Origin of the sequence: Desulfosporosinus paludis (genome assembly GCF_045689965.1) — a bacterium.
In the GTDB taxonomy this organism is placed as follows: domain Bacteria; phylum Bacillota; class Desulfitobacteriia; order Desulfitobacteriales; family Desulfitobacteriaceae; genus Desulfosporosinus; species Desulfosporosinus paludis.
This window is the reverse complement of the sequence record NZ_CP144211.1, coordinates 3005343-3063013: the sequence shown is the minus strand read 5'-3', so window position 1 is coordinate 3063013 and position 57671 is coordinate 3005343. Positions and strand designations below refer to the sequence as shown.

General features: G+C 43.2%; 50 protein-coding genes, 4 tRNA genes, 4 pseudogenes and 2 riboswitches (2 of these 60 cut by a window edge). Of the genes and pseudogenes, 7 read left to right on the top strand and 51 right to left on the bottom strand.

Translation table 11 applies throughout. The features are described from left to right. The 4 genes and pseudogenes from argS to sleB form a co-directional block, all read right to left on the bottom strand. Nucleotides 1-1640 (bottom strand): annotated as a pseudogene (gene argS / locus VZF35_RS15410) (arginine--tRNA ligase) (it extends 39 nt beyond the left edge of the window). Then, nucleotides 1637-2071, bottom strand: a complete 435-nt coding sequence (locus tag VZF35_RS15405; RefSeq protein ID WP_407306187.1) for a DUF1934 domain-containing protein — start codon at nucleotides 2069-2071, stop codon at nucleotides 1637-1639. Before VZF35_RS15405 ends, argS begins: the two are co-directional and overlap by 4 nt. Before the next feature lie 289 nt (nucleotides 2072-2360). After that, nucleotides 2361-3725 carry a PepSY1/2 domain-containing protein gene (locus tag VZF35_RS15400; RefSeq protein WP_407306185.1) on the bottom strand — a complete coding sequence of 455 codons (1365 nt, stop codon included), beginning with the start codon at nucleotides 3723-3725 and terminating at the stop codon, nucleotides 2361-2363. 11 nt (nucleotides 3726-3736) lie between these two features. Next, nucleotides 3737-4429, bottom strand: coding sequence for a spore cortex-lytic enzyme (gene sleB, locus VZF35_RS15395; RefSeq protein ID WP_407306183.1), 693 nt, complete (start codon nucleotides 4427-4429; stop codon nucleotides 3737-3739). Between the two features lie 192 nt (nucleotides 4430-4621). On the opposite strand from sleB, the gene VZF35_RS15390 reads away from it, so the two are divergent. Then, the gene (locus VZF35_RS15390; RefSeq protein ID WP_407306181.1) at nucleotides 4622-5497 is read left to right on the top strand and encodes a radical SAM protein; all 876 of its coding nucleotides are present in this window, start codon (nucleotides 4622-4624) and stop codon (nucleotides 5495-5497) included. Between the two features lie 28 nt (nucleotides 5498-5525). Here VZF35_RS15390 and VZF35_RS15385 read toward each other — a convergent pair whose 3' ends face one another. From VZF35_RS15385 to VZF35_RS15375, 3 genes are all read right to left on the bottom strand, one after another. Continuing rightward, nucleotides 5526-6677: an MGDG synthase family glycosyltransferase gene (locus VZF35_RS15385; RefSeq protein WP_407306179.1), complete on the bottom strand. Its 1152-nt coding sequence runs from the start codon at nucleotides 6675-6677 to the stop codon at nucleotides 5526-5528. 122 nt (nucleotides 6678-6799) lie between these two features. Continuing rightward, nucleotides 6800-7135 (bottom strand): MFS transporter, encoded by a 336-nt coding sequence (locus VZF35_RS15380; protein ID WP_407306177.1) that lies wholly within the window; start codon nucleotides 7133-7135, stop codon nucleotides 6800-6802. A gap of 8 nt (nucleotides 7136-7143) precedes the next feature. After that, nucleotides 7144-8049 (bottom strand): MFS transporter, encoded by a 906-nt coding sequence (locus VZF35_RS15375; protein ID WP_407306175.1) that lies wholly within the window; start codon nucleotides 8047-8049, stop codon nucleotides 7144-7146. Nucleotides 8050-8444: 395 nt separating this feature from the next. Here VZF35_RS15375 and ybaK point away from each other — a divergent pair, with 395 nt between their 5' ends. Beyond that, entirely contained in the window at nucleotides 8445-8918 is a 474-nt protein-coding gene (ybaK, locus tag VZF35_RS15370; RefSeq protein ID WP_407306173.1) for a Cys-tRNA(Pro) deacylase, read from the top strand. A 26-nt stretch (nucleotides 8919-8944) separates the two neighbouring features. On the opposite strand, the gene VZF35_RS15365 is transcribed toward ybaK, so the two are convergent. The 7 genes and pseudogenes from VZF35_RS15365 to scfA form a co-directional block, all read right to left on the bottom strand. Continuing rightward, entirely contained in the window at nucleotides 8945-10606 is a 1662-nt protein-coding gene (locus tag VZF35_RS15365; RefSeq protein WP_407306171.1) for a glutamine--tRNA ligase/YqeY domain fusion protein, read from the bottom strand. A gap of 301 nt (nucleotides 10607-10907) precedes the next feature. Then, nucleotides 10908-12059: a S1C family serine protease gene (locus VZF35_RS15360; protein ID WP_407306169.1), complete on the bottom strand. Its 1152-nt coding sequence runs from the start codon at nucleotides 12057-12059 to the stop codon at nucleotides 10908-10910. A 21-nt stretch (nucleotides 12060-12080) separates the two neighbouring features. Next, nucleotides 12081-12889: pseudogene (locus tag VZF35_RS15355) on the bottom strand (MBL fold metallo-hydrolase). A gap of 27 nt (nucleotides 12890-12916) precedes the next feature. Next, nucleotides 12917-13624, bottom strand: a complete 708-nt coding sequence (locus VZF35_RS15350) for a tetratricopeptide repeat protein (RefSeq protein ID WP_407306166.1) — start codon at nucleotides 13622-13624, stop codon at nucleotides 12917-12919. 68 nt (nucleotides 13625-13692) lie between these two features. Further along, on the bottom strand, nucleotides 13693-15663 hold the full coding sequence (locus VZF35_RS15345) for a molybdopterin-dependent oxidoreductase (protein ID WP_407306164.1): 1971 nt from the start codon (nucleotides 15661-15663) through the stop codon (nucleotides 13693-13695). Between the two features lie 142 nt (nucleotides 15664-15805). Further along, nucleotides 15806-17293 carry a thioether cross-link-forming SCIFF peptide maturase gene (gene scfB, locus VZF35_RS15340; RefSeq protein ID WP_407306162.1) on the bottom strand — a complete coding sequence of 496 codons (1488 nt, stop codon included), beginning with the start codon at nucleotides 17291-17293 and terminating at the stop codon, nucleotides 15806-15808. A 102-nt stretch (nucleotides 17294-17395) separates the two neighbouring features. Beyond that, nucleotides 17396-17536: a six-cysteine ranthipeptide SCIFF gene (gene scfA, locus VZF35_RS15335; protein WP_407306160.1), complete on the bottom strand. Its 141-nt coding sequence runs from the start codon at nucleotides 17534-17536 to the stop codon at nucleotides 17396-17398. Between the two features lie 238 nt (nucleotides 17537-17774). After that, nucleotides 17775-17940, top strand: a riboswitch (M-box (ykoK) riboswitch). A gap of 207 nt (nucleotides 17941-18147) precedes the next feature. Between scfA and VZF35_RS15330 the strand changes: the two genes are divergently transcribed. Both VZF35_RS15330 and VZF35_RS15325 read left to right on the top strand, forming a co-directional pair. Beyond that, nucleotides 18148-19446 carry a magnesium transporter gene (locus tag VZF35_RS15330; RefSeq protein WP_407306158.1) on the top strand — a complete coding sequence of 433 codons (1299 nt, stop codon included), beginning with the start codon at nucleotides 18148-18150 and terminating at the stop codon, nucleotides 19444-19446. After that, complete coding sequence (locus VZF35_RS15325; protein ID WP_407306156.1) at nucleotides 19443-20708, top strand: Nramp family divalent metal transporter; 1266 nt, start codon at nucleotides 19443-19445, stop codon at nucleotides 20706-20708. Before VZF35_RS15330 ends, VZF35_RS15325 begins: the two co-directional genes overlap by 4 nt. Nucleotides 20709-20871: 163 nt before the next feature. Here VZF35_RS15325 and VZF35_RS15320 read toward each other — a convergent pair whose 3' ends face one another. The 6 genes from VZF35_RS15320 to VZF35_RS15295 all read right to left on the bottom strand — a co-directional run bounded on the left by VZF35_RS15320 (nucleotide 20872) and on the right by VZF35_RS15295 (nucleotide 26861). After that, a complete protein-coding gene (locus VZF35_RS15320; RefSeq protein WP_407306154.1) occupies nucleotides 20872-21036 on the bottom strand; it encodes an aspartyl-phosphate phosphatase Spo0E family protein in 165 nt (54 codons plus the stop codon). A gap of 129 nt (nucleotides 21037-21165) precedes the next feature. Then, on the bottom strand, nucleotides 21166-21615 hold the full coding sequence (locus VZF35_RS15315) for a MarR family winged helix-turn-helix transcriptional regulator (RefSeq protein WP_407306152.1): 450 nt from the start codon (nucleotides 21613-21615) through the stop codon (nucleotides 21166-21168). 193 nt (nucleotides 21616-21808) lie between these two features. Continuing rightward, nucleotides 21809-22249, bottom strand: a complete 441-nt coding sequence (locus VZF35_RS15310; protein WP_407306150.1) for a metallophosphoesterase family protein — start codon at nucleotides 22247-22249, stop codon at nucleotides 21809-21811. 59 nt (nucleotides 22250-22308) lie between these two features. After that, nucleotides 22309-22812 carry a metallophosphoesterase family protein gene (locus VZF35_RS15305; protein WP_407306148.1) on the bottom strand — a complete coding sequence of 168 codons (504 nt, stop codon included), beginning with the start codon at nucleotides 22810-22812 and terminating at the stop codon, nucleotides 22309-22311. Between the two features lie 1538 nt (nucleotides 22813-24350). After that, a complete protein-coding gene (locus VZF35_RS15300) occupies nucleotides 24351-25091 on the bottom strand; it encodes a phosphatase (protein WP_407306146.1) in 741 nt (246 codons plus the stop codon). A 930-nt stretch (nucleotides 25092-26021) separates the two neighbouring features. After that, nucleotides 26022-26861 (bottom strand): DUF3800 domain-containing protein, encoded by an 840-nt coding sequence (locus VZF35_RS15295; RefSeq protein WP_407306144.1) that lies wholly within the window; start codon nucleotides 26859-26861, stop codon nucleotides 26022-26024. A 174-nt stretch (nucleotides 26862-27035) separates the two neighbouring features. On the opposite strand from VZF35_RS15295, the pseudogene VZF35_RS15290 reads away from it, so the two are divergent. From VZF35_RS15290 to VZF35_RS15280, 3 genes and pseudogenes are all read left to right on the top strand, one after another. After that, nucleotides 27036-27302 (top strand): annotated as a pseudogene (locus VZF35_RS15290) (tyrosine-type recombinase/integrase); the annotation flags it as partial. Nucleotides 27303-27741: 439 nt separating this feature from the next. Beyond that, nucleotides 27742-28611 (top strand): YqaJ viral recombinase family protein, encoded by an 870-nt coding sequence (locus VZF35_RS15285; RefSeq protein WP_407306142.1) that lies wholly within the window; start codon nucleotides 27742-27744, stop codon nucleotides 28609-28611. Nucleotides 28612-28625: 14 nt separating this feature from the next. After that, complete coding sequence (locus tag VZF35_RS15280; protein ID WP_407306140.1) at nucleotides 28626-28856, top strand: hypothetical protein; 231 nt, start codon at nucleotides 28626-28628, stop codon at nucleotides 28854-28856. An 11-nt stretch (nucleotides 28857-28867) separates the two neighbouring features. Here VZF35_RS15280 and VZF35_RS15275 read toward each other — a convergent pair whose 3' ends face one another. From VZF35_RS15275 to VZF35_RS15125, 31 genes and pseudogenes are all read right to left on the bottom strand, one after another. Next, entirely contained in the window at nucleotides 28868-29230 is a 363-nt protein-coding gene (locus VZF35_RS15275) for a HEPN domain-containing protein (RefSeq protein WP_407306138.1), read from the bottom strand. Nucleotides 29231-29328: 98 nt separating this feature from the next. Then, nucleotides 29329-29715: a DUF6979 family protein gene (locus VZF35_RS15270; protein WP_407306136.1), complete on the bottom strand. Its 387-nt coding sequence runs from the start codon at nucleotides 29713-29715 to the stop codon at nucleotides 29329-29331. Nucleotides 29716-29822: 107 nt separating this feature from the next. Beyond that, entirely contained in the window at nucleotides 29823-30371 is a 549-nt protein-coding gene (locus VZF35_RS15265) for a hypothetical protein (protein WP_407306134.1), read from the bottom strand. Then, the gene (locus VZF35_RS15260; RefSeq protein WP_407306132.1) at nucleotides 30364-31224 is read right to left on the bottom strand and encodes a hypothetical protein; all 861 of its coding nucleotides are present in this window, start codon (nucleotides 31222-31224) and stop codon (nucleotides 30364-30366) included. The genes VZF35_RS15265 and VZF35_RS15260 overlap by 8 nt, the downstream gene beginning before the upstream one ends. Nucleotides 31225-32172: 948 nt before the next feature. Continuing rightward, nucleotides 32173-35520, bottom strand: coding sequence for a DEAD/DEAH box helicase family protein (locus VZF35_RS15255; RefSeq protein ID WP_407306130.1), 3348 nt, complete (start codon nucleotides 35518-35520; stop codon nucleotides 32173-32175). Nucleotides 35521-35537: 17 nt separating this feature from the next. Further along, a complete protein-coding gene (locus VZF35_RS15250) occupies nucleotides 35538-36215 on the bottom strand; it encodes a restriction endonuclease subunit S (protein ID WP_407306128.1) in 678 nt (225 codons plus the stop codon). 23 nt (nucleotides 36216-36238) lie between these two features. Further along, the gene (locus VZF35_RS15245; protein ID WP_407306125.1) at nucleotides 36239-36721 is read right to left on the bottom strand and encodes a restriction endonuclease subunit S; all 483 of its coding nucleotides are present in this window, start codon (nucleotides 36719-36721) and stop codon (nucleotides 36239-36241) included. Continuing rightward, entirely contained in the window at nucleotides 36714-38183 is a 1470-nt protein-coding gene (locus VZF35_RS15240) for an N-6 DNA methylase (RefSeq protein ID WP_407306123.1), read from the bottom strand. Before VZF35_RS15240 ends, VZF35_RS15245 begins: the two co-directional genes overlap by 8 nt. 1065 nt (nucleotides 38184-39248) lie before the next feature. After that, nucleotides 39249-39452 carry a hypothetical protein gene (locus tag VZF35_RS15235; RefSeq protein WP_407306121.1) on the bottom strand — a complete coding sequence of 68 codons (204 nt, stop codon included), beginning with the start codon at nucleotides 39450-39452 and terminating at the stop codon, nucleotides 39249-39251. A 97-nt stretch (nucleotides 39453-39549) separates the two neighbouring features. Then, nucleotides 39550-39738, bottom strand: a complete 189-nt coding sequence (locus VZF35_RS15230) for a hypothetical protein (protein ID WP_407306119.1) — start codon at nucleotides 39736-39738, stop codon at nucleotides 39550-39552. A gap of 152 nt (nucleotides 39739-39890) precedes the next feature. Further along, nucleotides 39891-39965: transfer RNA gene (locus VZF35_RS15225), tRNA-Gly, on the bottom strand. Nucleotides 39966-40062: 97 nt separating this feature from the next. Beyond that, a tRNA-Phe gene (locus VZF35_RS15220) sits at nucleotides 40063-40138 on the bottom strand. A 6-nt stretch (nucleotides 40139-40144) separates the two neighbouring features. Next, a tRNA-Glu gene (locus VZF35_RS15215) sits at nucleotides 40145-40220 on the bottom strand. A 219-nt stretch (nucleotides 40221-40439) separates the two neighbouring features. Continuing rightward, on the bottom strand, nucleotides 40440-42209 hold the full coding sequence (locus tag VZF35_RS15210) for a methyl-accepting chemotaxis protein (protein ID WP_407306117.1): 1770 nt from the start codon (nucleotides 42207-42209) through the stop codon (nucleotides 40440-40442). Between the two features lie 86 nt (nucleotides 42210-42295). Next, nucleotides 42296-42380: riboswitch (cyclic di-GMP riboswitch) on the bottom strand. Between the two features lie 169 nt (nucleotides 42381-42549). After that, nucleotides 42550-42625 (bottom strand) — tRNA-Lys (locus tag VZF35_RS15205). Between the two features lie 93 nt (nucleotides 42626-42718). Further along, nucleotides 42719-44002: an adenylosuccinate synthase gene (locus tag VZF35_RS15200; RefSeq protein ID WP_407306115.1), complete on the bottom strand. Its 1284-nt coding sequence runs from the start codon at nucleotides 44000-44002 to the stop codon at nucleotides 42719-42721. Nucleotides 44003-44066: 64 nt separating this feature from the next. After that, nucleotides 44067-45365 carry an adenylosuccinate lyase gene (gene purB, locus VZF35_RS15195; protein WP_407306113.1) on the bottom strand — a complete coding sequence of 433 codons (1299 nt, stop codon included), beginning with the start codon at nucleotides 45363-45365 and terminating at the stop codon, nucleotides 44067-44069. A gap of 61 nt (nucleotides 45366-45426) precedes the next feature. Next, nucleotides 45427-46839, bottom strand: coding sequence for an NAD(P)/FAD-dependent oxidoreductase (locus VZF35_RS15190; RefSeq protein WP_407306111.1), 1413 nt, complete (start codon nucleotides 46837-46839; stop codon nucleotides 45427-45429). Nucleotides 46840-47181: 342 nt separating this feature from the next. Continuing rightward, on the bottom strand, nucleotides 47182-48516 hold the full coding sequence (gene dnaB / locus VZF35_RS15185; RefSeq protein WP_407306109.1) for a replicative DNA helicase: 1335 nt from the start codon (nucleotides 48514-48516) through the stop codon (nucleotides 47182-47184). A gap of 39 nt (nucleotides 48517-48555) precedes the next feature. Continuing rightward, nucleotides 48556-50454 (bottom strand): Lon family ATP-dependent protease, encoded by a 1899-nt coding sequence (lonC, locus tag VZF35_RS15180; protein ID WP_407306107.1) that lies wholly within the window; start codon nucleotides 50452-50454, stop codon nucleotides 48556-48558. 104 nt (nucleotides 50455-50558) lie between these two features. Further along, a pseudogene (gene rplI, locus VZF35_RS15175) lies at nucleotides 50559-51004 on the bottom strand (50S ribosomal protein L9). 12 nt (nucleotides 51005-51016) lie between these two features. Next, nucleotides 51017-51949: a DUF2232 domain-containing protein gene (locus tag VZF35_RS15170; protein ID WP_407306105.1), complete on the bottom strand. Its 933-nt coding sequence runs from the start codon at nucleotides 51947-51949 to the stop codon at nucleotides 51017-51019. Nucleotides 51950-51971: 22 nt separating this feature from the next. Further along, nucleotides 51972-52274 carry a MazG-like family protein gene (locus tag VZF35_RS15165; protein ID WP_407314634.1) on the bottom strand — a complete coding sequence of 101 codons (303 nt, stop codon included), beginning with the start codon at nucleotides 52272-52274 and terminating at the stop codon, nucleotides 51972-51974. A gap of 143 nt (nucleotides 52275-52417) precedes the next feature. Next, nucleotides 52418-52648, bottom strand: coding sequence for a 30S ribosomal protein S18 (gene rpsR, locus VZF35_RS15160; protein ID WP_407306103.1), 231 nt, complete (start codon nucleotides 52646-52648; stop codon nucleotides 52418-52420). A gap of 19 nt (nucleotides 52649-52667) precedes the next feature. Beyond that, nucleotides 52668-53072 carry a single-stranded DNA-binding protein gene (locus VZF35_RS15155; RefSeq protein ID WP_407306101.1) on the bottom strand — a complete coding sequence of 135 codons (405 nt, stop codon included), beginning with the start codon at nucleotides 53070-53072 and terminating at the stop codon, nucleotides 52668-52670. An 18-nt stretch (nucleotides 53073-53090) separates the two neighbouring features. Then, on the bottom strand, nucleotides 53091-53378 hold the full coding sequence (gene rpsF / locus VZF35_RS15150; RefSeq protein WP_407306099.1) for a 30S ribosomal protein S6: 288 nt from the start codon (nucleotides 53376-53378) through the stop codon (nucleotides 53091-53093). A gap of 171 nt (nucleotides 53379-53549) precedes the next feature. Next, entirely contained in the window at nucleotides 53550-54650 is a 1101-nt protein-coding gene (gene ychF, locus VZF35_RS15145) for a redox-regulated ATPase YchF (protein WP_407314632.1), read from the bottom strand. A 24-nt stretch (nucleotides 54651-54674) separates the two neighbouring features. Beyond that, nucleotides 54675-54872, bottom strand: a complete 198-nt coding sequence (locus VZF35_RS15140) for a DUF951 domain-containing protein (protein ID WP_407306097.1) — start codon at nucleotides 54870-54872, stop codon at nucleotides 54675-54677. 45 nt (nucleotides 54873-54917) lie between these two features. Continuing rightward, a complete protein-coding gene (locus tag VZF35_RS15135) occupies nucleotides 54918-55826 on the bottom strand; it encodes a mechanosensitive ion channel family protein (RefSeq protein ID WP_407306095.1) in 909 nt (302 codons plus the stop codon). Nucleotides 55827-55845: 19 nt separating this feature from the next. Next, the gene (locus VZF35_RS15130) at nucleotides 55846-57222 is read right to left on the bottom strand and encodes an aminopeptidase (RefSeq protein ID WP_407306093.1); all 1377 of its coding nucleotides are present in this window, start codon (nucleotides 57220-57222) and stop codon (nucleotides 55846-55848) included. Between the two features lie 84 nt (nucleotides 57223-57306). Continuing rightward, nucleotides 57307-57671: the end of a CvpA family protein gene (locus VZF35_RS15125; protein ID WP_407306091.1), read on the bottom strand. It continues 373 nt past the right edge of the window; the window shows 365 of its 738 coding nt (coding positions 374-738); its start codon lies off the right edge, out of view; its stop codon occupies nucleotides 57307-57309.

The following is a 57671-nucleotide window of genomic DNA, read 5'->3' as shown; positions in this document are numbered from 1 at the left end:
AACATTGCCGATAATTTGTCTCACAGCACGCACTAAGCTCAGACGGGCTCGACGCAATGGCACATCATCGACTAGCACACGTTGGCTGTTATAAAACGTATGGAATAGCCCTGCCAGATCCAATACATATCGAGCTAAGCGATGAGGTTCCAAAAGGCGTGCCGCAACTGTGATCTCGCTTGGGAAATCGGCCATCTTTTTAAGCAAATCTCGCTCTTCTGTAGAATCCAATAGTTTTAGATCGTCTTCTGACGGAGATCCGAGATCTCCAAGTTCTTGAGCTTGCCTCAAAATACTGCACAAACGAGCATGGGCGTATTGTACATAATAGACAGGATTATCCGAGGACTGAGCCTTCGCCAAGTCCATATCGAAATCCACTGTGGAATCTGGGTCCCGAAGATTAAAGAAGAAGCGTGCTGCATCTTTTCCAACTTCGTCCATTAACTCCCGCAACGTAATATATTGACCGGAACGTTTGGACATTTTAACAACTTCGCCGCCTTGAATAAGCCGCACAAGCTGCATCAAAATAATTTGAAGATTGTCCGCATCATACCCTAAAGCGGACATTGCCCCTTTCATCCGGGCGACATGTCCATGGTGATCAGCACCCCAAATATTAATAACACGGTCAAATCCTCGATCGAACTTATTGCGATGATAAGCAATGTCCGCAGCAAAATAGGTTGGTGTTCCATTGCTTCTAACGACCACTTCGTCCTTTTCATCGCCAAAAAGTGTGGACTTAAGCCAAAGTGCGCCTTCCTTTTCATAGATATACTCTTTCTTTTGAAGGTCTTCTAAAGTTGAACGCACGGCTCCAGAATCATGCAGGGACTGCTCGCTAAACCAAAGGTCATAATTAACGCCAAAATCCTGAAGAGCCTCTCTGATATTCCGCATTTTCTCATCCAGAGCATACCTCACCAAAAACTCTCGTCTTAAGCCCGGTTCTACGGAGAGGTACTTGTCCCCCTCTTTGGCAATTAAACCTTTCACAGTCGTGACTAAATCTTCCCCCTGATACCCACCTTCAGGGAAAGGAGCATCCTGGCCTAACTGTTGCAAATACCGAGCTTCCAACGACAAGGCGAAGTTGTGAATTTGGTTTCCTGCATCATTAATATAAAACTCCCGGGAGACTTCGTATCCAGCCATGGTGAGTAAGGAAGCGAGACTATCTCCAAGTGCAGCTCCGCGGGCATTGCCCATATGTAATAACCCAGTAGGATTAGCACTCACAAACTCAACTTGAACTTTCTGTCCCTTACCCATGTCAACCTGTCCGTAGTGCTCCCCGCTTGGAGGACTTCTTTAATAACACCCGTAAGCCATAATGGATTTAAATGAAAGTTAATAAAACCAGCCCCTGCAATTTCCGAAGTTTCGATCCAAGTACCCGTTTTATCCATGTGTTTGATGAGTGCAGCGGCTATCTCCCGCGGAGGGCGTTTCGCCTGTTTAGCCATTACCATCGCTAAATTTGTGGCCAGATCTCCGTGCTGCCGTTCTCTCGGTTCTTCTAAAACAAAGCCGGGTAGCTCCTCGAAATTCAGTTCTCCTTGTGCTTTAGCGCTGTTTGCAGCATGTTCCAACTGCCTAATAATTTTTGCTTTAACATCCTCATAGAGACTCATTGAGGGTTGTCCTCCTTTATTGTTACCAACAGCAAATTATGACTTACAAAATTATCATCGACAAAAAGGTCATATTCTAGACTAATACGTCCCCCTTGCGCTGTCAAGTCACACTCGACACGTTGCGGCAAAACGCTTAACCATATCTTTCCGTAACAAGTAGTATAACTGCAGCGATTCCGAACCCCTACTCTAAATTCTTGTGCTAAATCGACGGCACCTTTACGGTTAAGCGTAACTGAACCTTTTTTAATGGTCAGGAAGGTTGTCACCCCTTCAAAGCCACTTGTACTTTCTGGTTCTTTATAGACAACGTAGAATGCAGCATTGCGCTCATAATATGTTCCAGGCGCGGACAATTCCTGCTGATCTTCCTGTCCCTCCTGGTACTTTTGTCTTCCCAGAATTTGAACGGTTACTCTCTTCTGCAAATCCGTTGACTCCTTTCCTCCGAACCTCGGACGGAAATGCCCTTCTTACCCTTTGGCAATCACAAATAAGGAATATCTAATGTGCCTATTCTCGTTAGCCCGGGAAAACTCCTTCATTGATTTTAATAAATTCCTCAAATAAAAAATACGGCTTGAATTATTGCTTTAAAATCGTTACTGGGGTCCTAAGTTAACAACGAGAGGGAAACAATCCCTCTCGTTGATCTGTCCCCTGTCATTGATCCTTAATTTACTAAATGACGGTCTTTAAGACAGTCCCTTTATGAATTTACTGGAGATACTCTCCGCGCGGTGTCTTGATGATCCGCTGGATTTTTTCTTCATTGCCATTTTGAGCGTTAAGATATAAGAGATATTCCTCATCCATGTATCGGCCACGGAATTCATAAGCATAGATTTCCTGATTCCCAGTTTTGGCAATAACGGCTAAACGACTTTCCAGAACTTTGAAATTCGGGCGCAACTTGCGAACTGCCTGTTCCATTGTTATCTTAGCTGGGAATGTTCTGGAATGGTGAAAGGCATAATAGGGTGTAGAATCAAGGCTAACCAACTGTCCGTTGTCCATGGCAATTGACAACCTAACTTTATCTGGATAAAGTCTAACTCCATCCTGTTCCGCCACAGCATTAAATTCTACATAGGAGCCGAAATCTTCATTTGAAGTGATGACAAGTTTCCAACCCAGCGCTTGCAAAGCCACCTGGGCTTTTCTCGTCGCATCTTCCAGGCTTAAGGTGCGAGGATCAATCGAGCGTTGATTTTGATAAAGCGTAACTACTCCACCCTGGCGACTAACCTCCAGATAGGCGTCTTTATATTGCCAAGAATATCCTCCGAGATCGCCTTTCGACTCTCCTGCAAAATCCGGCGTCACATTAACATAACCTACTTTGCTCAAAAAGCTTCGTGCCACGCTTTGGGCCTGCGTACGGGTGACTTGTCCAGCAGGGAGACCCAGCGGCTTCTGAACAACGCGTGCTGAAAACTCCCCTGTATAGGAGAAAGGAGGGAGCTTCTGGAGACTGGCATCCAGCTGATCCAACCCTGACCTTACAGACTTAGAAGCAGCTTCTGAGCCGTCTGCAGCTGCTTCAGCTATTTGAGGACCTCCAAATCCCAATCTCTGCCTTATGGATGGAGCCGGATCTGTCCAGGCTAGATTTTCCGTATCCATTCGTGTCATGATTGTTTGAACTTTTTGGTTGACGGGTACCAGGCGGTCGTGAATCTCTTGCAGGTTTTTCTTGTCTTCTTCCGAAATGGTACCCCCGCTTGCAACTTTCTGAGCCAATGTTCTAGCAAAATCACCCGATTGAGTTAAAAACTGACCAATATAGCTAAGCCCCGTCTGTTCAGCAGGAATTTGGGCAAAATCCTTCAGTGCACCGTCACTTTTACTCGATATTTGACTTAAGTAGAAAACCTGCTGGTTAGGGCTATTCGCCACATTACCCTTAGCCATATCTGTCTCTAATTGATCAAGATGACTCGCAAAATCGTTTAAAGCTCTGTGACTATTGTTCTCTGCAGTAAGGCGATATTCCCCCGCCAGACGATATTCATTGAGTCCCCAACCTAAAGAGATTAACAGCGCCGCCGCTAAGGTGCCTACCCAGAATCTTCTATGCATGTTTCTCCCCCTTACTTCGTAAAAATATGATTGCCAATTTTGATGATTTGAGGCCGTGACCAAATGTATTTATTGGTTGTTTTCGCCGGATTAAAAAAGAAAAGCGCACCTTTCGAAGGATCAGAACCACTTGCGGCCTCTTGAGCAGCTTTGATGGCGGAAGCCGACGGCGGTAAATTAATCTGCCCATCATTGACACTGGAAAATGCCCCCGGCTGATAAATAATATCCGCTATTGTCTTGGGGAACGCCGGGTCTGCTATACGGTTGATGATAACTGCCGCTACGGCAACTTGCCCTCGATAAGGTTCCCCTCGGGCCTCTCCGTTTACCGCATGAGCCAAAAGGTTAACATCAATATTTTTATTCCCAACGGACTTTCCAGAAGCATTGGTACTTTGACCGGTTAAAAGCTTTAACTCCTTGATTGTTTGCGTTCCTGCCAATCCATCGACCTTTAGCCCATGATCCTTCTGAAAGTTGCGGATGGCCGCTTCTGTTTTTGGACCGAACTTCCCGTCAATGGGTCCGACCACATAACCTAATTGGACCAGCTTGCTTTGCAGATCATTAACCTCTTGGCCTTTGCTCCCCCTGCCCAACTGCCGATCCCCTAAAGCCCCATATGCCATCCCAGATAGGGCAATACTGAGAATCACTACGACAAGGAGAATAATCCACCGAGGTCTGACACGTAATTTCATACCCTCACCTCACTTTTTTTTAGTAGTCATTAGTGTGGCAAAAGAGCAGAGAATTTATCCAACATTATCCTCGAAACTTAACGCGCCAGACTATGCCTTTAACGATTAGGTGAGATTAGAATGAAGCAACCAGCAGGTACTTACCCAATCTTTGTAGAAAGAGTAGCTAACTAACTGAAAGGAGAGGATACTGTGTATTATGAAGGGATTCTATACCGACCACCCAGCGAGGCTAGAAGTGTCATCTTGCAGATCACGGTTGGCTGCCGCCACAATGCCTGTACTTTCTGTACCATGTACAAAGATAAAACCTTTCGGATAAAATCGCGCACAGAAATAAAGGATATTATTACTGCAGCCCTCGTCCATAACGCCAAGGCAGAACGGATATTTTTGGCAGATGGAGACGCTATTGCCGTAGATACATCCTTACTTCTTGAAATTCTTGATAACCTTTATGCGAGCTTCCCTCATCTCCAACGCGTGGGGATTTATGGAGGGCCTAAGGATATTCTTGCCAAAACCCCTGAAGAACTGGCTGCCTTAAAAGCCCATGGCCTAACCATGGTTTATTTAGGGGTGGAAAGCGGGAATGAAGAGGTTTTAGCATCCGTTTGCAAAGGAGTAAATCCTAAGCAAATGATCGAGGCGGGAGAGAAAGTTAAAGCAAGCGGGTTAGTTCTCTCGTGCACGGTGATTATAGGTTTAGGCGGACTTTCCCTAACTCAAGCCCACGCCCTCGATACAGCTCACGTCATCAGTACCATTGATCCGGAATATTTAGGCGCCTTAACCCTCATGGTAGACCCTGAAGCTCCTTTGTCCAAGGCTATTGAGCACGGTGATTTTCAGCTCCTAACCCCTTGGGAGGCTTTAACGGAACTGCGTACTATGCTTGAAAACCTAGAGGTTTCCCACTGCGTTTTTCGAAGCAATCACGCCTCCAATTATTTGCCTCTTAGGGCTACACTTCCCGCTGATCGAGCTGAACTATTAAAAACCCTCGACAGAGTCCTGGAAGCTTCCTCCTCCGAAGAACTTCGTCCGGAATATTGGCGAGGATTTTAATTAACATCTAAAAAAGCAAAGAATCGGATCAACCGATTCTTTGCCTCCTGCTTGATGCCAATGCTAATTGCAGCATTTCCTCCACGGCTCGCTCCGTAGAATGCCCTGCTAAGGCGATTGCCGCTTTGGAGCGCATTTTTTCAATATCCTCCGGATGGTGTAACAAATGACCCAACATTTTCGCTAATTCTTCCTCATTCTCCGCGATCCATCCTGCCCCGATGCCTTGCACATATTGAGCGTTCTCTTCCTCTTGTCCCGGAATCGGTCTGAAAATTATTAGCGGCAAATGCTTAGTAAGCGCTTCGGATACTGTTAATCCTCCCGCCTTAGTAATAATCAAATCGGACACTGACATTAATTCCTCAACGTTATGGACGAATTTAAAGCGGATCAGAGGGTTCCTCGCCTGAGCAATGACATCATCAAGAGAATCATACAGTTTTTCGTTGTCTCCGCAGACGACAATACATTGCACCGGAACTTGTGAACCCGTCAGCGTTTTGCAAATTCGTTTGGTACTTTCTAAGATTACATACGTTCCACCCATGAACAAAAAGGTTGGAAGGCCCGGCGTTAACCCTAATTTCTCCAACGTAGTCATTCGGTCCTCTCGCTCTTCAAATCTTGGGCTGACTGGAATACCCGTTACATGAATATTTGGCGCTTGAATCCCCCAAGACATTAGCGACTCCTTAACTTTTGCACAAGCTACTATGTAGCAGTCCACTCCTGGATGAACCCAATGGCTATGCACGGTGTAATCCGTGATAACAGTAATTAATGGAACCTGAAGAATTTGTTCAATCCTTAATTGAGCCAGAATTGACGATACTGTCGGATAAGTACACACGATCAAATCCGGTTTAAACTGTTGAATGTAATTTAGAAAATTGCTTCGTCCGATTTGGTTCAGCAAACGTTGACTCATTGATTGAGGTTGTTTCTTGCCCGTTTTATAATAAAAACGGCCCCATAGCTTTGGTGCTCGTTTCAAGAGCCCACTATAAAAATCTCTAATGATCGTGTTAACTCGCATATTTAGAAAAGCGCCGAAATCCAAGTGAATAATTTTAGCAGAAGGTTCCTTGATCCGTATCCCTTCAATAACAGCTTCAGCCGCTCTCAAATGTCCGTTTCCAAACGACGCGGAAAATACGAGAACCTTTAGTTGCTTCAAAATTGGCCCTCCCTCTCAATGACTACCCTAAAAGGACACTATAATATTGGTTTCTTTGTATCTATTATAGGGATTACCCAAGGAAAAAGAAAGCCGATATTCAGGCAATGCTCAAAATCGCCTTACGACCCCACTTGTTCTTGACCTTGGACGTTCTGCCGAGCTTCCCACTTCTCTAAACCAAACATTAGCAACGTGCAAAAGAACGTTGAAACTCCGATCAGTCTCCAGCCGCAGTCAATACTGATATACGTTAAAATATATCCCATACCTACAGGCCCTAAAGTATCTCCTAAACGAAAAACCATCGGAACTAAAGAATTCATCCTCCCGCGATGAGAAATAGGAGTATGACTGACTACAAAGGGAGTCACACTAATGGCTAAAATAATTTCACCAAGCGTATAGATAAAGGCACATAGAAAGACTAATACTAAAGCATGGGTGACACCCAACATCCCAAAACCTACGGCATAAAAGATCCCCCGCAGACCATCCGGCGCATATTACTGATTTGTTCTGTGATTTTCAGAATGATTGGCGTAAACAGCATCACAACAAGGCCGTTAAAGGCTGCAATATAGCCAAAGTATTCCGCCCCGGCACCCGGAAAGTTCTGTATGGTCTGCATTGGAAGCATGAATGACCACTGGGCATACGCAAAATTATAACCCATCATAATAATGCTGGAATAGAGGAGAATCGGTCGTTTCAGCAGAACCGCCAATATTGATCCCTCTTCACGCTTCTCCAGCCTTGAAGGTTCCGTAACAGCCAGTTTCGTTTTCCAAAGAGTCTCAGGAATAAAGTATCCTATTAGCGTTAAGGCAATAAGCGCAGTCAGTGCGTCCCCGATAAAGAGCAGGGGCAAATGGTTTCTGTATAAAATCCCTCCCATAATCGGGCCAATTGAAAAGCCAATGTTCCAGCCCATATAGGAAAGGGCGTAAGCCCCATTTCTGGTTTGCGGTGTCGATAGATCTGCGATAAGTGCGTCATGAGCAGGCCCTGCTGTGACCATACATGCTCCTGCAATCATTAGAACATACGCCATTGATAACGAGGGCTTCATCAAACCAGCAGTAATATAAAAAACTATGGCCAAGCCGTCAAACAACATGATTACTTTTTTTCTTCCGATGGTGTCCGCTAATTTCCCACCAATTAAGGCTGCAGGCACATTTAAGAGGCCGGAAATGCTGATGTAAAGCCCCGTCATTTGTTTTGACAAACCTATATTCTGTGTCAAAATAATCGTCAGCAGAGGCATCACAAAACATCCGAGGGCGTTAATGATTCGCGCCACAAAAATCACATAAATCTCTTTAGGCATCCCCCGATAAGGGCTTAACCAAATCTTCCAACTGAACACTCTAAAACTCCTCTCCCAAGCAACAAAAAAAGCCACTCCCCTCCCTTGCCGCTCCAAAGGGCAGGAGGTTCCATGGCTTTAAACTCCCTTACAAAATAAAAAGTCACGGAATCTTACGACCCGTGACTTGATTCATCAAAACTAATTAGTCAAGTTCTCCCACAAAGGCCGCACTATAAAGCAGACAACTACAATAACCTCTTAACTCTTTCATAATTAAACGACCTCCTTTCAGACTGAAACTGTTATTAAGTATAGACGTGTTCAGTACACTCTGTCAATACTTACCTTAATTATAAATTTGAAGGAAAAAATTCTTATTTATCGAATAATGGATCTTGCTGGAAGGCAAAGAAATACACTTAACAAAATGATATCAAAGGGGTCAAAAAACCATGCGCAAAACAAATGCGGCACGCATTCTCGATCAAATGAAATTATCTTATGAACTTAAAGAATATCCAGTGGACGAGTCGGATTTATCCGCCGTTTCTGTCGCCCAAAAAGTTGGACTACCCATCGAACAAGTGTATAAAACATTAGTCGCCCGCGGCGACAAAACGGGGGTCCTGGTAGCATGCATACAAGGTGATCACGAACTTCATCTTAAAGGTCTGGCGACTTTAAGCGGAAATAAGAAAGTAGAGGTTGTACCTCTTAAAGAAGTCCAACCTCTTACGGGCTATATTCGGGGAGGGGTATCCCCACTTGGAATAAAAAAATCCTACCCGACCTATATTGACTCAGCGATAAATCATCAAGAAAAGATCTCCATTAGTGCTGGCTTACGGGGACTTCAGATTTTCTTACATCCTTCCGATTTGATTTCTGCCACCAATGCTCAGGTAGGCGATATTTCAAGCCCCTGAAGATAATTTATCGCTTTGCTTTTTTCCTATTGCTTAGGAAGTTCAAAGGAACTCTTCAAGGATACAATCCGATTAAAAACAGGCTGATCGGAAGTAGTATAGAGCGGATCAACATTGAAATAGCCATGTCTGAAGAATTGGTATTTATCTTGCGGCTTGGCTGTTTTCAAAGTTGGTTCTACAAAACCGTGAGAAATCTCCAGAGTATTGGGATTGATATGATCCATGAAAGAGGTACCATCGTCTGTTTCATCATCGTCTAAAATTAAAGGTTCATATAATCGAAATTCTGCGGGAAGAGCTTGACGAGCATCTACCCAGTGAATGGTCCCTTTAACTTTTCTGCCCGTAAATCCTGTACCACTCTTGGTTTCCGGGTCGTAGGTACAGTGCAGCTCAATCACTTTGCCCGACTCATCTTTAACAATTTCGTTGCATTTAATAAAATAAGCATTTTTCAACCGCACTTCATTCCCTAGGTAGAGACGATGATACTTCGGTGGCGGATTCTCTGCAAAATCGTCTTGCTCAATATATACTTCACGGGAAAAGGGAATCTTCCGTGTACCCATTTCCGGATTTTCCGAATTGTTTTCAGCCTCCAGCATCTCGACCTGATCATCCGGGTAATTAGTGATAACTACTTTCAACGGTTTTAAGACAGCCATGGTACGTGGCGCTTTAAGTTTCAAATCTTCTCGAATAAAATGTTCCAACATCTTAGTATCAACCACACTGTCCGCCTTGGCCACCCCAATTTCTCGGGCGAAACTGCGCATCGCCTCAGGGGTATACCCTCTTCTCCGAAGTCCGGATATCGTAGGCATTCGTGGGTCATCCCAGCCATCCACTACTTTATCTTCGACAAGTTGCTTGAGCTTACGCTTGCTCATAACGGTATTTGTCATATTCAAACGGGCAAATTCATATTGCTGCGGTACATTTTTCATTTCACATTCCCGCACAACCCAATCATACAAAGGACGATGATCCGCAAATTCCAAAGTACAAATTGAATGAGTAACGCCCTCGATGGCATCTTCCAAAGGATGCGCAAAATCATACATAGGATAAATACACCATTTATCTCCTGTATTATGATGGGAGGCATGAGCAATCCTGTAGAGAACAGGGTCCCGCAAATTGATGTTCGGAGAAGCCATATCAATTCTGGCTCGTAAAACTTTCTCCCCATCCTTAAATTCTCCACGCCGCATACATTCAAACAGCTCTAGATTTTCTTCAATCGAGCGATCGCGGCAAGGACTTGGCCGCCCCGGTTCCGTCAAAGACCCGCGTGTTCTTCTAATTTCCTCAGCCGTCAAATCACAGACATAAGCTTTTCCCTTTTGAATTAATAACACTGCACGGCTATACATTTCTTCAAAATAGTCCGAAGCAAAGAACAACTCGTCCCATTCATACCCCAACCATTGTACATCCTCTTTAATCGATTCAACGTATTCGGTATCTTCTTTTATGGGATTCGTATCATCAAAACGCAGATGGGTTTTGCCTTTGAACTCATCGGCTAATTCAAAATTAAGGATGATAGATTTAGCATGCCCTATATGTAAATAGCCGTTGGGCTCAGGTGGAAAGCGGGTAACAATATGATCGACCTTACCAGATTTCAGATCTTCGAGGAGTATATTCCTCAGAAAATTGGAGGAGGGTTTATGTTCCATCAATGATCAACCTTTCTCGTTAATATGATCCTGCTTTTGCCGATTTATCCTTGTCCTACATAATACCGTATACATGGCCAGAGTTCAACTTCCTGCGCAATACTCTAACGACAATATCCAGAAAACTTGGCTGGCTCCCATAGACACTATCTTCGCACTTGTAAGCCTTGGCTAAAACGGCTGCCTTAGTTACTGGTTGTACTGATACTACAAAAAGCATGTGGCGTATATTATACTTTCGATCCGTATAAAGAAAGCTCGGCTTGCGCCGAGCCTCAGCAAGAGCGGAAGCTGTTGTTTTTTATTGCGACTTAATCTCTGTCAGAGTGACCGACATATCTGTTGTCTTATTGTTCCGAAATACTGTCACCGACACCTTATCACCCGGATTAAATTTAAACAGCTCGTGGGTCAATTCCAAAGAGCTTTTAACCTCTTTGCCATTGATTTTTGTGATTACATCCCCGGCTATAATACCGGCACGTTCGGCAGGTCCGCCCAAAGTAACTTTGGAGACATAGGCCCCAGTCGGCCATCCTCTTTGGCTCGCATACTCCGCAGTATAGCGCGGATCAATTTGAACGTTCAGACCTGCATGGCTTGCGTATCCTTTCTCGATTAATTGCTTAATCGTCGGCAAAGCATCTGAAATAGGTATGGCAAAGCCCATCCCTTCAAACCCTGGCTCTTGATTTTTAGCCGAATTAATGCCAATGACTTGGCCTTGATAGTTCACAAGCGGCCCCCCGCTGTTGCCTGGATTAATGGCTGCATCGGTTTGAATGAGGTTAAAACTCGATTCCCCCGGAAGATCTAAGACTCGATTCGTGGCTGAAACCACGCCAGCCGTCACAGAGCGGGCAAATTCCTGACCCCCAGGATTTCCAATGGCTACCACAGATTCACCAACTTGAAGTTTCGTCGAATCCCCTTCTTGGGTTGCCGTTAAATTCGAGGTATCAGCTATCTGAACCACCGCTAAGTCTGTACGGTCATCGGCACCTACCAACTTGGCAGTGATATTGCGTCCATCTGCCAAACTAACAACGATTTTTTCCGCACCCGTAACGACATGATTGTTAGTGACAATATAGCCGTGTTGGGCATCGACAATGAAGCCCGAACCACTACCTGCTTCTGTAAGGCCACCTCCGCCAAACAAGGAACCCTGGGATTGGAAGTTAGCAATCCCAACGACTGCTGAGCCAACTGTTTTGGCGATCTGAACTACAGGAAAATTTGTAGTCCCCTCTGTTTTAATCGTAGGGGTTGTCCCCTGCCCATTTAAAATAACCTGATTCGTCGGTCCAACTTGTTTATTGCCATATATGGAAGGAATTAAGGCTACTGCTATGACCCCGCCCAACACAGCGCTGATCAAGGCAATAACTGTCATTGAGAGAAGGCCCGGTCCTTTTCTCGAGTGATTATTTTGGTCGTCATAATAACTCATGCGCACCCTCCTTAGGTTTTATTATTCCCTTAAAATAATCAGTTCATGCGGTGTATGCCGAGGGGCAACATGAACCTTCACCTCGGGCACCTTTCAGGGACACTCGATTCGCTCAAGATATGCAGCACCGTCGACAAGGCTATTTCCGGGGTATTGTTTTCCTCACTTAAATGGGCCAACACAACCCGCTGGGTATTTTCCTGAATCCACTCTGTTAGCCCTTGGGCCAGCTGCGAGTTTTCCAAATGTCCGTAATGTCCGCTGATCCGCCGCTTTAAATATGCCGGATATGGGCCATTATGTAACCGTTCCTCGTCGTAATTCGCTTCGACTACGAGGCCATCACACCCTTTCAAATGCTGGTGCATCTCTTCTGTGATTCTTCCGCTGTCGGTGGCTATGCCAACAACGAGATGACCCCTGTCCTTTTTTTGAGGCCTCACAATCTTCAAACCGTAACTTTCTCGGCTGTCATGGGAAGTCGGATAGAGCAAAATATCGAGCCCGGCGCATGAAAAGGAGGTGTTTACTTCGATACGCTGCTGCTCAGCGAGCTTCCCTAAAGAATGACTCATAGCTTTCCATAAACCGGTTGTAGCATAGATCGGAATCTTTAACTTTCGAGCAAGAACACCCACTCCCCGAATATGATCAATGTGCTCATGAGTAACGACAATTCCTTCAATCTCCGAGCCTTCTATGTTTAACTGAGAAAGATTCGATAACAAACTCTTGCCGCTGATCCCACAATCCACCAGCAAATGTCTGTGGCCTTCACCGACAAGAATGGCATTTCCGGAACTTCCGCTCGCCAACGTTGTAAAATGCAATGAAATCGTCTCCTCCGTTCCGGTGATTTACTTCCCTGTAGGTGCAGGGGTTGATGCTCCGTTTTTCAGCGCTGGATTCGGGTTTGAAGCCCCACCTCCGGACGAATTAGTACCTCCCTTAAGTTGACTTTGAGCCTGGCTGATAAAAGCTTTGATCTGATCTTGTTCAGTACCTGGCTGAGCTAAATTCTGAGCTTTCTGCCACTGGGCAATAGCCCCTGGCAGATCTTGTTTCACATTAGCAAGGAATATCCCATAATTGACTAACCCGTTAAGAAAATCCGGCTTAATCGTTAATGCTTCAACGTATGTTTTTTCGGCAAGATCATTTTGCCCGCTCTTAAACGCAGCAGTTGCCATGTCTACCATTACATTTGGATCCTTATTCACTTTCAAGACGTTCTGATAAGCCTCAACAGCATGTTTATAGTTCTCCGCAGACTCTGAAGGCGCTACTGTTTCTGCTTCAAGGCCAGCGTCATAATATTCATTCCCAAGGTCCGTTTGTAAAGCGACATTGCCCGTATCCGTCTTCGCCTGCTCAGCAAGGGTCGCCAGGCGAGTTTTCTTGGCCTGATAATCAGCAAGAGTGTTTGTATTTGTCGCTGAATTTTGATTAGGAGCAGGTATACCGCTGCCGCCGAAAAACACAGCAAACCCTGAGCCTACCATAGCAATCGCTATAAGAACCACAAGAATCATTGCAAAAACACGGTGTTGACGTTTCCTCAACACATCGCCCCCTTGGCCATATTATTCCAGCTTTATTGTACCATGCCTGCTCAATCCGTCCAACCCATACCCTAATCTAAATACCATTTTCTGAGTTGGCAATACGTCTCGTAATACGACGTACTTTCCCCAACATCAGAACCTTTACCGACAATCAACTGATTAACCCCAAAGCCATCCGTGGTTGCGCCTTCCGGCAAGACCACTGTTTCAGGATGGATATCTTCTGACAGAACAACCGAAGCTGCAAGCTGCCCATTCTTCGTCTCTACAATGACCCGATCTCCGGAGTTAAGGCGAAATTTCCCGGCTAAATCCGGGTGGAGAAACACGACAAACCCATCGACTTGATGAAATTGAGAATGCAACGTATTCCCCGGATGAGGGGTAATAAGGTGCCAAGGAAACTCTGTCTTGTCTTCTGAAGACCCCGTCGAGACATAGGTTGCGACAGAATCTCCAAGCTCTCTTTGGGCAAGTTTCGAAGAAAGCTCAATTTTGCCGCTGGGTGTTTTAAACTCCTTGTTTTCCCAAGCCACTTTAGGGATGTAGGGTGCAGAAATCGGTCCTTGGGCCAGCTGATCAAGGGTAATACCATAGGCTGCAGTCAACGGCTCAATGACAAATTCGATCCACTCTTTTGAGGTGTATGGAAAATCCTTCTCCAGACCAAGACGCTTAGCCAGCTCAGTAAAGATCACCGGTTCCGATTGGGCTTCTCCCTGGGATTCAATAACTTTCTGAGCATAATGAATCAGAGGATTCCAAGAGGTTCTCATTAATTCCTCTTCTTCAAATATCGTCGCTACCGGCAAGACTAAATCCGACTGCCTTGCTGTTTCTGTCATCACCGTATCCAGAACCACTTTAAAAGGTATTTGTCGCCAAACCTCTCTCCAAAGCTGAGAATTCGGCTGTTGTACCAGTGGATTCGACCGAGTCACAACCGCGAGTTTAATGGCAGGGTCCGCCTTCAGCAGTTCTTCCGCAAGAACAGGATGGGGATAGGTCCTCGCCTGATATCGGTCCGGCGAGAGCTGCACCGAATTCATTTTTCCGTGATGATACTGATGGGCATAATGCACACCCGCACCTGTCCAGCCAACATTCCCACTTATCCCTGCCAAGGCGTCAATCGCCCGGACCGTGTTTCCTCCGTTCACATAGCGTTGAAGCCCATAGCCTAAGATGAACGCCGCCGGACGAGCGTGACTTATACGTCTCGCTAGTTCGTGCATTTGAGTGACGCTGACTCCTGTTATTGCTTCCACGTTCTCTGGGGAAAATTCCTTGGCTCTCCTGGCAAACTCTTCAAACCCATGAACATAATTTTGAATAAAGAGAGTGTCCTGCCAACGCTCGCTTAGGATAATATGACTCAACCCTAAGGCCAGAGCTGCATCCGTTCCAGGACGCACCTGATAAAAATCATCAGCGAAGTCCACACTTTTGACACGAACTGGATTTATGACAATCAAACGGGCTCCTCGCTTCTTAGCCGTTAATAAATAAGGCATTAAGTGGACATTGGTAACTGCCGGATCCCTCCCCCATAATACGAGAGTCCGCGCATCCTCCAGGTCCTCATACGAGCTCGAATAAACCCCGCCAAAATCCAACTCCTGTGCCCGGTAACCAGCTCCCCAGCACATACTCCCCCGAGGTTCCGTGACCCCTCCCAAAGCCTGAAAAAATCGCCGGTCTAATTCCCGCAGGACTCCATTGTTTCCATAATCATAATGATGGAAGATCCCCCAAGATCCCACATTGGACACGGTTTCTTCGATTTTCTCACTGAAGAGCGCGTAGGCCTGATCCCAACTTATTCTTTTCCACCCTTTTTCTTGTTTTAAGAGGGGAAATCTCAATCGGTCGGCAGAAAAGACGCGTTTCGCCAAAGCCTGTCCTTTAGAACAGATGAACCCCTTTGTAATGCTATTCAAGGGGTCCCCCTTTACGCGGAGACCACCTTCTGTTACCTCTACCATGAAAGCGCATCCATCTGGGCAGTTTAAGGGACATGCAGAACGTACAATCGTCATATTCTTCCTCCTAACACCTGCTAAAGACTCAACGAAAACCTATATCCAACGAGCTTATCCGCTCTAAATAGTTATAACATTTTAACCATGGATATTCCTGGCCGAAACACTGTTATGCTGAGAAAATACCCTTTCTCTAACCTTAACAACGAACGTCTGGAAGAGTCATCCCCTCAGCATTTTGCTGAATTTCTTTAATCTTAACGTAAAGAGCCACTTCAAGGCGTTTTCTTTGCAGCTCGCATCCCAGAGTGTAAACCTCAGTAAGCTTCTGGGTAAAGGCTGCGTTAGCGGCATGACAGCCTCCGCTGCAGGCAAAACGCGCCCAGCACTCCTGACATGCTGATTTAGAATAAATATTTGCGGCACGGAACTCCTGAACCACATCTGGCTTTAGATATAACGGGTCTTGATCATACAGCGAACCAAGTTTGTAGTTCTCCTGTCCTACAAATTGATGACAGGGGTAGAGATCTCCCTCCGGAGAAATGGCAACATACTCGTGGCCCGCTCCGCATCCCGAAAGTCTTTTAAGAAGGCAAGGTCCCTTATCCAGGGCAACGTTGAAATGAAAGAAATTAAAACCCCGTCCCTGCGAACGGCGCTTGATGAGCTCCTCCCCTAAACGATCATAGGCCTCGCGAATATTCTCTAAATCCCCATCTTGGAAAGCATAGGGATCTTCCGGTTCTGCCACCACAGGTTCAACAGAAATCTGATTAATCCCTAAATCCGCCATGTGTAAAACATCGCGATCAAAGTCTAAATTAAAATGGGTATAAGTACCCCGTACATAATAATAGGTCCCCAAAGCATAGGCCGAACTTTCTGGTCTTAAAGCGGTAAACTGCTGGATTCTCGGAAGAATTTCTGCATAACTTCCTCGGCCATCCGCATGCGGACGCATTCGATCATGGACCTCCGGACGCCCATCTAAACTCAGAACCACACTAATCTCCTCTTGTTCGAGGAAATTTTGAATTTCTTCATTCAATAAAACACCATTCGTTGTCAATGTGAACTTAATGGTTTTACCCACGGCAGCCGCGGCATTTCGGCCGTATTCGACCAAAGCCTTAACCACATCAAAATTTATCAGCGGTTCGCCTCCGAAGAAATCCACTTCACAATGGTTTCTATGTCCGGAAGCCTTTAAGACAAAGTCTATACCCCTTTTTCCTGTCTCTAAATCCATCAGAGTCCTGCTGCCCCCAAAAGCCCCTGTCCCGGCAAAGCAATATTCACAACGTAAATTACAGTCATGAGCCACGTGCAGGCAAATTGCTTTTACAATCGGTTTCTCGGGGTAAGCTAAGTTGACCCGGCCTGTCTCCTTGGAAAAAATCGTTCCCTCTTGACGGAGTTCTTCTAGCTCTTCTAAGATCTCTGGTACCAGTCCGTTAAGGTCTTGTTTACCGATAAGACAGAGAGCTTCCTCTAATTTTTCCAGCGAAGGCTGACCTTCCTTTATATCAAGACTCTGAATAGCTCTTAAGACCTCAAATGTTCCTTCATCCAGCACGTGTACCGAGCCCGAATTAACATCATAGGCAATAAATAAATCGCCTTGATGAAAAAAGTGAACATTTTTTTTTAAACTATACCCCTCTAGCTCCCCAAAATTAAACATTGACGTCCTCGCTCTCATTTTTTAGTATTCTAAATAAATAGAACAGAACCCAGCCCGTAAAAGGATTGGGTTCTGAGATCATGTACAAACTTAGACCTAATGTTATTTAACACACACTTGGTTACCAACAGTGCATGATGTTTTACATGCAGATTGGCAAGAGGTCTGACAATTTCCACAGCCTCCCGTTTTAACAGTTGAACTTAGGTTTGCTTTCACAATCGTCTGAATGTGTTTTGCCATTCAAACACCCTCCTCTCGAGACTTACGTCATTAATTCCTTCACGATTATATCATAAGGACAAGAGAAAAGGCAAAAGTTAAGAAAACACTGATTAGACAAACGCAGGTCGCTAAATCATCAAGTATCTTCGAGGAATTACAAGCAATCGTGATTAATCGATGGAGATCAAGCGAATAATTAATTTCTAGGCAAAAATGTTGACGAATTTGATAGATTATACATATAATGAAGTAGACAATAAATCTCCGTTAGGTGAGGCTCCTGCATAAACATAAGCCACTGCCCAGAAATGTCGAGAGACGCCAATTGGGTAGAACAGGTATTACCGGCATAAGGTTTTACTTAATGTGGCTGAGATAACTCTACGCTATGCAGTGCTAAAACTCAACGAGAAGGGAGGGCCAAGCGTTTTCACTATGACCTTCTATTTTGTAGAGGTCTTTTTATTATATTCCAATACGGCTCATGGAATCTTTATCTTTGGGAAATTTAAGGAGGTGGTTTTATGGGTTCTGGCCCCTATCATTTATGCAATTATAGTTTTCATAATACCGGCAGGAGTCCTTTTGCCATAGGCGCCAGACTCCGCCACTAAAAGGAGGGCAGTCAAATGAACGATCTGAAAGTATTGGGTGAGTTTTACTTCAGCCAACTATCCAATAAGCCAATCTGGGATGCCCAAGGACACCGCATCGGTCGACTATATGACCTCGCGATGCGCTGGGACAACGCCTCGCCACTGGTTACAGGCATTCGTTATGCCAAAGAAATCCCTGCCCTTATCCCAATCGAATGGGTCGTATCCTGGGATAAAGAAGGTCTGCGTTTAAATATTACCTTTGATCCGCAAAAGACCTGTCCCTTGCATGATGACGAGACCTTTATTGGAAAATGGCTATTAGATAAACAAATCATCGATCTTGAAGGCTCAAGGTTAGTACGAGTCAACGACATTTCACTCTCTTGGGTATCTCGTGAAGACCATCAATACATTGTTTTAGTCGCCGTTGACATCGGAGTTCGAGGACTCTTCCGTCGCTTAGGGGTTGAATTTTTACTCAGTCGTATTGAAAATAACTTTGTCGGCTGTCAATATATTAAACCTCTGGAAAACAGGACATCCTCTCTCCAACTGACCCGAGAAAAAGAACAACTCCGCCAACTTCACCCTGCAGACATCGCTGACCTTATAGAGGATATGGACTACAGACAAAGAGCGCATTTCCTCGAATCTCTTGATTCTCAGCAAACCATCGATGCTCTGGTCGAAATGGAATTAGATGCCCAAGTCGAAATGATTACTCAAATGGATGAAGTACGGGCTTCAGACATTCTCGAGGAAATGCCTGCTGACGAGGCCGCCGATATTTTAAGCGTGTTGTCTACAGAGAAATCCGAAGAACTTCTTCGTCTTATGGAATCCGATGATGCTGAAGATGTTCGTGAACTGATGCAATATGAAGACGATACTGCAGGCTCGCTTATGACCACAGAATACATCGGTTTACCCATCTGGCTCACAGCGGAGCAAGCCATCGACGAATTGAGACGCTTGGCACCTGAAGCAGAAACGATTTACTATCTTTATGTCGTCGATGAACAAGAAACCCTCGAAGGTGTGCTTTCTCTCCGAGAACTTATTATTGCCTCACCAGATACTCCTCTCAGGAACCTTATGCATAAGAAGATTGTCAAAATCTCCCCTTATGATGATCACGAAAAAGTTGCTGAGATCATCCACAAATACGGGCTTCTTGCGGTCCCAGTCGTCAATGATCTGGATCAAGTCTTAGGTATTATTACGGTGGATGATGTTCTCGAGTTATTAATGCCCGACCGTCCGCGTGCTGAGATCCATTCCACCCTAATCGCCCGCCGACGCTTGGCCAAAGGGGGGCATAATGAATGAATCGCAGAGAACGAATTGGACTGTTTCTAGCTGTAATGGGTCCAGGGATTGTTACAGCCTTTGCCGACAATGATGCCGGCGGAATTGCCACTTATGCCGCTGCCGGGGCCAAATACGGCTACTCCCTTATCTTCACTATGCTGATTAGTACGATTCTTTTAGCGATTGCCCAAGAAATTTCTGCTCGCACAGGTGCTGTTACGGGACGAGGACTATCGGACTTAATCCGTGAACACTACGGAGTGAAATGGGCATTTTTTGCCATGAGTGTTCTACTCATTGCCAATTTAGGAACAACTGCTTCGGAATTCTCGGGAATTGCCACAAGTTTTGAAATCTTTGGCGTGAGCAAATACATCTCTGTCCCCGTAATGGGTGCCATCATCTGGTGGTTGGTCATTAAAACGGATTATGGAAAGATCGAGAAGATATTCCTTCTCCTTTGTCTGACATTTTTTAGTTATGTTATCTCCGGAGTCATGGTCAACCCTCCCTGGCACCGGGTTTTAATAGAATCCATTACCCCTTCCTTCTCCGGAACCCCAGCCTTTTTGATGATGGCTATCGGGGTAATTGGTACTACGATAACTCCTTGGGGGCAATTTTATGTTCAGGCATCCGTAGTTGATAAGGGAATCATGGCTAAAGACTATCGTTATACCCGCTGGGATGTATTAATAGGATCGTTCTTCACAGGTTTTATCGCATTCTTCATTATTGTAGCCACAGCAGCAACCCTCTACGTCAATAAGATCCCTATTGAAACAGCTAAAGACGTAGCACTGGCTTTGAAACCGTTAGCCGGAGAATATGCAACCTTCTTGTTTGGCTTTGGCCTTCTTGGGGCATCGATGCTGGCTGCCTTTGTTCTTCCCTTAAGTACGGCTTACGCCGTCTGCGAGGCCTTTGGTTTTGAACACGGCATCAGCAAATCTTATAAAGAGGCCCCTATGTTTTTCGGCCTCTATACCGTTCTTATCGTCTTAGGGGCTGCGATTGTCTTATGGCCTAACTTATCTCTCTATCATGTCATGTTGACCACTCAAGTTGTGAACGGCGTACTATTGCCTCCGATCCTCATCTTTATGGTCCTCATTGCCAGTAAGAAAAGCATTATGGGAGACTTTGTCAATACTAAGTTCTTCAATGTTGTCTCTTGGGCATTCACGTTCATTTTAATCATACTAACCCTGCTGTTACTTCTCTCGACCGTATTTCCCGATCTGGTTAGTATGATCTTTAGAACGATTGGCCTAGTTTAATGTAACTATCTAAACTCTCAACTTTATTAAAGGAACTTAATATTTAGCAATAAAACAAGGAGCCTTTCAAAAAGATGAAAGACTCCTTGTTTCAACTATGTAAAAACTAAAGGTGAATTATGTCAAATTTCTATGGGGGAATCAACACTACTTCGTTCAAATCTTACGAAGCTAAAGTTCCTGATTCCGTCATTGAATAAAACTCATTGAGTAATCTGTCTAAATTTTGACTCATATCCACAATTTCGGGATCGGTCAAACTCTTGCATTTTGCAGAATCATTTAGTTTTCGGCGAGCATCTTCAATTAAAAACATTAGGGAATCCATTTTGACAATTGCACCTCTTTTTCTTATTAAAAAGCGTGGAAAAGACTATCCATTTCCCACACCAACCCTCCGATGGTATATTTTAGTATATATTGTTTAAAAATGCAAGACTGAAATCTCGTATTTATATTAGCGCTTCTCCTTAAGATAGCCTAAAGCAGATGATAAGATCCTGATTAATTCCTTGCTGTCGTGCTCCCCAAGAAAGTTCGTTAGCCCTTTTAAGAATTCAAAATGTTCCATCCTCATATGTTCGATAATCTCTTTGCCTTTTTCTGTTGCCCTAACAAGTACAACACGCCCATCAGTGGGATCGGCAAGACGCTCTATGTATCCCCCTTCTTCTAAGGAATTAATGGTATGAGTGACTCCTGCAGGCGTAATTTGAAGCTGGGCACTCAAGTCAGAAACCTTTATTCCTTTAGAATCAGAATGGGCATATTGAATGATAGTGTTAAGCAAAGTAAATTCGCTGGGCCTTATGGCTTGAGAACACCTTACTTGTCCACCAAATCTCTTAAATTGGACCATGGCACGGTCTAATTCGCGTACAACAGCTTCTATTTCATCGGATTTCATGGTTACCACCTAATTCTTAAACGATCTAATATTTAGTTAATAAATTATCTTATAAGGAATTGCATTTGTCAAGGATGTCAAGACATCCTTGACGCCCAATTAAAAAAGCCTTCAGTTTTTACAATCGTGAAAAACGAGAAGGCCAATTCAGAAAGCAATCGCTTTGTTTTAACGTTGTTCTTCAGTTGAGAATTTACGCTTGTTCAAGGACAGCGATTTCCGCTGCATTAATCCAGTCCTGAGTCAAAAATTCCCGACCTTTGATGACAACCTTTTCCTCATATACCTCTACGACTAAACCCGGAGCTGAATTCTTAATAAGATTTCTGTTTTTATCAATAGGATAGGCCAGTGATGAACTATTAAAAATTGCAAAGTTAGCTTGGCTCACCATATTTTTATAATCTATTTCATAATGAGTGTGCCCGTTGAATAGAATGACCTCAGGGTGTTGTGACAATATATCATTTAACCTTTGCCATTGAAGTACATAACCCCGCTGTAATCCGCCTAATGTCATATAAGGCATTGGTTGATGGAGAAAGACGAAAATAGGCTTATAAGGTTTTTTATTTTTATTAAGAACCTCCTCCAGCCAGTTAAATTGAGTCTCCGATAAAAAAGCGAAATCCATATAATTCCTGTCGCTCATCCGTGATTTTTCAGTGCCCAAAAAAATAAAGTGATAATCGTTTACCCACGTATCTCCATAGACTTTTCTCTCTCAGCCAGTGTTAGAAAACGTTTAATGGCTAAAGCATCGGTCTGCCCATTAGGAAAAGTATCTGGTGACCAAGACCCATTCTTATAAAAGCCTCCATAAAATTCATGGTTCCCAATTGTCCAATAGATTGGATAATTAATGTCTAACGTATGACTAGCCAACTCATTATTAAGAATATGATAATCCCTCGACTGGCCATCTCCCAAATCCCCTACAACTACCATTGCATCGGGTTTGGAATTGAAATTATCCTTTAGTAATGCGGTGAAATTTCTTATAGCATTTAATCGGGCTATGTGGATATCGCTGACAACAACGAACGATAACTTTGCTTTTTGGTTTTTTGTCCATGGCTGCTCTAAGGTTCTAATTGATCTCGAAATTGCTGCTTTCGGCAACATTACGTTCCATGATAGTAACGACCCAAACCCCAACCCCGCTAAACATTTTAAAAAGGTCCTTCTTGTTGGCATACCCCCAACTCCTCACTACCTTACTTAACGTAATTTCGATTGAACCAAGCAAGCAGTGGAACTTGTCTATTTATTAATTGTCTAACTAGAATAGTTTATCATAATTTTCTATACAGCGTTACAACCTTTATTTGGATAGATTTGTGTCATGTATCCCAATTAATCAATTGATTAACTCATTCTTATTTCCTAAAAACTCCTCTTCAAAATTTAGTAAAAAAGCTTCTTACTTATTAAATGCTTATTATGTGCTTACTATGTTAATTCATAAACGTTAATTAATAATGCTTGCCCTTTCCAAACTGTGATATGAATATGTTTTTGTAGCACCGCTCGCCTGTCGTTCATAAACTACACTAAGGTGGTGAAACGACAGTGTGGTTGAGTTGTCCTAATTGTCAGAGCATGGATCATTTAAGCAAGTGGATCCAATATACGGCTGAAATTCTAAAAATAAATATTATTCCGGCCGCAAATAGTCCTGTTTATGTCTGCCCAAATTGCTTAAACACATCGATAAGCGCAAACCTACGGCGTATTGAGCATTAATTGGTCTTAGTGATTAACTTTCAGGACTATATAGTTCCTCCCTTGGACTCGACGAGATACTTATCTAAACATCAAAATTATTCCCCGTCTCCCTTTAAAAAGGGTTGGAATTATCCACGAAAAAGAAAGCAAGTCTTAAACAAGTTTCAGCAGCTATAAGAATTTAAAATACTCATTATCCTAATAAATAAGAATTTTTATAGCAAAGAGGTTTAATAAGCAGTTTTACAATTACAAGGATATCTAGTTCTTCCAAGAAACGCAAACCCCACTGATGTAAATTGTCAGTGGGTACTTTTTCTCGTTATGTTCAAAATAACTAACAAGTTCTTCTCTAAGCTTATCATTAAAATTAGCAAGCTGATATGAAATCGCGAAAAGCTCTGAAAGGGTATTTATCGCTATTTCGGTCGGAAACTAGATTTGCTTCATTAAGTATAATAGATCTACTGAAAGTCCGGCATAATTGACGTTTAGAAATCTTGTAATTGCAAAGACTAAATATAAATTGACTTTCAAAGGAGAGAACATCATGTTTTTACTAGACAAGGTTAACCCATCAAGTTCTCCAAGAAAAAGTAGTCCAGCTCCGTCTCCAGTGAACCCGCCCAAACCTAAGTAATATTTTGTGTTAAGCAGGACGGCTCTCTGTCCTGCTTTCGCTTTAAATAGGGGGGTGGATTGAAAACACCGAAACCTCGCCTTATACGAAAAAGGACCTCCGTTTTTTTAAGTAAAAAACGTGGGGTCCATGATATTTCATATGGATCGGACGACAAAAATCTACACACGATCCTCAGCTTAGGAATCAATACCTATAGTTTACAGGCTTTTTGTTAACCTTCTATCCTTTTCTTCACGAGCTTCTTTCATTTAGTAACTGGATATATTCACCTATATTTTCATGTCATTTCTCTCATGGTTTCAGTATTTCTTGCAGTCAAAATGATATATCTTCATGCCCCATATTAAACGAGATCAGTACCAGTTCAGCAGGCCCTGCTTAGGCGCTGTTTTCGTCGAATCGCCAAATAGTCTAGTACCCGCTCAGGTGAGGTATTTAGAATCTGTTGTTCTGAAATACCCGCCTCATGGATCAGATCAAGGGCATCACTGAACTCCCCGACTCGATCCCAAAAATGAGCATCACTACCCAAAATAACCGGGCTTTTGTACTTCGCCATGTAATTAGCAAAGTAATGACAATTCGCCCTCGCACCATCTTTCCCTTCTATCGTCGACAGTGAACTGTTATTTACCTCAACAGGGATATTTAACTGTGCCGATTTGTAGGCAATCCGCTCAAGATCCAGCCGGAAATCCGGTCGTCCTGGATGAACCATCATATCGGTATATGGATTTTCCATGGCCTTGATATAAGCTTGAGTATTTTGCTCCGATGTCCCTCCAGGATAGCAATATACATGAAGTCCAACGAGTACAACTTTCATCTGAGCCAGATAACTAAAAGGAACATCCAATTCTCCCTCATAGTTGATAATATTAGCTTCAACTCCCGGTAAAATTTTTACCCCAAATATTTCTTCAGGAATAATCGATAAGTTTCCCAAGTGGTAAAGATGAGGAGCGCCCGGCATACTTGGACCATGATCAGTCATTCCCAGTAATTTAAGACCTTTACGTGAAGCGGCCAGCGCATTTTCCGTAATCGTGCTATAAGCATGACCGCTTGATATTGTATGGGTATGCAAATCAACCAGTAACTCCATTTGAATCGCCCCTTTGTTGATTCAGATTTTTATTAAAGAAAGATATAAATTTTTGAACCTCAATAATAGTATAGTTGTTATCTGTAAATTACCCATTATAACAAGGTAAAATTTTGATTAAATTTATTTTGTTTATTTGTAACAGCTGGCAACTCCTAAGTGCATTTAAAGGCTTAGAGCGGTTGCTCGGTTAGGTAATATCATTCTTAAATCGGTCAATTAATTCCCTTTTCTTATAAAAACTCTGGTTGTCGTCAAACGGAGCTGATTAAGTTATAGCAGCAAAATCAAAAGGCACCGCAAACCCTTGCGGTGCCTACTATTTCATATGGAGCGGACGACGAGATTCGAACTCGCGATCCTCGGCTTGGGAAGCCAATGCGAGGTCGTGAAACCACGAACCCTTGGTAAATCAGGGTTTTTGACTATTCAATGGCCGTCAAGACACTCGGCCTATCCTTCTCTTAAAAACATTATAACATTTCACGTTCTAAACTCAATATTCGAAGTGAAAACTTATAAAATTTCCTCTAACAAAGCCAGACATTACATTAGGGAACGTCCTACTAAATTGACACCCTGACCCTTCATCGTAGGTCCAGAAGGCAGGATGCTAGCGGCACTTAGGCAGCTGGAGCGAAATTATCTTCGTTAACTATTTTGGTCCACCATACTTGTTTATAACTTGAATGCAAAAGAGTTCCAACCAATAGTTAATTGAAACTCTTTTACGCTTAGACGAATCGGAAACCAATTCCTCTAATATGTAACTAAATGGCGGTCTGGAAACCAATCCCCCAAAATTATCTTAATTGATTTGTCTGTATAATAGACCATTTTGATACAAATGTCAATACTTTCTTATAAGGAGTAAGCTGGGCGGCCTGGAAACCAAGCCCCCCGCTACCCCTTGGAGCTCCTAATAGTAATCTACTCAATAACCTGAGGAATTATTCCTTGCGGTTTAGGATTATCTACCCAGAGACGCACTTTCTTTGTTATCGGGACCTTTTTAAATCCCCAATTCCTGAAATCATGATTCTGATCCTTAACATAAATTTTATCTTTGATTGCCTTAAAAATTTTATTATCTTGTCCGTAATTAATATGCTTAGGTTTTGCTTCTATTAGTCCAAGTCTTACACGATTTAGAGGATTACACAGTATGTCTGCAATTTCAAGCCCATACTTGTATTGAGGGTTAACTTTATCAGAAAAAATAAAGCCCTTTAGCTTATCCTTATAATTCTCAAAATTTAAATGTACTGTTCCATGATTGAAAATATCAAAGAAAGCCTTTTGAATTAAGAAGTTATTATAATCATCCCTTGCCTCTAAAACAATTTTAGCTGTTACTACGTCCGGCGAACTTAGGAAAGAATAAAAGGATTTCATAATGTGAGCAAACGCGACTTCATAAGCATCTTTATGTGTTGCGAAATAATTCTCTAGCTTAGGTTTATCAACTGTTACTGAGATAATCTGAAAATCTAAGCTTGCCAGGAATTGTGGCAAATCATCCCAAAACTTCTTTAAGTGTTCGGGTGTAACCCCATCTGCGACCCTATATGGTTCTTTAACATTAGCGATTTTCGTTAGATGAAGAGGAATGTCTTTTCTACCAAAGCATGAACTCTTAAATGCCTCAATAGAAGGACCTAATTGATTGATTAAAAATCGATTGTCAAAAATAATTCCCGTTACCGAAAATGGCTTATCACGTTCAGTCGAAGTACCTGTTTCATCTATAAACATAGTATATTTTGGCAACTCTCGTCCCCACCCTCAAACTTCACATCATAAGTATAATACTCTTAAGCAAATTTTGACAAGTGTCTTGCAAATATTCTTTCTTTTGAGATACAGCCGTAATTATACCTTACCCTCGTTGAATGTAACACAACCCTATTCTTAGACCACATCGATAAAGCCCCTGGCCATGCCTTATTTGCCAGTCGGAAAGACTCCAAGCCAATTACCCGCCAACAAGCATACCGAATCTTAAATGATGCAGCCAGGTCCATCGGCATTAAGGAGAAAATCGGTACTCACTCTCTCCGTAAAACCTTTGGTTACCATGCGTTCCAGGCAGGCGTGGATATTACTCGGATTCAGAAATTGCTCAATCATTCCTCTCCCAGCGTTACCCTAGCTTACATTGGTATTACCCAGGATGAATTGGATGATGTTTATTTGAATTTGAACCTTTAGCTCTGTAGGTTCTAGCGTTAGGACAATCACCAAAATCTGGGGTATAAGCTTATTAAGGGAGAGATCGTACCCCTTCGCCACTAAAACCAGTGGTTAAACTTTTATCCGAATCATATGTTACTGAACTACTGAAGCACCTTCCCATATTCGTCGTACATTAATTTTAAATATGAGAGTTAATATGGAATGCTGATGCAGTGGCTCAGTGACCATTATCCAAAACCAGAAAGGAGAAATTACATGAGAATCGAAAAGTATGGTTCAAAATATTGGGCAGTGTATGATGACGAAGACGAACTAGTATGCCTAACCGTTTATAAGAAAGGCGCTTGTGAGGTGGTCAAAAGGCTTAACACTATAATGATCCGCTAATCCTCCGGTTCAACCAGACCGGAGGATTTCTATTTACCAATGGAATTAAGAGAGAGGAATGATAACCATGGCAAACGTCTTAGTTTCAACTAAAAACATGGCTAAAGAAGAATGGCTGGCCTGGCGAAGAAAAGGAATCGGCGGAAGCGGTGCTGCCGTAGCCTGTGGACTAAGCCGGTACAAATCCCCGGTAGAACTTTGGATGGATAAAACAGGACAGTTAGAGCCACAAGAAGTAACCTCCGAAGCCGCCTACTGGGGAACGCTCCTTGAGCCCTTAATCCGAGTGGAATTCACACAGCGTACCAATCTCCAAATTAAACACCAGCACCAAATCTTACAGCATCCCAAGTATCCCTTCATGTTAGCCAATCTCGATGGTATCGTCACCGATCCTTTTCGAGGAAAATGCGTCTTCGAAGCCAAAACCACGAATGCCTTTAACTCAGCAGATTGGTTAGATCACATTCCCGAGGAATACCAACTTCAAGTCCAGCACTATTTAGCCGTAACAAACTTTGCAGGAGCCTATATTGCCGTACTCATCGAGTTGGAAAAGCGTTTCTGGCACCATATTGAAACCAAGACTACGCCACCTTTCGATGGATCCGATGCTTCCTCTGAATTACTGAGTAGACTATATCCTCACGGAAATAAAGTCAATATAGACCTTCATGGAGACGCTCTGCCATTAATCACTCAATATGAGCAAGCTTCCCAAGAAGAGGAAGCTGCCGAGGAACGTAAGAACGAAGCCGCGAACAAACTCAAGGCTTTACTCGGAGAAAATGAATCCGGGTTCGTTGGGGATAGAACTGTTACCTGGAAGACCATTAGCTCAGAACGGTTGAACACTAAGCTACTCAGAGATGAACAGCCTGAAATTCATGCTAAGTATCTCTCCACCAGTTCAAGTAGACGGTTCAGCATTAAGTGAAAGGAGGTGCATCTATGTCAACATTAAAGTCCAAGTTGGCCTCTCAATTAAGTAAATCTGATTCATTAGACGAATCAGATGAGGAGTCTAATGATTTGGTCTTAGTTCCTGAAACCGTGGAACAGCCCAATTCAACTCCTCTAAGTTATCTAGTGCAAGTGGTCCCAGAATTCGCTCTTACCTTTAATGAAGCTAAACAGCACTTGGTCATGTTGCTATTAGAAATGCATAGTCCTATTGGTTAAAGGGTGCTCACTTAACGAGCACCCTTTACTATTCTCATTAAAAACAAGGAGGCCTGCTTCCATCCATCACCCGCTAATTCCCATATTTTCCGTTCATCTAGAGAACTTCGTAGTGTCTTGCCTGCAATTCTTCGTACCCCATCTGGAAACTGTGAATATTGTTGACAATGTCCGAGCATATGATCAAATGCCTCTATTGCAAGGTCCTCGACAAAAGCCTCCCAACAAGCCGTAATTAACACCACTGCGCTTTTGTTTAGTACTTCTAACCCGAATCTTCTCCCCTGTTTAATACCACCAACATCTGAATGAATTTGCAATAAACGAAAAATATCTGCCCTATTGCTCCAGAAGGCCTTCATTGCGAGAGACATATTTTCCCTTCTTTCTATGTAACTCGATATCGACCAACGCCCGTGACATGAGCCTGACATGATCTGTAGGCTCATGGATCAAGATTGATTAAAGTGCCCTAATTCACAATGAAACCTTCGTTCCATAACGCCAAAACTACATCCATTTGCGAATTATGCTTTTTCTCATTCCCATTCAGAACTTTTTTCCAGAGGACCCTAGAATCATTTAAAAGCGACAGTTCATCTTCAAGCAATTCCAAAGCTCTAAAAGCGTATCCTTTGTTTTTCTTTGAGTTTGTATAAACGCCTGGTGCAATGCCTTTTACACTACCCGTCTCACATAATGCTAAGAAAGTACTTCTTGGGCACCCTTTGCCTTGACCTGATGTACCAGCACCGAAAATTTCTATTGTCGCTTTTTCCCACGCAGCTTCCGGCGTGTCTACGAGCTTTGATTGAATTAACTCAACTGCCAATATTGCTGCTTGTCCGTACTTATTCATAATGACCCCCTGATCAGTTTAACTAACTGATTTCCAAATCTTCTAAGAAATTCAAAGAAGATTCCCAAAGTTCAATTACACTTTATAAATAGCATATTAGGAATAAATTAATTCGGCAAAGAATCAACCTTTCCTAAGACTTCATCAAATTCAGTCTTCTTTTGGCCCAAACGAATAATTGTGCCTACTAGTGACAAGGAGTTAAGTAATGCATACAAAAAGCATGATACGTAGATAAAGAGCACAAGACAGAATAATTCAGGAAATAGACTAACGAGTGAGCTATAGGTAAAAAAAATGAGGATGATAGAAAATAGAATATGTATACCCCATAGCATGCTTGATAAGTAAAACGGGAAAAAAAACTTTACATAAAGATTACTAGAATTTATGAAACTTAAAAAGCTACTATTCAAGACTGATAATAATATAGCTAAACCTGTGATAACTAAAACTATAATCGCAGCATCGATCGCTACAATAACCTTAGAAAGTTCTAGAATCAGCGAGTTTAGCTGGGATTGCCCAATATAAAAAATGAGGTAGAATAATCCCAATGGTATCATTAGCGAAAGAACAAACTCTGGGCACATAATGAGTTTATTCAATCCGAAGGTCTTAAGCATCTTCATAAACCTTAAATCTTCATTAGTCATCCTTAGAGGCTCCTTTATGTTGTTTGATCGCTTTTAGCAGGAACTCATAATAATATCCTACTGCCTTAACTAGCTCTTCATCAGGAGCGTCAATCGTTTGACAAAGTAATTCATTTTCTGAATTAAGTTGTTTACCAATACCTTCTTTGTCAATGCCTTTAAGGTCCAACTTTCCATACCCAGCCACTACCATATTTACAGGTTTTCTGAAGAGTTCTGATTCTGTGTTTAACCCACCTTGAGACTCATAAGCTTGAATAGCTTTATTTGTTTTAAGTAACTTAAGTTTACTATCAAAGTCACTGAAATCATCATCATCATTCCAATTAGCTGGTCTAAGTTCGAACCTAGCATAATGTATAGATTTGAATTTCCTAATCTCTTCTTTAATAATATTAGCTAATGGTATTAATTCACTGTCAATTTCCCCCAAATCGGGCGAATGTGCTAATATAAGTTTTACAAACATTTCGGCAAACTGTAACTTTGAAACTTTACCAACCTTTTCCTCAAAAACTACAATTTCTGTTTCGTAATCAAACACAAAATTACAAGTAGTTGCAACATTTTTAACACTGTCTTCTTTAAGATGCGCAATGGTACTTGCCACATCTAAGATTGTTGCGTTTTGATCTCTACCTCTGCAAAGTACGCCAATGATAAGCTCTCTTTCCTTTATGTAGAGCCTTTGAACATCCATAAGTGCCCAGATCGATTCGTATTCTGTTAAATAATTTTTACTTGTGACAATTCCATCTTTAAAAAGTGGTTTTAACTGTGCCAATGGCTTCGTAAACAGATGCTCAGTAATACTTAACTTAGCTGCATAAAGATGGTGAACCCGGAACTTCATGTAACCCCCCCCCAAACTCCATACCATGCCATAGCCACACCTAAACCGTCAAATATTAAATGATAGCTTTTGCATGCTTAAATGTTTATAATTGCCCTTCAATTCCTACCACCTAGAATTCAACAGTTTCCCTAAATATCCCTGCTTTAATTACAAATATTAGAAATAGAATACCAGATAAGAACACTCCGGTATTCTATTTCTAATATTTGATAAAATCCAGATTATTTATCCGAATAGCTCTTTTGTACATACTTTCCTATTGATAACGTAACTCCTTTGCCATGTTATCATTTCTTGATGTCATACTTTGGCTAAAGTTCATTCCCTTACATCTTTAGCGTGAAACGTCTCACAAATGGCATAACCTCCATCCCACTACCAGGCTGTTGCCTCTTTTAGTTTATTCACAATTTACAAGTACATCGAATTCCGATGCTTCAAGGGATACATTAAGCGTCTAGTCGAGTTTTGACTTTTTCGTCTGCTGGGAAAGTTATGTACCTTATGTTTACCTCATGTTTGCTAAGGTTTCTCCATAAATATCACCCTTAAGTGTCTCAACCTTATACAAGTAAATGCCCGATTAATTTGTATATATTGATTTAGCTATATTCTCCAATACTTGCGTTTCACTCCAAAAGCGCCTGATTTATTTGAAGCAAACCCAAGCTCCATACAATAACGAGAATACTCAATCTCCAAATCTTCTGAGCTATGTAGTTTTAAATTTACAACTTTAGTAATAGCAGGATTAGTTTCCCTTCCGTCCTTTTCATAATTATTAATATGCTTTTGATAGTCGTTGTTTTTATAACCGACAAATCGACTGGGGTAAAATTTTAATTTAGATTGTCGTTCTAATACAACGAAGCAAACTCCTTTTTTTACAAGGCTTTTCGCAAATTCTTTTTGGACAGAATCATTCTAACTAACACGATGAGTCCCTTAGCCCACTATCTTAACTGCATTCTCTTTAATCTGAGTAACTACATCAACAATCTGCTTCTGCTGATTACCCTCAAAGAGCTTAATTAGACTCTGAGGTTTATCAAAAGGAGGTCTCATTAGTTCTGACACATTCTCAATATAACCGTTCTGTACGATATAATCGATCACCTTTTTGACAAAGGCAATTTGCGCCTGGCTTAGTGACTGGTCATTAATGAATTCAGAGAACGCCATACACGCCGCTTCGTATTCTAACTTGGCAATTTTACGCACGAGCAAGCCGAATGGGGTATCCTTAAATTCTCTCTTGTAATCATCGGCCGTACCAAGTTCCCCTGTAAAAATTTGCTCCAAGCTCTCGTAGTCCTTTGCATTAAGTGGCATATTATTTCGCAGCTTATGGATTGCCAGATGGTCTCGGTTTTTCTCAATATAGCGGTTGACCTTGAGTTTATAATCTTTAAAGTCATAAGCAGGAGCTAGTCCTACCCCTTCCTTCAATTCGAGAACCAGATCAGCAAGGTTTGTGTAAATCGGATTCTTAACTCCCTTTTCCACAATAAACTTAATTAGGCTACGTAGCTCCATGCGCACAAATTCGAAGTCTAATATTCCGGAGTTTTCCCAAAATTCGTCAGTATTGATGGTACTGATTAGCACCAGCTTTTCTTTAATCTGAGGAATCGTAGCACGCTCGGATAGAGCCTGGCACAGCCTAATTAGTTGTTTTTTACCTTTTTTAAACTGTGGCATTCCCTCAATCTGGGCAATCATCATACCATACATTAGGTTATCAAAGCGTTTGGCTTCCTCGTCTGTATCATCCATATATACAATCGGGGAAAGGTACTTAATCAGGTTATGTTTTTCTCCATCTGAAAGGCATACAAAAGCATGCGCGTTCTTATACTGTTCAACGTATTGTAGCTGCAATCTCACCGAAACTAGCTCGGTATTCAAAGCATTAATCTGCTGTAATATCGTATCAATCAGCCCAGTTCTTAGGGCTTGATAAGGCTCGTCAATAAAGGCGGAGTGTTGGAGGTGATGAACCATCCTAACTCGCTTCGCAAATATCGCTTCTGAAAGGCTCTGTGCTTCATCGCCTACAATACCATTTTTGTTTACGCGGAAGAAGTCAAAGTTCCCAAGATAGTCAAAGACGATAAAACGGGATTTATCCTGCCCTTCCCCGAACAGATTCTCGCAAAGCCTTGTGCCACGGCCAAGCATCTGCCAAAATTTGATTTTTGATCGAATACGTTTAAATAGTACTAAGTTCACAATCTCGGGTACATCAATACCCGTGTCCAGCATATCCACCGATACAGCAATAATTGGATCTTTATCGGAAATCTTAAAATCATCAATTATACTCTGGGCATAACTATCGTCACAAACCACACGCTTGGCAAAACCGCCATTATAGTGTGGATACAGCTTATCAAACCGTTCAATGATATATTGAGCGTGTTTTTTGTTTTGGGCGAAGATTATGGTCTTACCTAGTCTGTCTCCGCCAGCTACCTTAATGCCTTTGGTCATAAGATCTTCTAATACCATATCGACAGTGGCTTGGTTAAAGATAATTTTATTAATCACAGGAGCGGGAATAGAATCTGGTATTTCGCCGTCTTCATCGGTGAAATCTTCTTCATAGCGGGCCTTATCTTCCTCAGAAAGCTTATCGTAGGTAATACCTTTGTCCAGAAATAAAGTTTTCACTTCAATGTTATAGTAAGGCACTAAAACATGGTCTTCTTCCACTGCAGTTTCATAGGCATAGGCAAAGGTTGGTACACCCTTTTCCATCTCGAAAAAATCGTAGGTGTTATGGTCAACCTCAATCTTTGGGGTAGCAGTTAAACCGACCAATAAGCCATCAAAATACTCAAAGATTGCACGGTATTTCTTAAATATGCTGCGATGGGCCTCATCAATCACAATCAGATCAAAATGGGCTGGGGTAAACAGCCGCATGCCATCCTCACTCTTTACGGAATCGATAGCATTTAGCATAGTTGGGTAAGTTGAGAAAACTATGCGAGCAGATTTTTCATCCTTGTTACTTAACAGATTGCAAAGGGACATATCCGGAAGATAGTTCTTGAAGTCATCCTTAGCTTGTTTGACCAAGGCTGTTCTATCAGCTAAAAATAGGGTATTGGTGATATATCCACCTCTGGATAAGACATCGGTTAAGCTTGAAGCCGTTCTCGTCTTACCAGTGCCTGTCGCCATAACCAGCAAAGACCTTCTATGCCCAGCTTCGATGTTTTCACATACTGCCCTGATTGCTTCCTTTTGGTAGTAACGATCGGTAATTTTATCATCAATGGGGATTTCATTTAATACTTTACGTTCGCGGCGGCGGTTCATCAACTTCTCAAGATCGGATTTAGAGAATATCCCGCTAACCTTACGTTGTGGAGAAGTAACATCATCCCAGAGATAGGTTTCAAAGCCGTTGGTGGTAAACATCATCGGCCGCCTGCCAGTCATTTTCTCTAAACAATCAGCGTACAGTTTAGCCTGCTGAGTGCCGATCTTTGGATCTTTAGCAGTGCGCTTCGCTTCTATAATAGCCAATGGCAACCCATCTCTACCATAGAGCACATAGTCGGCTCTACCTTCTCCCGCAGGGTTAGGCATCCCGTAAAGAGGCACCTCTTCTATGACGTCATCGTCAAATACCCAACCAAGAAGCTTTAGGTCCACATCAATATATTTCTTGCGGGTAAAAAACTCCGAGATATCTTGTGGATTAAAATGGCGCTCATCCTTATGCTGCTCTTTATCAGCGGTAAGTCGGTCGCTCATAGCCTCAATCTTGGCACGCAAAACCTCAATCTCAGCATCCTTTTGCTCAATTAGGCTATCCTTTTCCTTGATCTTGGCTTCGTCGAGGATCACCTTTTCAGAGGGGATATTTCCTTCCTCAAAATGTCGCTCTATGTAGTTCGCACCATAGCAATAATCAATCCACTGCACAAATTCGAACAATGCAGAAAGGGACAGAATCGTATCACTTCTGCTGATCGTCTTGTCTGTATGTACGGCTAGATTACCCAGCTTAATGATATAGGGCAGCTTGCTCCATGTTTGGATATCCATCGCAAATTTGAATGAAGGTTCATGAATTAATGCCTGTAAATTGTCCTTATAGGGCATAGTTATTGTATTATCAGCTGAATACACCCATTTTACTGCGAGTTCAAAGGCCTTGCGGCTACCTACTGAGGCCATTGCGGGAGAGGTGGAAATTACACGCTCTGCTTCGATGCAGGCCTTCGCAAATAATGTGTATTCTGTTTGTCCCTGTAAGAATTCAAAGTTTGCAGGCATTTTAATTCACCTCACTATCATTCGAAATAATCGCTCATTAAGCTGTCAAACAAGTACTGGGTTTCGTCGATTGCCTTTTTCACGAGGGCTTTTTGCTCTTCGATTTTGGTGACGATATCGGCGAATTGGGTTTGTAGAGGAAGAGGCGGTAGTGGAATGATCAATTCTTGAAGCTGTTGTTTAGTAATGGCTTCTCGGGTTGCTCCTCCAGCCCCACCGATAGATAAAAGTTGAATTTGAAAACTGCTACTCGTAAACATATTGTTTATATATTCCGAAGTTGCCTTCTCCTCCTTTAGCCTTACAATCGAAACGTGCTGATTAACCCTTGCTGGAAGCACATCACTAGGAACAATACATGAACGAGCAACGGAAGCTCCTGTTATATTTATCAATACATCTCTCTCATTAACTATAACATTATTTAACTGTTTAGCTTGCTCACCATCCAGATGGGCTAATTGCTCATACTTAAACTCTCCATTATGAACATTCATGCTTCTGATCAAGCATATACCTTCGTCTTTATAACTTTCTTTCCCACCTCTTGGTGTAGCACCAGAACCAATCTTTGTCGTAATATCAATCAACCTCTCAACCATCCACCCCTTCTCATTGGTCACAGGGTCGCCGAACATATCGTAAAAGGTGGATTTGATAAGGTTGTCCAGCTCTGCAAGCTGCTGCTTGCGCATTGCGAGTAGCTCTGCGGCGGTGTCTAAGGTTTTGGCAATTTGCTTTTGGATTTCGAGGGGGGGAGGGGGATGGACGTTTCTCTGATATTTTTCAAATGAAGATTAGGAACACCTATCCCTTTAAGTTCTCTATTGAATTTACGTTTTGTTATTGGGTTATTTATAGCGTATAGCAAATACTCAGATAAAATCACTTCTCTTGGTCGTAACAAAGCCAAACTAACATAAATATCGAATACACAGTCTTTATCAACGACTGCTGCGACTCCTGTCGTACCGTTTTTAGCCAATAAAACATCACCGAATTGTGGTGCCATTCTACTGTAAAGCTGTTTATGAAGTTCCTCTGGTATATACTTTATATCATCCCAATCAATTTTCCCTGTTGTTACATTTTTAGATGATAAAAACATATACCCTGTCTCAGAATATTGTGGGGTTTGATGTGTCCCATCAGTAATAAGTGAACAAACATCATTCAAAGAAATCATTTCCCACTTACCCACCTATAAGCCCCCTCAACTCTTCCATTTTAGAGGCAATATCATTGCTCAGCTTATCAAGGCGCTCCATAATCTCCACAGGAGAATCGTACTCGACCTTTTCATAAACAACCTCTTTATACCGGTTAATCGATAAATCATAGTCATTGGCTTCAATAGCAGACTTATCAACGAAGAAGCTCAGTTCGGTGGGCTTACGATCAGCTTCCCCCTCAAGGTTATGAAAACGAGCAAGTATATCTGGAATATCATTGGCCTCAATTGCAGAACGTTTATCGTCCAGAGAAAAACCATCGGCTTTCATATCGTAAAACCAAACTTTATCGGTGCCGCCTGCGCCAGTTTTCGTAAACACAAGGACGGCAGTGCTAACTCCTGCATACGGTTTAAATACACCGCTGGGCATGGAAATAACCGCCTGTAGTTGATGGTTTTCTACCAACTCTTTACGGAGGGCTTTGTGTGCGTTGGTTGATCCAAATAAAACGCCATCGGGGACAATACAAGAGCAACGCCCGCCCTTGCGAAGCATCCTCAAAAAGAGGGCTACAAATAAAAGCTCTGTCTTCTTGGTATTACAGACTGCCTTTAAGTTATCGTTAATACTCTCGGCATCCACAGTACCAGTAAAGGGTGGATTAGCGAGGATAATATCATAAGCGGAGACAATACTGTTCTGCTTGGATACGCTGTCCACATAGTTGATATGAGGCTGGGTAATAGAGTGAAGCATCAGGTTCATGGCAGATAGTCTCAGCATAGTTCGATCAGTGTCCAGACCTGTGAACATCTCGCCCGAAAAGTGATCCCATTGCTCAGTTGTCATTTCGGCTTCATAATTTTCTCGGATATATTCTGCAGTTGAAACAAGGAAGCCAGCAGTGCCACAGGCAGGGTCACAAATTTTATTGTCTGGGGTTGGGGCAAGCAACCGCACCATCATATCGCGAATATGCTTGGGTGTTCTAAACTGACCATTTTGCCCTGCCGTGGCCAGCTTACCAAGCATATACTCGTAAAGGTCACCTTGCATATCTAGATCTTTAATATCGTGTTCATAAAGTTCATCTAAACCCGTGATAATCTTTTGCAAAACCTGAGGGGTAGGAACTAAAAACATAGCGTCCTGCATATAGCGTGAAAAAGCGGTAGTGTTTTCCCCGTTCATCGCTTTGATAAAGGGGAATACTTTTGTACCGACTATATCATAAATCTCGCGGGAGTCTTTGTTCTTAAACTTGCTCCACCGCATGGCTTGCCCATTTTGATCCGGCGGAAAGATCTTGGGCATTACTTCGTTGGTTAATGCCTCTAAGCTCTTATTCTCCTGTTCCTTTACATCCAAGGAACGGATAAACATTAAATAGGTAAGCTGTTCTATAACGGTTATGGGGTTGGAAATACCCCCAGCCCAGATATCCGTCCATATTTTATCAACCTTGTTGCGAATTTCTCCTGTTAGCATCTAACCTTTGCCCCTACCTCTTATATTTTGTTACACATTGGCTGTCCCTCAATTAGGAGCAGTATTTATTAGTTTTATACTTTAATCCACTACTCAGACTTGATTATACCATCTCATCAAGACAATTGTGGTACCAAATATATTTTCCACGACGGATCCCAATGTCCACTGCTTATCTTCGACACAAAGCAACTATTCCCTCTTCTATTGCCAAAGATGTCGAGATTTTCAAATCCTTGGTATAATTATAGATAAGAAATACCTTATCGAGGGTGGTTACAATGAATAAAAAAGAACTATTCTTTTAATCATGGCACGGAGAGCCTGGTAAACGCAAACACTTCTTGACCACCTACTGTAGAGAAGGCTTCACATATAGTTCTAAAACAGGTTTAAGGTTAGACATCCCTAGGTGCCCAGACTGGTTTGGCGATTGGAATGGCGGTTGTATTGATCTGAAGCCACGTAAAACGCGTAACTGGGCTCCAAGGAGAAAGAAGTTGATATAGTGAGCCAATTGAAACTTTCTGTTACTTCCGTAAGCCAGTATCTAACCCTGATTTTCATGGGCACCAGCGCATATTTAGCTATCTGCGTACTCATTGGGGCTGCAATTTAAAACATCATCTTCATTTAATTGCTAAGAAAAGTGCTGCTATTGTTACTTTGATTCCTTCAATAATATAGACATTACAAATTCAAAAACCGCCGTCATGGCGGTTTTTCATTAGGATGACATGACTATGATAACTAAGGGCTAAGTTTGGTCCTTCGGCTATCTTTAGATCGGTTTTTCTCTATAATGGGCTCCATTCTATGACAATGATCGTTGTGGAAAATGAGAATTACCCGATGATGATGATTTGCTTAGGGATCAGATTAAATTTCTAAATCTAAGTTTTGATCGAAACGGTTGTACTAAGAGGATCCTAATTACTGATAACACAAAAAAATGCACTATTGTCCAATTCCCGCTATAATTAGATTAAGCGATTAAAAAAAAGTGGCAAGAGAAAACTTTACGGCTCAAATCTTGCCACAAAAACACATTATTTAGACCGGTTATTATAAGTCGTCAATAGAGACATCCTCCTCCGAGTTTCCAGGTCCGGGCGACAGTATCATTGACCCGTAATTTCTAGCTGCAGCATCGGCATTAGCTTGGTTTACCTCAGAGGCCTCGTCAGGTATATCAAGCAACCTAATGCCGTGCACTTCCGAAGTTCCACCTGAACCACTTCGACGTGGCTTTAAACCTAACTCAGTCAACTTTTGCGAGAAGAGATTACTCGCTATCACGTATTCCCCGAACTGATTGCACCAATTTTTAAATACTCCATACAGATCGGAATATCGGACTCTTGAGTTAGTTCTTCAACTTCACATTGTCTCCCCACCCAGAGTACTTTTTGAAGAAATGCCCGAGATGCCATTCGTAGTCTTTAATTGTTCGTGATGATACTCCTTGAGTCATTTTAAAAGTTAGAAAATCTTTAATACATTCTTTCCAATTAGTATACTGCGGTTCCATTTTAATCTTTAATAACCTAGCCATTTAAATCCCTCCAATAAAAATTTGGAAGGAAAGACTTGATCCTCGGCCTAGTCAAAATTTACCTGTCCAATGCTCACGTAGGGGCCTCGGCTTAACCAAAAAAGGGGTTCAGAATTCCTTTTAGGAAACCCTGAACCCCTTGATATCTCATATGGAGCGGACGACGAGATTCGAACTCGCGATCCTCGGCTTGGGAAGCCAATGCTCTACCGCTGAGCCACGTCCGCATTTAGAACATTCTACTCGAAATAAACAAAGAATTTTTATCTTCTAAATTGACTATAAACGAGCTTCGGTCATTCGTCAAGACCTAACAAAATAAAGTGGTGCCTCAGGACGGAATCGAACCGCCGACACGAGGATTTTCAGTCCTCTGCTCTACCGACTGAGCTACCGAGGCAAATAGTGGTGACCCGTACGGGATTCGAACCCGTGTAACCGCCGTGAAAGGGCGATGTCTTAGACCGCTTGACCAACGGGCCTTCTTTCCTTGCGTGGAGCCAAAGTCTTGTATTGACCAAACCTCGCTCACAGATATGAATTTTACAGGAAAGCTTGATTGGTGTCAAGTACTCTTACGAGAAGTTATTTTTTATGACTTACCCTATTATTTAAATCGAGCTCACTCGCTTGTGAGGTCCATCTATTGGTTGTAGGCTCATAAGTTCATGCTTAAAACCAATGTATATCCGTTAGGAAATTTAAATATTGAACTTGCTCAAGGCTGCTTGCAATTCATCGGCCATTGTAGCTAAGACTTTGCTCGATGAAGCGATCTCTTGAACGGAGGCTGATTGTTCTTCTGTCGCCGCAGACACTGTCTGGGTTTGATCTGTGATATCCCGACTTGTCTCAAAGACCTCGTTCACTGAGGCAACTATTCGTTCATTGCCCTTCGCCATTTGTTCGATCTCTTGAGAAATTTCTTCAACCTGTGAGGAAACATCGTAAATTAAAGCTGAAATCTCGCTAAAGGCCCTTCCGGCTGTTTCGGCGACTTCAGTGCCTAGTTTAACCTGATGGGTTCCTTCGTTGATCGATAAGACAGCGTCCTGCGTATCCTTTTGGATCTCATGAATTAAGGCTGCTATCTGTTGGGAAGCTTCTTGGGATTGTTCGGCCAGCTTACGAACTTCATCAGCAACCACTGCAAATCCTCTTCCTTGATCCCCCGCACGAGCAGCCTCAATTGCGGCATTTAGGGCAAGAAGGTTTGTTTGGGCAGCAATTCCGGATATAGTATCGACAATCTGTCCGATCTCTTTGGAACGCTCTCCTAAATTCTTGACTACTTCTGCGGATCCAGTCACGGTTTGGTCAATCGTCATCATCTGTTGAATTGTTTTTTCGATAGCCGAACTCCCTTCAGCAGCTGAATTGGCCGTTTTTTCAGACGAATGAACAACAATCTTGGCATTTTCCACCATTTGCTGAATTCCAGCCGACATTTGTTCTACAATGGCAGAGGTTTCGTTCATGGCATTTAGCTGTTTATCCGCTCCTTTGGAAACCTCCATGATAGCCACAGCCACTTGGTTGGACGCTTGGGCGGATTGTTCCGCTCCAGCACTGAGCTCTTGAGAGGATGAGGCAACATGAGATGCGGACGCAGACACATGCTGCACCAGTTGGATCAAGTTTTCGGCCATCGTTCTGAATGCCCTGCCCAGCTGGCCTAATTCGTCTTTAGAGGTATTATCGAACTTCTTAATATTCAGATTACCATTGGCAATTTCTTCGGCATTTTCCGCCACTGCTATAATCTGCTTCGAAATATTATTACTTAACAAGGTTCCTAACACTAAAGAAATTCCAAAGGCTAGGATCAGAGACAGAATAGTATAGGTAACACTACGTTGTCCTTTTTGCCGAATTTCTTGTTGTTTAGCCAGCACTAGCTTATCCATATCATCGACCCAATTGCCTGTGCCAATCACCCAATTATAGGGTTGAAACAGCAAGGTGTAACTTCTTTTAGGCAGGGGTTCCTTCTCATTTGGCTTGGCAAAGGTATAATCTGTATACCCTCCACCCGACTTCTTACCATTGGAGATAAATTCTTGAACAAATAATTTGCCATTGCTATCCTTAGAGTTAAAGCGGGATTTGCCTTCAGATTCTGTTCTTCCGAGAAGTACTACATTTATTCCATCCGTTGTGTCAATCCAAAAGTAGTTTTCCTGGTCGTAACGCAAGTTCCTGACGAGATCTGCGGCCTTCGTTTTAGCTTCTTCAGGAGTAAGCTCTCCCTTTTGCTGCCTGTTGTATGTATCTTGTACTAAACTATAGGCCGTTTGGACTTCCAGCTTAACATTCCGGTCAAACTGTTCATATAAAGTCGTCCGATATTCGGCAATGTTGGCTTGTTCCGACGTAATAACAGTATAAATATTATACCCCCCAAGAATGAGTCCCATAACAAACGTCGTAATCACTAATAGGAGAAGAATCCGATACTTGATTTTCGTCAAAATCTTACAACCTCCTTAAATATTAGTATAGATTTGATTACAAAAACAAAATCGCCATTCCAGACAGGCATGGCGAAGAAACCTTGGTTGGTAACTCGGCCATCATCATCCTTTCATGGAAGATCCGTAGTTTTGCGTCCCCAGCTTTCGCTGGGTTTGCCTTTTTCAAAACTTTTTTATTCATTTTTCTGAAAGAGGATTTTTTGAGTATCTGCAAACCATGAAGCGAATCATCTTATGTAATCATTTATTAAAAAAGGCGTAACTAAACATACAAACAAACATTTGCTGTCCAATTACGCCTTTATCGCAACACTAAAACTGTAATTCTTTTGAAGAATGGTGAGCCATCCGCGACTCGAACGCGGGACACCCTGATTAAAAGTCAGGTGCTCTACCGACTGAGCTAATGGCTCCAAATGTCTGCCTTCGGGTTTAAATATTACAGGAAAGCGATAAATGTGTCAAGATTCTTTTTTTTACAACATAAACTATCTTTCATAACTTATCTAAAAAATCGTTCCTCGTACAATAGTTTGTTCCCGGCCTGGACCAACGGCAACTAAGGTCGCAGGAACACCCGTCAGCTCTTCAATCCGCCGAATATAATTTTGCGCTGCTTGAGGCAGTTCCTCAAACTTACGTACATGCGTCAAATCTTCTTGCCAGCCTGGCAATTCTTCATAGACTGGCTGACAAAGTTTAAAGATCTTTTGACTTTGGGGGAATTCATAGATGACTTCCCCATCAACCCGATAACCGACACAGATTTTTAAGGTTTTAAGCCCTGTAAGGACATCCAGTTTTGTTACTGCAAAATCAGAAATTCCACTGACACGTGCTGCATAACGAGCAATTACTGCATCAAGCCAACCACAGCGACGAGGCCTTCCTGTTGTTGTACCAAATTCATGTCCGTTAGTACGCATTTCTTCCCCGGTCGCATCTAGAAGCTCTGTTGGGAAGGGTCCTTCTCCTACGCGAGTAGTATAGGCTTTAATAACTCCAACGACCCGGTTAATGCGTGTTGGTCCAACGCCTGCACCGACGCACGCCCCCCCGGCAATCGGACTAGAGGATGTAACGTACGGATAAGTCCCATGATCGATGTCCAACAATGTCCCCTGCGCACCTTCAAAAAGCACTTTTTCCCCAGCCTGAATGCACTCGTCGATTGCCAAGGAGCTATCTGCAACCATTGAGCGAAGCTTTTCGGCATACCCTAAGTAGGTTTCATAAATATCTTCAAATTTCAAAGCTTCCTTACCATAGACCTTGACGATAAGGTTATTCTTTTCTGTCAAATTGCGGCGGAGTTTCTCTGCAAACTCCTCCTTGTCGAGGAGGTCGATGACACGAACGCCGACGCGCGAAGCTTTATCCATATAGGCCGGCCCAATGCCTCGCTTAGTGGTGCCGATTTTATTATCCCCACGGGCCTCTTCTTCCAAGCCGTCAAGGACCAAATGATAGGGCATGATCACTTGGGCGTTACTGCTGATCAGCAGCTTACCCGTTTTGATTCCTCGTTTTTCCAAATAACTTAACTCCTCAAGCAAGACCTTGGGATCAATTACAACACCATTGCCGATAACACAAGTTTTATCCTGATAGAGAATTCCCGAGGGAATAAGGTGCAGCTTAAATTCCTCTCCATTGGCCACGACGGTATGCCCGGCATTATTGCCGCCCTGATATCGAACAACCATATTCGCCTTTTCCGCCAAAAAGTCTGTGATTTTACCTTTTCCTTCGTCTCCCCATTGAGAGCCAATTAAAACAACAGCAGCCATTAATGATTCCTCCCATCTCTCGATCAAACATCCCTAAAATGTAAATTTCCCAAATTGAGACATTCTACTCTAAACCCATCCGTTTATAAATATCATCCACATGCTGGAGATGATAGCTCAAGTCAAAAAGACCTTTAAAATCCTCTTGGGATAGATAGTTTGTAATTCGCGGATCTGCAGAAACAACCTCTATAAAATCTTGCCCTTGCTCCCAGGCTTGGAAAGCATCCTGCTGAACCCAAGCATAGGCTTCTTCGCGCATACAACCATGCTCCACGAGAGCCAGGAGCACTCGCTGGGATGAGGTTAACCCATAGGTTTTTTGCAAATTACGTTTCATTTGCTCCTCACGAATCGTCAAGCCTGAGATGATACGGGTCATCTGCCTCAACATATGGTCTAAAAGCAAGCAGCTATCCGGCAGGATGATCCGCTCCACAGAACTATGGGTCATGTCTCGTTCGTGCCAAAGAGCAATGTTCTCCATTGCGGCTAGAGCATTGCCTCGCAGTAACCTTGACATTCCGCTCACCTGTTCGCAGACAATCGGATTGCGTTTATGGGGCATAGCTGAAGAGCCCTTTTGCCCTTTGGCAAATGGTTCTTCTACCTCAAGGATATCTGTGCGTTGCAGATTGCGAATTTCCGTAGCGATCTTTTCCAAAGAACCGCCTATGAGTGCAAGCGTCGTCATGAAATGAGCATGCCGATCACGCTGCAGGATTTGATTGCTGACTAAAGCCGTTGTCAATCCCAAGTAATTGCAAACCGCTTCTTCCACCTCCGGTGACACATTGGCATAGGTTCCAACCGCACCTGATATCTTACCGACGCTCACAGAAGAGATCGCTTGATCAAGGCGTTCCTCTTGGCGATCCAGTTCAGCAATCCACAAAGCCAGTTTCAAACCAAACGTCAAAGGTTCAGCATGAATGCCGTGTGTCCGACCAACCATGACCGTGTATTTGCTTTCCACAGCCCTCTTGACCAAGGCCTCGCGCAAAGCACGAAGATCCCTCTTCAACAAATGACCAGAATCCCGCAAGACAAGGCTTAGGGCGGTATCTTTCACATCCGACGAGGTTAAACCAAGATGCAGGTATTTCCCTGCCTCTCCTATTTCCTCTACAACTGCTTGTAAAAAGGCAATAAGATCATGCCTGACGATCTTTTCAATTTCTAGGACTCGCTTAGGGTTAACCTTCGCTGAACGTCTGATTTCCTCCATAGCCTCTTGAGGAATCTCCCCACGCGCTGTCATGACTTCAGCGACCGCGAGTTCTACTTCTAACCAACGTTCATATTCGTAGCCATCCTGCCATAGCTTTCCCATTTCGGGGTGTGTGTATCGATCCAACACCAACCTTCGCCCCCTGTTCAGTGAAACTACAGATGAAGATAACCTCATCTGTAGTTATGATCCTTTATTCTTTGGACACAATGTCCCGCGCGACAACAATTCCTGTGGTCGAGGCCTGCATCAATCCTCGCGTAATCCCAGCCCCATCGCCAATGGTATACAAGCGAGGAATTGCTGTTTCAAAGTTCGTCTTAACTTTAACCTTGGAAGAATAAAATTTAACCTCCACTCCATAAAGCAGCGTATTTTTAGAATACATGCCAGGCGCAATTTTATCAAAAGCCTTAAGGGTTTCTGTTAAAGAGGTCAGATACCGCGCAGGCAACACATAACTGAGATCACCCGGTACCGCAGACTGAAGTGTCGGAATCGTTGTCGACTTACGCAGGCGACTGTCCGACGTTCTCCGGCCTTGAATAAGGTCACCCAGACGCTGTACCATTACGCCGCCACCTGTCAGCATATTGGCCAGCCTCGCAATATATCGGCCGTATTCAATGGGTTGATTAAAGGGTTCTGTAAAACGAGTGGAAACTAACAAAGCAAAATTTGTGTTTTTGGTCTTTTTTGCTGCATCAGCATAGCTATGCCCATTTACGACGGCTATTCCGCCATCATAATGCTCTTCAGAAACAACTCCGCCAGGATTAACACAAAAGCTTCGGGTTTTAAGATCAAACGTATCCGAATAGTAGACAAGCTTGGCTTCATATAATTCCTTCGTCAAATGGTCCATGACTGAATTAGGGACTTCCACACGTACTCCGATATCCACTTCGTTATTTTCTGTGACGACTCCTAAACGAACTGTTTGAGCTGCAAGCCAATTAGCCCCGCCTCGGCCAGGCGCCGCAACCACATAACGAGCGGATACTTCGTCAAGTTCAGGTTCATTTCGACGTTGAATGGTTGCTCCGTGAGCCCCTTCAGGACCAGCAAGGATATCCTTGACCTCGGCAAGCTCCCAAAAGGTTGTATTTGTTTTAGTCATTAAATGGTGATACATACCCTTTAAAACATCATAAGCCAGCTCCGTCCCCAGGTGACGCACAGGACAATGAATTAGCTGGATATTATGTCTCGAGGCGTCGTATTGGATTTCCTCAACACGGCGAGTATCCAAGCCATATACCGTTTCTTGAGCCCCAAAGTGACGGTAAATAGAATCAGCATAATCAATCAAAGCTTGTGCTTCATCTTCCCTCATATATTCGGTTAACCGACCACCCACAGCAGGACTCAAGGATAGTTTTCCATCGCTGAAAGCTCCTGCCCCGGACCATCCTCTGGTAATGGCACAAGGGTTACACCCTGCACAAACTCCTGCCGTACGAGCCGGACATTTCCGTTTTTCTATCGTTCGCCCGCTGTCAACAATCAGAATTTTCAGGTTTTTATTATGCTTCGTAAGCTCTAAGGCCGTAAATATTCCGGCTGGACCCGCTCCGATAATTAAGACATCCACTTCATGTTTCATGGTATCCCCTCCGAGAGCATTTACTTTTTGCAGCAAGAAGAACCTCTCATCGCAAACAATCTCATCTTAACAATCCTCCATCTTATTGTCAATGCAATAACCGAACAATAATCATGAATACACGATAATCATTCGGTGCGAGAACTTTTAGACTTTTCTTTAAATAAAATAGAACTAGCTTAGATAAGGCTTTGCAAGAATTCAAAGAAACCATTACCTCACTTAGGCCCTGGTAAAAGATGCCAAGCGCCCTTAAACCACGGATGGCAAGAAGGGTCCGCCCGTATCTTTCATAATATGTATAAAAAATCCCCCGGTTCATCGTAGAACAGGAGGAAGTCGTTATATTGCTTGATGCTGCCGATCAAGGTTGACGAATTTCGTAAATTCTTTAAGGAATCCTAATTCAACAGTTCCAACAGGGCCGTTGCGATGTTTGGCGATAATTAGTTCTGCTATCCCTTTTTTTTCTGATTCTTGATTATAATATTCATCCCTATAAATAAAGGAAATAACATCTGCATCGGCTTCGATAGCCCCGGATTCTAAAAGGTCTGACATAATCGGCCGTTTATCCTGACGTTGCTCAACCCCCCGGTTCAGCTGAGATAAGGCAATTACCGGAACCTTTAGTTCACGGGCCAGCCCTTTAAGCGTTCTCGAGATCTGGGCAACCTCTTGTTGTCTGCTTTCTGTCCTTTTCCCCACGGATAACAATTGCAGGTAATCAATAATTACCATCCCTAAATCATGTTCTGTTTTTAAACGCCGTGCTTTCGAACGTAACTCTGCTAAGGAAATTCCCACAGTATCATCAATAAAAATTGGAGCATCGGACAAAGGACCAACTGCGCGTGTAAGTTTGGGCCAATCCGCATCCAGCAATTCTCCTGTTCTCACGCGTTGCTGATCGACCATTGCTTCCCCACAGAGCATTCTTTGCACCAACTGTTCCTTGGACATTTCCAAGCTGAAAATAGCCACCGGAATCTTAGCCCTAACGGCGGCATTTTGAGCCATGTTAAGAACCAGTGCCGTTTTCCCCATGGAAGGACGTGCGGCGATAATCACAAGGTCCGACGGTTGCCACCCTGAAGTCATACGGTCCAATTCTGTAAAAAAAGTAGGAACACCCGTCAGATTTCCTTTATTGGCATAAAGATATTCGATTTTCTCAAATGTATCTAAGAGAACATCCCGAATCAGACTAAAGCCGTCTTTAACCCGTCTTCGAGAGAGATCCAGGATTAACTTCTCTGCCTCTTCAAGTAGGGTTTTAGCCTCTTCGCCCGGCTCATACCCGCGCTCAAAAATACTGCTTGTCACCTGGATAAGCTGGCGCAAAAGAGCTTTTTCACTAACAAGCCTGGCATAATAATCCACGTTCGCCGCCGAAGGAACGGAACGAGCAATTTCAGAGATTGTAGCAATCCCGCCAACCTGCTCCAGACGGCCCTGTTGACGTAAGATTTCAGCAACACTGACAAGATCAATCGGATCTCCTTTTTCGAAGAGATCCCTGATGGCTGAGAATATTAAACGGTGATTATCCCGATAAAAATCTTCTGGCTGAAGCAATTCAAAGACAGAACTTCCGGATTCAGGCTCGAGCATCATAGCACCCAAGACGGATTGCTCGGCTTCCAAGTTCTGTGGCGGAACTTTTAGTAGTTCCATATCCTTTTCTCCTCCTGGTCCACTCACACTCAATAGCACTTAAAAAACGTGCTTTATCGCTTCATCAATCGTACTGACACCCACAACTTCAATGCCACGCAAACTTTGCGGTACATCAGCCATGTTATCCAGAGGAATGATGACTTTACGTACCTCAGCCTGCTTAGCTCCAAATATTTTCTCGTAAATTCCACCAACAGGTTTGACTTTGCCTTGGATGGAAATTTCCCCAGTAACGGCAACATCTTGGCGTAATGGACGTTGTTTCAAAGCACTGTATATCGCCAGAGTTGTCGCTAGTCCTGCTGAGGGACCATCAATTTTGGCACCGCCAACAACATTAACATGAACATCATAGTTGCGTAAATTCTCCCCAGTCAGTTCACGAATCACTGCCGTAGCATTAAAGACGGCATCCCTGGCCATGCTTCCTGCTGTCTCGTTAAAGCGTACCGTCCCTTTCTCATCTTGACTCAGAAAGGCAATCGCTTCAATTTCTAAAACAGAACCTAAAAAGCCAGCAACCCCAAGCCCTAGGATTCGACCGATTTCTAAACCGGTCTGTGCTTTGCGAAAAACATACGGAGTAAGTCGTGCTGAGCGCAGAACTTCTTGAACATCTGAACATGTAATTCTAATATCCTCTTGATTGGAACTGCGGAACCTTGCTAAGCCGTAAGCATCCGTAAGAATGCTGTTTGCTTTTCTTCCTTCAATAACATATTCGCTGATTAACTCGGGGACATTGTCTTCTAAGGCAACATCCAGTTTAAGGGCGGCTTGTCGGATAATATGTTGAATGTCTCTCGGTTCGAGAGGAACGAAAAAGACTTCCGAACAGCGGGAACGCAACGCGGGATTAAGCTCCATAGGGTCACGCGTGGTAGCTCCAATAAGGACAAAATCCGCAGGTGCCCCCTCATCAAAAATTTTCTTGATCCATTGAGGAACTTGAGGGTCACTCGGATCATAATAGGAAGAATCAAAGGTTACCCGCTTATCCTCCAGGACCTTAAGCAATTTATTTAAAAGCAAAGGGTCCATATCTCCAATTTCGTCAATAAACAGTATTCCTCCGTGGGCATCACTCACCAAGCCCATTTTAGGCTCTGGCACCCCGGTATCTGCTAGATCGCGCTTTGATCCTTGATAGATTGGATCGTGGACAGATCCCATTAGAGGGTTCGTTACATCTCTAGGGTCCCAGCGCAAGGTCGTCCCATCGACTTCAACAAATGGAGCCCCTTTAGCGAAAGGGGAATTCGAATGGCTCTTGACCGTCTCTAAGGCTACACGAGCGGCAGACGTCTTACCCACTCCTGGAGGACCGTAAATCAAAATATGCTGTGGGTAGGGCGTCGCCAGCTTGGCTAAAAGTGCTTGCACAGCACTTTCCTGCCCAATAATTTCTCCTACTGTCTGAGGCCGGAGCACTTCAGCCGCTGAACGGTTAAGGGAAACCGTATTCATTTTTTCGAGAATCGCCAGCTTTTTAAGAGTTTGGGCATTTTCAGGTCCGGCAGTTTCCTGAAGAACCTGGATTTTAATTTCTTTGACATAATCCTCATGTCGTTCCTGCATTTTCTCTGAAACAACCCGTTCCAATCGTTCTTCTATGGAACGACGGGCAATTAGTTCCGCAATCTGATCTTCGATTTCGTCTATGATTTCAGGTATCTCCTGTAGCATCGGAAGTTCCTGAACTGTCGGATCATCCATCACGATTTTTCGCAGCCCGGCGACACGTTCAGCAAGGCTTTCTGAACGCATCAACGTGAGTGCTTCTAGTTTACTGGCTTTAAGCACTAATTTGTCTGCTCCATAGAAGTTTGCAATCAAACTATAAAGAGCCTCGACTTCTTTGCCCCATTCCTCCTCATCAAGCAACCGATCTCCAGCATTTGTATGATTCAGCCATTTTGTCAAAATCCCTTTCATCAGGGGTCCCCTTTCACGAGATCAGTCTATAGTTAATAACCAGTGCTTTTCCAACAGAAAGAATACTACCAAGTCTAGTTTACTAGGCTCCTACTTGACAAGACTTATAGCGCCGATACATGTACCTGAAGTTTGACAGTGACGTCCGGATGAATCTTTACAGGGACTTCGTAGCTCCCTAAAGCTTTTATGGGTTCTTTTAGCTCAAGTTTCCGTTTGTCTACTTCAAAACCGTGTTGCTTTTTCAAGACTTCAGCGATTTCTTTACTGGTCACGGAGCCAAATAAGCGCCCACCTTCACCAGTCTTTGTTTTGACTTCAATCTGCAGAGCGTTTAGTTTATTTCCTAAAACGACTGCATCCTCTTTTCTTTAATTTTACGGCGGTCCTCTGCGGCTTTCTTATGTGAAATATCCTGCATATTTCCTGTCGTCGCTTCTATGGCTAGCTTTTTCGGGAAAAGAAAGTTTCGCGCGTAGCCGTCAGCCACTTCATAAACCTGTCCTTTTTTACCGGTTCCTTTGACATCTGCTTGTAGAATGACCTTCATGCAAATTCCCCCTTATGATTCCTCAGGTAAACGACGAAAATTAAAGACTAGATCAAAGAGTCCAAACAAGATGATACTTGAGATACTGAAGAAGAAGTAAATAAAACTGGATATAATTAATATCCATTTCAGAAAGCGCGGGATTCTAGGCGATTGAAGCAGATGCAAATACACGGCCATCCCAAGAACCAGAGCTAAAGCCCCATATATAACCATCAGATTAATTCCCAGCCCCCGCAAAACTGCCCAGGAAAATTGATCTCCTAACAGATAAAATGCCAGGCCGAGAACCGCACCCCAAACCGCATACCAAGGCAATCGCCAGCGGGCAAACGGTATTCGGCCATCGGGTCTTAACCACCGCCTCAAAAAATAAAAGACAAACGAATACTCAATTAAAGCACCCAACACTACAAAGCTTGGCAGAATCATAACATAATACTGAATTAACTGCTGCATCAACTGACGCAACTGAGGCTCAGAAATTCCTTGTTGTTGCATTGCTGTCAGCAATCCTGAAGCTTCATATTGCTGAATGACCGAATTAATGATTTCAGTCACAGATTTCGCATCGATTCCTTGCGCAACGATAGAGAGAGTTGGTATTATGCTTAAAATCGCTGCCAGAGCAGCGCTCCAGAAAAAAGCCACTCGAATAGGCCATTGCCTCTGCCAGCCAAAAACCCCAAGCAACCCTGCCCACGGCACAAAACTCAGTTGATTAAGCGCCGTTGTTCCAAAGCCGATCAATGGGGCTGCATAGCCTATTAACAAAACAGCTGAGGCAACCAGCAACCCTCTGCGCAGACCCACCAAAAAGACAGCAAACAACATAAGGACGGTCCAAAAAAATCCCCATGTTCCCCATGCAACTCCCAACCAAGGGAAGGTCAAGAGGATAGCCCCGACGACATAGCTGATAGCCACTTCATCACGTAAAAACATGTTCTCTGATTCTCCTATTAACTTAGTCCTCAGGGGCAAGATAACTTAAGAGTAAGCTGAAATCTCCCCACTGCTTTTCAAGATTCATTTCATCTGTATTTTTTAAGCCTTCAAGGCGTTGTAACAGCACACGGTCAAGCCTAGAAAAATCAAAACCTAATCGTCTCGCCATTAAATAGCTCATCCCCACCAGATCCGCCAATCCTTGAAGCATCTCAGTCTCTGATCCGCTCAGCGTCCCATGTTGAATCAACCACTGGGCCTGAATCAAATTGACTTTTAGTTCATCAATAGCCCTTAAGCCTTTTACAACATCAACCTCAATATTTTCCAGGGCCGCTCCCTCCTCAACTGGATTTCTCCAAACTACAATTCGTGATAACCCTGTAAATTTCCTGCACTGCTTGTGTATGAAAATACTCCCAAGGAAGACGATAAAATCAAAAAGGGAGCTCTCGCTCCCTTTTTCTACTCTACACTATACGGTAACAAGGCAATACTACGAGCACGTTTAATGGCCAAGGTTACTTGGCGCTGATGCATAGCGCAGTTCCCGGAGATTCTTCGAGGTAATATTTTACCGCGTTCCGTAATGTACTTGCGTACTTTATGCGTTTCCTTATAATCCATGGATTCAACTTTATCCACACAAAAGCTGCACACCCGTTTTCTAGGGCGACGTCCACGTTCACGTTTCATACTAGGCTCCCCTCCTTATTTAGAATGGGATGTCATCATCCAGATTTACTTCATGTCCAAACGAACGATTTCCGCTCGGAGCGCCCATTTCCTGTCCTCCACTGTCCTTCGGACTCAGCAGGTGAACATTGTCTCCGATAACTTCGGTAACCCAACGTTTTTGCCCATCTTGAGCCGTATAGGATCGGACTTGGATCCGGCCATCTAGAGCAGCCATTTTTCCCTTCGCTAAATAATTTGCCGTAAATTCAGCGAGTTGTCGATAAACAACACAAGGTATAAAGTCTGTCTCTCGTTCTCCCTGAGCGTTTTTATAATTGCGATCAATCGCCAAGGTAAAATTCGTTACAGCCACCCCAGTCGGGGTGTAACGCAACTCGGGGTCTTTAGTTAAACGGCCAATCAAAACGACGCGATTCAACATCTATGCCCCACCGCCCTTTTAGTCATCTTTTCTAACGGTTAAAAAACGAATGACATCGTCGGAAATTTTCATAACACGTTCAATTTCCTGGGATGTTTTTCCTTCGGCATCAAAGTTCATAAGGATGTATTGGCCTTCCTTGTAATCTTTGATTTCATAAGCCAATCGACGCTTACCCCACTTTTCTACCGTGACGTTTTGGCCGCCATTGCTGGCAGCGACTCCGCTGAAACGATCGACGAGTGCAGTCGTTGCCTCTTCATCCATATCTGGCCGAATGATATAAAGTATTTCGTACGCTTTCATATTTGCACCTCCCCTCGGACTAAACGGCCCCGTTAAAACGGAGCAGGGATATTTTGACTACCAAGCTAAAAGTATACCATTTTGTCCTCTGAAAAGCAACTATACTTTCAATATTTACTAATTGTAAAATACTGTATCACGAATAACTCCCAAATCTCTAAATACTTACCCTTAAACATTAAACCGGAAATGAACAATATCCCCATTGCGCATAATATAATCTTTCCCTTCTAAACGCACTAAGCCCTTATCCCGAGCACCGTTTAAACCGTTATTATCTACAAAATCATGATAGGAGACCACTTCTGCGCGAATAAAACCTCGTTCAAAGTCCGTGTGAATCACACCTGCCGCCTGAGGCGCCTTTGTTCCTTGATAAATTGTCCACGCCTTCACTTCTAACGGACCCGCAGTAAAAAACGTCATAAGTCCAAGGAGATGAAACGAAACTCGAATCAGTTGGTCCAGCCCTGATTCACTTAACCCTAAATCCTGCAAGAAAACTTCTTTTTCGTCTGCCTCAAGCTCAGCAATCTCGGCCTCAATCTGTGCACAGACAACGACAACCTCTGCTCCTTCTTGGGCAGCGATCTCCTTCACCTGTTGAACGAACGGATTGTCGGATGCCGTGGCTAAGCCGTCTTCACGAACGTTGGCAACATAAAGTACTGGCTTTAGCGTTAAGAGAGAAAAACCTTTAAGTACTTCCTGCTCCTCTTCTGTGAAGGTCAGTGTACGTGCTCCTTTGCCTTGGTTAAACACATTCTTCAAGCGTTCCAGAAGCTCAACTTCCACGCGTGCCTTTTTATCTCCCATTTTTAAAAGTTTGGAGGAACGCTCTGAACGTCTCTCAATGCTTTCCATATCCGCCAGGATCAGTTCTAGGTCAATTGTTTCAATGTCTCGCTTCGGATCGACAGACCCTTCAACATGGATCACATTCGGATCCTCGAAGCAGCGCACAACGTGTACGATAGCATCCACTTCACGAATGTGGGACAAAAATTTATTTCCTAACCCCTCACCTTTGCTGGCACCTTTGACTAGGCCAGCAATATCTACAAACTCCACTGTTGCGGGTACTATCTTTTTGGGATGAACCATATCGGACAGTTTCTGCAGTCTGAAATCCGGAACTTCTACCATACCCACATTTGGGTCAATCGTGCAAAAAGGGTAATTGGCTGCTTCTGCACCTGCCTGAGTAATTGCGTTAAATAAGGTCGATTTGCCAACATTCGGCAAACCGACAATCCCTGCATGTAATGTCATCATTGACCTCCTCTTTATGGGTACCTACTGGCTTTCTTCAGCCCGCTGAAGAATCTCCTTAATATTGCGTTCAAGCTTGATACGAGGAATCCACGCTTGATGTTGACATCCTAAACACTGAATTCTAAAATCCATGCCTGTCCGCATGATTTTCCAATCAAAACTTCCGCATGGATGAGGCTTTCGCAGTCGTACGATATCACCTACGTTTAATTGAATCATGTATCACTCCCCCTAAATCGAGGTTCTATATCTCGCGATCCTCTATCACGTCTTAATCGGAGCTCCTGACGAGTCCTGTTCTTCGTTAGCAGAACTACTCATAGGATCGGAAATAATAATACTTTGGAATTGTGGGGTTCGAATTCCTTCTTTTAAAAATGCACTATGAATTTTGCGGCGTAACTCTCGCTCTAAGCCCCATTGTTCATCAGGCTTGGTAAAGGCAATCACCCGCAAAACAACATTTCGTTCTCCGAATTGAGTTACCCCCTGAACAGTGGGGGCTTCCAGAATCTTCTCTCGAAACTCGGCGCTAACCTCCTCACACACTGCACGCAACACGTCCATAGCACGCTCCAGGTCTTCGTCATAAGGCAGTTGAATTTCAACCTTGGCGAGCATCTTGCCACGGCTAAAATTAGTGACTGCTGTTATACTCCCGTTGGGAATGATATGCAACTCCCCGCCCCAGGCTCTTATTCGTGTCGTTCGAATCCCAGTCTCTTCGACTGTACCCACGAACTCTCCAATCTTCACATAATCGCCGACAGCGAACTGGTTCTCAAATAGAATAAAGAAACCACCAATCATATCTTTGACAAGGCTTTGGGCTCCAAAACCTAAGGCTACTCCTAAAACACTTGCTGAAGCTAACAAGGCGCCCGTGTCAAAATTAAAGAGACGCTTAAGGATTTGCAATACGACCGAGAACGTAATGAGATAAAAGGACATGCTGCGCAGAAGGGAAAACAAAGTATTTGCTTTTCGCTCATCAATGAGTTGCTTCCCTTTGCGCTCCACTAACATCCGACGCAAAAGGTAAATCAACAAGCTATAGGCCACTCTAGCCAGAATCAGAAGCACGACAATGTAAAGCAAGGTATTTAGGGCAAAGGATTCCAAATCCTGCCAACTAAATTCGGTGATGTTCTTTGGAAGCCACGAGATAGTCATTGTTCAATCGTCCTTCTCTTTATACAGAAGTTGTTAAGAATGCATGATATCCTCGCATTAACATGACAAAATCAGCAACTGAAGAAATCTCCCAGGGGGCATGCATGCTCAAGATTCCAACTCCACAATCCAACACCTCCATACCGTAGACAGCCATAAACTGAGCAATTGTCCCGCCACCCCCTTGGTCCACTTTTCCTAATTCAGCAGTTTGCCAGGAGATCTTTCTCTGGTCAAAACTTCGGCGTATTTCAGATACAAATTCCGGGTTTGCATCATTCGATTCTGCTTTGCCTCTGGCACCGGTGTATTTGCAAATCACAACCCCTCGCCCTAAAAAAGCAGAATTTCGTTTGTCCATAACTTCCGCATAGTTTGGATCATACCCAGGGGCGACATCCGCGGAAAGAGCCTTACTATTGGCCAAGGATCTTCGAACCAAAAGCCCGTTATAGGCCCCAGTTTGCAACGTGAGAAGTTCGGCGATAAAATTCTCCAAATAGCGTGCTTTCATACCGGTATTAGAGTCACTGCCAATCTCTTCTTTATCGGCAAATAGAACAACTGTTGTCCATTCCGGGGATTCGATCTCTTCGATCGCTTTCCACGCAGCAAAGGAGCAGATTCGGTCATCTTGACCATATCCTGCAATAAAACTTTTATCTAAGCCCGCGAAGCGAGCTTTCCCTGCCGGTACGATCTCCAATTCGGCGCTTACGAAATCTTCTTCTTCTACTCCATATTTGTCCTTGAGAATATGAAGAATCGCAGTTTTTACACGCTCTTCTCCTTCTTCACCAGCAGGGTTATGACCTAACAATAAGTTTAATCCTTCACCGGTGATAGCCTCACGCAATTTCTTTTCATATTGATCCTTAGCCAGATGGGGCAGGAGATCATTGATCGTAAAAATAGGTTCTTGTTCATCTTCTCCTATGACAATCTCGATCTTCTCCCCATTGCCTAAAAAGACTACACCGTGTAAGGCGAGAGGCAGTGCTGTCCATTGATATTTTTTAATCCCACCATAATAATGAGTTTTAAAAAAGGCCAGCCCTTCTTCTTCGTAAATAGGACGCTGCTTGACATCGAGCCGAGGTACATCAATATGGGCTGCAATCAACCGGAAACCCTCATGTAGTGGGCGTTTGCCGGCAATCGCCAGAAGGCCCGCCTTGCTCCGAACTGCCAAGCGAATTTTTTGGCCGCTGGAAAATGATCCAGCTTCAGAAAGCGGAATAAATCCTGCCTTCTCCGCCCATTGTTCTAAGATTCTCCAGGACTCTCTTTCTGTTTTTCCCTCGCTAAGAAAGGCTAAGTAATCCAGTAGTGATTGATGTTCTTTATCCGACAAGGATAGACCATCCCAGGCTATCTTTTTCGTTTGTTTACTCACAGCAAAATCTCCTTTTTCCTTTCTGAAACTATGACCCCTCCAAAATATATCCTAAGTTTTCTTCTTCTTACATCGATTTATGTATTAAAACCAAGTCCCCTTATCTTTTATTAGAGGGTCGAGGAGTTTCTGACTAATTTGAGCAGAAAAGATCTGATCCATAGCATTAAAAATTTTTAACAGATACGGAAATGCTGCTGAATTCTGCAGAAGAGTGGTAAAACTGCTGCTCATCCCCAAAGACGAGAGCGGGGAAACTAATCCTGCTAAAACCGCTAAGCCAATTAGTGCACTTACACCCCCGAAAAATAGACCTCCCCCACGGTTAATAGACCCGCCCCAGCTGCCAAAAGGCCGCAGCAACAGAGACATAATAAATTGGATCAATACTACGACACTATAAAAAACAAAACCAAAAGCAACAAGACTAAGAATACGTTCGGTTAATC

Coding starts and splice junctions, on each gene's coding strand:
- VZF35_RS15400 (WP_407306185.1), bottom strand. CDS start 3,725: ATGCATAGAAGATTCTGGGTAGGCACCTTAGCGGCGGCGCTGTTAATC.
- sleB (WP_407306183.1), bottom strand. CDS start 4,429: ATGAAATTACGTGTCAGACCTCGGTGGATTATTCTCCTTGTCGTAGTG.
- VZF35_RS15380 (WP_407306177.1), bottom strand. CDS start 7,135: ATGTTGGGTGTCACCCATGCTTTAGTATTAGTCTTTCTATGTGCCTTT.
- ybaK (WP_407306173.1), top strand. CDS start 8,445: ATGCGCAAAACAAATGCGGCACGCATTCTCGATCAAATGAAATTATCT.
- VZF35_RS15365 (WP_407306171.1), bottom strand. CDS start 10,606: ATGGAACATAAACCCTCCTCCAATTTTCTGAGGAATATACTCCTCGAA.
- VZF35_RS15360 (WP_407306169.1), bottom strand. CDS start 12,059: ATGAGTTATTATGACGACCAAAATAATCACTCGAGAAAAGGACCGGGC.
- VZF35_RS15345 (WP_407306164.1), bottom strand. CDS start 15,663: ATGACGATTGTACGTTCTGCATGTCCCTTAAACTGCCCAGATGGATGC.
- scfB (WP_407306162.1), bottom strand. CDS start 17,293: ATGTTTAATTTTGGGGAGCTAGAGGGGTATAGTTTAAAAAAAAATGTT.
- scfA (WP_407306160.1), bottom strand. CDS start 17,536: ATGGCAAAACACATTCAGACGATTGTGAAAGCAAACCTAAGTTCAACT.
- VZF35_RS15330 (WP_407306158.1), top strand. CDS start 18,148: ATGAACGATCTGAAAGTATTGGGTGAGTTTTACTTCAGCCAACTATCC.
- VZF35_RS15325 (WP_407306156.1), top strand. CDS start 19,443: ATGAATCGCAGAGAACGAATTGGACTGTTTCTAGCTGTAATGGGTCCA.
- VZF35_RS15320 (WP_407306154.1), bottom strand. CDS start 21,036: ATGGATTCCCTAATGTTTTTAATTGAAGATGCTCGCCGAAAACTAAAT.
- VZF35_RS15315 (WP_407306152.1), bottom strand. CDS start 21,615: ATGAAATCCGATGAAATAGAAGCTGTTGTACGCGAATTAGACCGTGCC.
- VZF35_RS15310 (WP_407306150.1), bottom strand. CDS start 22,249: ATGGATTTCGCTTTTTTATCGGAGACTCAATTTAACTGGCTGGAGGAG.
- VZF35_RS15305 (WP_407306148.1), bottom strand. CDS start 22,812: ATGCCAACAAGAAGGACCTTTTTAAAATGTTTAGCGGGGTTGGGGTTT.
- VZF35_RS15300 (WP_407306146.1), bottom strand. CDS start 25,091: ATGGAGTTACTGGTTGATTTGCATACCCATACAATATCAAGCGGTCAT.
- VZF35_RS15285 (WP_407306142.1), top strand. CDS start 27,742: ATGGCAAACGTCTTAGTTTCAACTAAAAACATGGCTAAAGAAGAATGG.
- VZF35_RS15280 (WP_407306140.1), top strand. CDS start 28,626: ATGTCAACATTAAAGTCCAAGTTGGCCTCTCAATTAAGTAAATCTGAT.
- VZF35_RS15275 (WP_407306138.1), bottom strand. CDS start 29,230: ATGTCTCTCGCAATGAAGGCCTTCTGGAGCAATAGGGCAGATATTTTT.
- VZF35_RS15270 (WP_407306136.1), bottom strand. CDS start 29,715: ATGAATAAGTACGGACAAGCAGCAATATTGGCAGTTGAGTTAATTCAA.
- VZF35_RS15265 (WP_407306134.1), bottom strand. CDS start 30,371: ATGACTAATGAAGATTTAAGGTTTATGAAGATGCTTAAGACCTTCGGA.
- VZF35_RS15260 (WP_407306132.1), bottom strand. CDS start 31,224: ATGAAGTTCCGGGTTCACCATCTTTATGCAGCTAAGTTAAGTATTACT.
- VZF35_RS15255 (WP_407306130.1), bottom strand. CDS start 35,520: ATGCCTGCAAACTTTGAATTCTTACAGGGACAAACAGAATACACATTA.
- VZF35_RS15250 (WP_407306128.1), bottom strand. CDS start 36,215: ATGCGCAAGCAGCAGCTTGCAGAGCTGGACAACCTTATCAAATCCACC.
- VZF35_RS15240 (WP_407306123.1), bottom strand. CDS start 38,183: ATGCTAACAGGAGAAATTCGCAACAAGGTTGATAAAATATGGACGGAT.
- VZF35_RS15230 (WP_407306119.1), bottom strand. CDS start 39,738: ATGGCTAGGTTATTAAAGATTAAAATGGAACCGCAGTATACTAATTGG.
- VZF35_RS15200 (WP_407306115.1), bottom strand. CDS start 44,002: ATGGCTGCTGTTGTTTTAATTGGCTCTCAATGGGGAGACGAAGGAAAA.
- VZF35_RS15190 (WP_407306111.1), bottom strand. CDS start 46,839: ATGAAACATGAAGTGGATGTCTTAATTATCGGAGCGGGTCCAGCCGGA.
- dnaB (WP_407306109.1), bottom strand. CDS start 48,516: ATGGAACTACTAAAAGTTCCGCCACAGAACTTGGAAGCCGAGCAATCC.
- lonC (WP_407306107.1), bottom strand. CDS start 50,454: ATGAAAGGGATTTTGACAAAATGGCTGAATCATACAAATGCTGGAGAT.
- VZF35_RS15170 (WP_407306105.1), bottom strand. CDS start 51,949: ATGTTTTTACGTGATGAAGTGGCTATCAGCTATGTCGTCGGGGCTATC.
- rpsR (WP_407306103.1), bottom strand. CDS start 52,648: ATGAAACGTGAACGTGGACGTCGCCCTAGAAAACGGGTGTGCAGCTTT.
- VZF35_RS15155 (WP_407306101.1), bottom strand. CDS start 53,072: ATGTTGAATCGCGTCGTTTTGATTGGCCGTTTAACTAAAGACCCCGAG.
- rpsF (WP_407306099.1), bottom strand. CDS start 53,378: ATGAAAGCGTACGAAATACTTTATATCATTCGGCCAGATATGGATGAA.
- ychF (WP_407314632.1), bottom strand. CDS start 54,650: ATGACATTACATGCAGGGATTGTCGGTTTGCCGAATGTTGGCAAATCG.
- VZF35_RS15140 (WP_407306097.1), bottom strand. CDS start 54,872: ATGATTCAATTAAACGTAGGTGATATCGTACGACTGCGAAAGCCTCAT.
- VZF35_RS15135 (WP_407306095.1), bottom strand. CDS start 55,826: ATGACTATCTCGTGGCTTCCAAAGAACATCACCGAATTTAGTTGGCAG.